Origin of the sequence: Arthrobacter sp. Bi83 (genome assembly GCF_918698095.1) — a bacterium.
In the GTDB taxonomy this organism is placed as follows: Bacteria; Actinomycetota; Actinomycetes; order Actinomycetales; family Micrococcaceae; genus Arthrobacter.
Window position 1 is genome coordinate 1 of the sequence record NZ_CAKKLY010000003.1, and the last position, 57671, is coordinate 57671.

A 57671-nucleotide genomic window follows, 5' to 3' on the forward strand; every position below is an offset into this window, starting at 1 on the left:
CCGCCGCCCCCGCCACCACCACCTCCGGCAACAAATGCCTGCGGACAGACGGCAGCACCGCCGGCGACATACGACCATGTCATCTGGGTGCTCTTCGAGAACAAGACGTACTCGCAGGTCATCGGGAGCGCCAACGCGCCGTACATGACACAAACCGCCAGGCTGTGTGCCTCAGTGTCCACCTGGAGTGACGCGGGACTAGGCTTGCCGTCGCTACCAAGCTATCTGGCCATGACATCCGGGAGCACCCAGGGCGTCACGTCAGACTCCAATCCGAGCGGCCTGCCACCGATAACAGCCGACAACATCTTCCGGCAAGTGAGGGCTTCGGGCCAGTCGCAGAAGAGCTATATGGAAGACATGCCATCGAACTGCAGACTGAGTGCGTCCGGCCTGTACGCGGAACGGCACAACCCCGAAATTTACTACCAGGGACCGGGGGACAGAACCGCCTGTGCCTCCAACAACGTGCCCATGGGTACCACGACTTCGGGAAACCTTGCCGGGGACCTCGCCAACAACACCCTGCCGGCTTTCTCCTTCCTCACCCCGAACGTCTGCAATGACATGCATGACTGCAGCATCGCTACCGGCGACACCTGGCTTTCCAGATGGCTGCCCATCATCCTGGCCAGCCAGAGCTACCAGGCAGGACGTACCGCCGTATTTGTGCTTTTCGACGAAGACACGCCCCTCCCCAATTTCGTCGTGGCACCGTCGGTGGTCACGGGCACGGTTGTGCAGGGCTCCTACAGCCACTACTCGTTGTTGCGATCAACCGAGGAAATGCTGGGGATCGGCCCGAAATTGCTCAATGCTGGCAACGCGCTTAGCCTGAGGGGGCCGTTGAATATATAGTCATCTCACATTCTCAGTGCCCGTTGAAATACCCGACATCCGGCCGCGGAACATAACCCGGCCGGATGTCGTTGTGTGAGCGGGATGTGGGGCAGGTATTCCAGGTTCCCCGCACGTTCAACCACCGACGTCAAAGGACAATTCATGCCCCAGCGCACCATCGTCATCACCGGAGCCAGCGACGGTATCGGCGCAGCAGCCGCGCGGAACCTGGCGAAGGCAGGCGAGCGGATCGTCGTCGTCGGCCGTTCTCCCGAAAAGACCAAGGCGGTGGCCGCCGGGCTGGGAGCCGATTACTTCATCAGCGACTTCGCCGAGCTGTCGCAGGTGCGTGACCTGGCCACCGCGCTGAAGGAAAAGTACGCGCGGATTGATGTGCTGGTCAACAACGCCGGCGGCATCATGGGCCAGCGCGAGCTCACCGTGGATGGCTACGAGAAGACCTTCCAAATCAACCACCTGGCCCCGTTCCTGCTTACCACTGAACTCATGGACGTGCTGGTGGCCAGCAGCGCAACGGTCATCAACACCGCCAGTGGCGCCAACGCGTTCGGGAACCTTGATCTGGCCGACCTCCAATCCGCCCGGAAGTACTCGACGAACCGCGCTTACGGCACGGCCAAACTCGCGAACATCCTGTTCACGTCGGAGCTGCAGAACCGCTTCGGCGCGGCAGGAATTTCGACGGCGGCCTTCCATCCCGGCGTTGTCGCCACCAACTTCGCCGCGGACTCGACCAGCTGGATGCGGCACGCCTACAAGACATTCCTCAACCGCTTCCTGCTGACTTCAGAACAGGGCGCCGACACGCTGGTGTGGCTCGCCACGTCAACCCCCGGCCAGGACTGGGTGCCCGGTGCGTACTACGCCAAGCGGGCCTTGGCGAAGGCCAACAAACAGGCGTACGACGCTGAGATCGCGCGGGAGCTGTGGGACCGGAGCGCGGAGATGGTCAAGGCAGAGGAGCCCGTGGAGAGGCCTGAGCTCGACCGCCGGTAGCCGCTGATCGAGCTTGTCGAGATCCAGGGTTTCGACAGGCCCAACCAGTGGCCGGGGTCAGCCCTCGCAGCCGTAGCCGTCGTGGTTGCCGTCCAACCGGTAGATATCAGTGCCAACGACCTGGACCGGTCCCTGCACGTAGGCGGGGCCGTTGCCGCTGCCCCCTGAACAGTCGACGTCTGATGCGATGGGCACGCATTCGCCCGAGTAGTTAGGGTCGCAGTCCGATGCCGCCGGCCCCGGAGGCGCTACCAGCGCCTGCTGGGCAGCCTGTTCCGCCGCGGCCTGGGCGGCGGCTGCATCCCGTGCAGCTCGAGCCTCGGCAGCTCGCTGCGACGCAACTCGGGCGGCCGCGGCAGCTTTCTTTGCCGCAGCCTTTTCGGCTGCCAGCTTCGCGGCCTTGTCGGCCGCAGCCTTCGCTGCGGCCTTGGCAGCGGCAACTTTCGTGGCAGCGGCCTTGGCCTTGGCAGCTTTGGCTAAAACGTCCGCAGCCCGCTGGTCCGTGACGGCTTTGGAGGCGGATGCTTCGAGCCACACGAGCTGGCCGGAGGCGTCCTTGGTGCAGATGAAGGCCTCCGACGACTGCGGCATCTGGTCCTTTTCTGACGCACACGGGGTCATTGCCAGCGTGCTCTCTGAAGGAGTTTCCGTGGCTACCTGCGGCTGCCAGTGCCACCGTTGGCCAGAACGCTGCTGCTGGCCGCCGCTCCATTGCCACAGGCGGTCACTGTCAGCAGCAGCAGCAGGCTTGGCAGGGCCAGCCATTTGACGCGTGCGCGGGCAGCTGGTCCGTCGAGGAAAGCGCTTTTGCGCGCGCTGAAGTACTGGCTCGTGTTCATTGATGCCCCATTAATTCACAAGGTGTGCGCAGTGTGAGGCGAGCGTAGCACCGGCCGATCCGTCGTCAATGGTTCCTCGAAATATGACACGGCTGATGCAAGTATTTCGTTCTGCCAGCGCTGAAGGAGCGCCGGCATGGGATAGCATTCCTCTAGCTCCCGCCGACCAGTGGCCGGAGGCGTTTTTCAATGGGGGAGTCATTCTTATGAGCGTGAAGATAATTCTCGTGGCAACTGTGGCGGCCGCGGGCCTGCTGTTGACTGTTTCCGTGCCGGCAAATGCTGCCCCGGCACCGAGGTCGTACAAGAACTGCACTGAACTCAACCGCGTCTATCCCCACGGTGTGGGCAGGAAGGGCGCCCGGGACCGGACCTCCGGCAGACCAGTCACTAACTTCACGGTCAATAACACTGTTTACGCGTACAACGACGGTGCACCGAAGCGCTATCTCCGCGAATACGACCTTGACCGCGACAACGACGGCATCTCCTGCGAGAAGCGGTAATTGCTCGGGCGCTCGTGGAGTTGAGACTTTGCTGATCGAGCTTGTCGAGATCCAGGGTTTCGGCAGCCTCAACCGGCGGCCTGCCCTCACCGCTTGAGCCGGAGCTCCTCCAGCGCGTCGATGGCGTCCGCCGAGCGCAGGATGGCGAGTTCCAGTCCTGTCTCGGGTTCCGGGTGGGAGAACAGGTAGCCCTGCATAGAATCGCAGCGCAGGTCCGTCAGATAGGCGGCCTGGGCTGCCGTCTCGACGCCTTCCGCCGTGACGGTCAGGCCCAGGCTGTGGGCCATGTTGATCATGGAACTGAGAATCGGCAGCTTCTCCGCGCCCGTTCGGATCATGGAGACAAAGGACCGGTCAATCTTCACGGCGTCCACGGGCAGGTCCTGAAGCCGGCCCAGCGATGAATAGCCGGTTCCAAAGTCATCCAGCGCCACCCTCACACCCGCCCGGCGCAGGCAGCCCAACTGCTCGATGACGTGCTCATCGGGGTCGAAGAACACACTCTCCGTGACTTCTAGCACGAGCTGCCTGGCGTCCATGCCGCAGGATTCCGCAAGGCAGAGCACACCATCGGCGAAGTCGCGCTCCTTCAACTGCGTTCCGGAAACGTTCACCGCCAGGGAGTGTCTGGGGTCGCCGGCGAGCCAGGGCCGCAGCTGGGTGAAGCTTTCCTGCAGCATATGCGTGCCGATGGCGGACATCAGCCCGCTGCGCTCCGCCGCCGGAATGAACAGCGACGGCGGGATCCTCTCCCCGTCCCGGTCCCACCGGGCAAGCGCCTCGAACTGGGTCACGGATTCAAGCAGAGGTGACACAATGGGCTGGAAGTTGACCGTGAGCTCGCCGTTGTCCACGGCGAGCCGCAGGCCGGCCTCCATGTCAGTCCGCTGGACTAGCGCCGTCATCATCTCAGGTTCAAACCGCATGTAGCGGTTCTTGCCGGCAGCCTTCGCCGCATACATGGCCACGTCTGCGTGGCGCAGCAGCTCCGAAGCGACTACAGCATCCTGGCTCATTGAAGCGAGTCCCAGGCTCAGGCTGGGCCGCAGCATGGCCCCCTCGATCCATACCGGCACATTCAGGGATTCCACAATGCACGCCGCCACCGACTCTGCGTCCTGCGAACCCGTCAGGAGCACCACGAATTCGTCGCCGCCGAGACGGGCCACAGTGTCCTCGGACCCAACGCAGGACCGCAAACGCCGGGCCACCTCGATCAGCATCTGGTCCCCGGCGTGGTGGCCCAGAATGTCGTTGACCTCCTTGAAGTCGTCCAGATCCAGGAGAAGGACGTCGACGGCGGCACTGCACTCGCCGTGCAGGGCCTCGGTCAGCTGGTCGTGGAACAGCTTGCGGTTGGCCAGCCCGGTCAACGGGTCCTGGAACGCCATCGCCTTGAGCTGGGCCGCCTGCGCGGCAAGGTCCGATAACGCCTGCCGGGCCTGCTCCTGCGCTTTGCGCCGCGGTGTGACATCGCGGAAGCTCCACACCCGGCCAACTACCTGGTGGTCAACCTTCTGCGGACGCGAATACCGCTCGAACGTTCGCCCGTCAATGAACTCAAGGACGTCGTGGCTTTCAGCGGTGGGATGGGTGTAGAGCTCATGCACCTTGTCCAGAAACGTCGCGGGGTCTGAGAGCTGACCCAGCACGAACCCCATCACAGCCTCGTCGTCATGCGTGGCCAACAGCTCACGCGGAATTCCCCACATGGACACAAACTGATCGTTGAGGCCGGCGATTTGGCCGTCCGAGCCCACCACCAGGATGCCGTCGGCCGTCGACTCCAATGTGGCGCTGAGCAACGACATTGCCTCCCGCAACCCGGCGTCGGCCTCCTTGCGGTGCGCTGTGGTTCGTACGGCCACGGTCATGGAAGCGCCCTGCTCCGAGCCGAGCAGGGAACAGGCCACCTCGCCCTGGAACTCTGTGCCGTCGCGGCGGAGGCCATAGGTCTCAAACGGATGGTGGCCCGCGGCGCCGTCGGCCGTTCCGTGCCCGCGGCGGAGGCTGGCGAAGAGCCGCTCGAAGCCGTCGCGAAAACCTTCAGCAAGGATGAAGCGGTGATTCTGGCCGACCAGCTCCTGCCGGGTATACCCAAACATGTTTTCCGCCGCGGTGTTGGCCAAGCTGATGACGCCGTCCTCGGCGATGACCAGCACGGCGTCCGGAAGCGCATCGAAGATTGCCTGGTAGTGCGGACGCGGATCCTCATGCTGCTCGGGCCGCAAAGGAGCATCCATTAACCGACCACCGTGTGAGACCACGAATCCTTCATTGAGTGCCAACCCCCTTGGGGAAATCATAGAGGGCTGACCTGACAGGCTCTACCCCGCGGTGTCCGCCAGCCAATCAACCGGAGCATCCGACCCGGCACCCTCTGGCAAAATAGCCAGCATGGAACCAGCCGGCACTGTCCCAGCCTACGATCTCCGCATCAGCATCCGGGGCACCGAACCACTTATCTGGCGCCGGTTGCACGTCCCGGAGACCATTACTGTTCCCGAACTTCACAGCGCCATCCAGGTGGCCTTCGGCTGGGAGGACCGGCACCTCTACGCCATCACCGCCGTCGACCGCCACGGCAGTTACCGAAGCATCATGGGACCTAGTGAAGCGGCAGAGGACACCGACGCGGAGCCCGCGTCCGGCGTCGTGCTCTTTGAACTGGCGGACACCCGCAATCCTGGCCCCGCGAAACTGGAGTACGAGTATGACTTCGGTGACTCATGGATCCACGAAGTCGAAGTCCTGGGTGAGGCCTCGGTACCGGCCTGCACCATGATTTGTGTCGAGGGCGCCAACCGCGGCCCGGTGGAGGACGCCGGCGGAATCGGCGGATACCGGCGGCTGATCGAAGTCCTGGCCGATCCGGGCCACCACGATCATCAGGAGATGGCGGCCCGGTACAAGTTCGCGACCGGTGACGGTGGCGGCACGTTTAACCCCTCATTTGTGGACTTGGCCGACATCAACAGGCGGCTTCGCGCGCTGAGCCGGAAAATGTGGCCGGAACCGCTTTCCGACGCTGAACTCAGTGCCGTGCTCCGTCCCGTCCTCTGGTTGCTTGGCCAGATGCCTCCGGCCGGTCTGGAACTCACCAAGGACGGCTACCTCAAACCGGCCGTGGTCCGGCAGACGATGGATGAGCTCGGGTGGGAGTATAGGTGGCCGGGAAAAGCGAACCGCGAGGTCCAGACGTTGCCCGTTCTGCGTCTCCGTGAACAGCTGCAGGCGTGGAAGCTCATCAGGAAGCTGAAAGGGCGCCTTCACCTGACGCCTGCGGCTCGAAAAATGCACGACGGCGGGCGGCCACTTTGGGACTACATCGTCGAGCGAGTGGCTTTCCCGAAAGAAGACGCCATGAGATTGGTGACCGCACTCGTGGTCCAGTGGATGATCGACGGTTCCACGCCGGCGGGGGACAGGCGCGAGCGGATCATTGCCGATTCGCTGGAGCGAGCGGGGTTCCCGATGACTTCCGGAAACTCCGTCCCTCTTGACTTGGCCCAGGATCTTTACCTTGACATCCGGTGGACGCTGGAATGTCTCGACCTGGTTCATCCCGAGCCGCGCTGGACCAAGCCGCCTGTGCTCACTGACGGCGGACTGAAGTTCCTGCTCCAAGTCGAGTCGCTTCTGGGTGACTAGGGGGCGCCGTCCCGCCGGAAGTGTTCCCATTCTTGTCAGAACCTCAGGGTATGTTTGGGCTTTGACGGAAGGATTCCTTATGACCGAGCCCGAATGGGTCCAGCACGCCATCTGGTGGCAGGTGTATCCGCTCGGCTTCGTCGGGGCCGAACCCGGGATGGCCCCGGAACAACCGGTGACCCACCGCCTCGGGCAGCTGCTCCCGTGGCTTGACTATGTGGTGGAGCTCGGGGCGTCCGGGCTGGCGCTCGGTCCCGTCTTTTCGTCGGAATCGCACGGATACGACACCACGGACTACTACACCATCGACCCCCGCCTGGGCGACGACGCCGACTTTGACGAACTGATTGCGCAGGCGCACGCGCGGGGTCTCAAGGTCCTGCTCGACGGCGTCTTCAACCACACCGGCCGCAGCTTCGAGCCGTTCCAGCGCGTTCTCGCCGAAGGCCCGCAGGCAGCCACGGCCTCCTGGTTCCGGCTGACATGGCCGGACTCCGCCTGGTCCCCGGGGAGCGAGCCAGAGTACGAAGACTTCGAGGGCCACCATCACCTAGTGGCGCTGAACCACGAAGAACCCGAGGTCGCCCACTTCGTCACGGACGTGATGAAGCACTGGCTCGGCCGCGGCGCCGACGGGTGGCGCCTCGACGCGGCGTACGCGGTCCCGCCGTCGTTCTGGAAGCCTGTCCTGGCGGAGGTACGGCGCGAGTATCCGGAGGCGTATTTCCTCGGCGAGTACATTCACGGGGACTACGCGGCGGAAGTGCGCGCGAGCACCCTGGATTCGGTCACGCAGTATGAACTCTGGAAGGCCATCTGGAGCTCACTCAACGACGGTAACTTTTACGAGCTCGCGGCGGCACTGGAACGGCACAACAGGTTCCTCGATACCTTTGTGCCCCTGACCTTCGTAGGGAACCACGACGTCACCCGCATCGCGAGCAAGCTGGAGAATCCGGACCTGCTGCCGCTCGCCCTCACCGTACTCCTGACAATCGGGGGAACGCCTTCCATCTACTACGGCGACGAGCAGGCATTCCGCGGCGTCAAGGAGGACAGAGCCGGGGGAGACGACGCCGTCCGGCCGGCTTTCCCCGCCGCGCCCTCGGATCTGGCAACGGTGGGGCGGCCCGTCTACCACGTGCACCAGGAACTGATCAGCCTCCGCCGGCGCCACCCGTGGCTGCACGGCGCGCACACCGAGGTTCTGACCCTCAGCAACGAGCACCTTGTTTTCGAAGCCCGCGCCAACGGCGGCGCCCTGGTCGTGGCCCTGAACCTGTCCGGTGAACCGGCCCGACTGGCTGTGCCCAAGCCGGCTACAGGGTTGCTGGCAGGCCGGGGCGAGAAACAGCCAGGCAGGGACGCTGTGAGTCTGCCGGCTTATGGGTGGGCGGTGCTGGGCACCTCCGGTGCATGAGCAACGCCGCTGGTTGAGCTTGTCGAAACCGGCTGTCCCTTGATCTCGACAGGCTCGATCAGCGGGTCTGGCCGCCGCTGGTTGAGCTTGTCGAAACCGGCTGTCCCTTGATCTCGACAGGCTCGATCAGCGGGTCTGGCCGCCGCTGGTTGAGCTTGTCGAAACCGGCTGTCCCTTGATCTCGACAGGCTCGATCAGCGGGTCTGGCCGCCGCTGGTTGAGCTTGTCGAAACCGGCTGTCCCTTGATCTCGACAGGCTCGATCAGCGGGTCTGGCCGCCGCTGGTTGAGCTTGTCGAAACCGGCTGTCCCTTGATCTCGACAGGCTCGATCAGCGGGTCTGGCTGCCGCTGGTTGAGCTTGTCGAAACCGGCGCCGCAACCGGCCGGGCGTTCGTCCCCAGCCCGCGCACTGTCCAGCCTTCCGCTTCCCAAGCCGCAGCGTCCAGCACGTTGCGTGCGTCCAGCACCGTCCGCCGTCGTACCAGCTGCCCAACGAGGGCCGGCGACATGGTGCGGTACTGGTCCCACTCGGTCAGCAACAGCACCAGTTCGGCACCCTCCAGCGCCCGCCCAGGAGCTGACTCGAAGCGCAGCTGCGGGTAGCGCATCCACGCGTTGTTGATGGCCTTGGGGTCCGTCACCGTCACGTGCGCCCCGGCCGCAGCGAGTTGGAGGGCGACGTCCAGGGCGGGGGAGTCGCGGATGTCGTCAGTGTCCGGCTTGAACGCGGCGCCCAGCACGGTCACCGTCCGCCCGGCCAGGTGCCCGTCGCAGAGGTCACGGGCGAGGTGCACCGTCCGGCTCCGCTGCCCAGTGTTGATGGAATCCACCAGCCCCATCCAGTCGCTCACCGCACCAACGCCCAGTGAAGAAGCCTGCGTCTTGAGGCTACGGATATCCTTCGGAAGACAGCCGCCGCCGAACCCCAGACCCGCGTGCAGATACCGGTTCCCGATACGCGGATCAAGGCCCATCGCCTCGCTGAGCTCGCTCACGTCAGCGCCGGAGGCATCACACAACTCGGACATCGCGTTGATGAAGCTGACCTTCGTGGCCAGGTACGCGTTCGACGCCGATTTGATCAGTTCCGCCGTGGCGAAGTTGCAGACCAGCCTCGGAATGCCAGCGCACAGCAGCGGCTCGTAGACGGCATCCAGCACGGCGGTCACACCCCGCGCAATTCCGCTCCCTCGCGCGAAGGCGGATTCCTTGCCGCCCGCCACGCCGTACACGAGCCGGTCCGGCACCAGCGTGTCCTTTACCGCGGTTCCCTGTCGCAGGAACTCCGGGTTCCAGCCGAGCAGGACGTCAGGCCGGCGGGCGAGCATCTTGCCGAGCATGTCGACGGTGCCCACGGGCACGGTCGATTTACCGACGACGGCGGCACCGCGGCCCAGGTGCGGAAGGAGCGTTCGGGTGGCGGAGACCAGGTAGCTGAGGTCGGCGCCGTCGGAGGTTTTGGACTGCGGGGTGCCCACGCAGAGGAAGTGGACCCGGGCGTCTGCGGCGTCGGCGAAGTCCGTGGAGAAGGTGAGCCGGCCGGTGGTGCGGCCGTCGCTGAGGAGCTCGTCCAGCCCAGGCTCGAAGAAGGGCGCGGTGCCCCTGGCGAGATGGTCCACCTTGGCGGGGTCGACGTCGATCCCCACCACGGTGTGGCCCATCGAGGCGAGAGTGGCGGCGTGCACGGCGCCGAGGTAGCCGCAGCCGATCACGGAGATTTTCACAGGGCGGCTCCTTCGGTGCTGCGGGCGGGGTTGGTGCGGAGGGCCTCGGGATCGAGACGCTCAACCGGCGGGAGGTTGTAGATTTCGCTGGTAGGGCCCGTCGAAACCGGTGTGCCGGCGATGACTGCCTTGTAATGCCGGACCAGTTCCGCGCTGAGCGCCGGCCACGTCCGGCCCTGGACCGAAGCGTGCGCCGCCGCCGCGAACGCACGGCGCTTGGCGTCGTCGCCCATCAGGTCCACGACGTGCCGGCGCAGTCCGGCCAGATCGCCGGGTTCGTACAGCCACCCGGTGCGGGAGTTCTCCACTAGATCCAGCGGCCCGCCGCGGCCTGTGGCCACCACCGGCACACCCGATGCCATGGCCTCCTGGATGGTCTGGCAGAACGTCTCGAACTCGCCCGGATGCACGAACAGGTCGAAGGATGCCACCGCCCGGGCCAGCTCCTCGCCGCCGAGGAACCCCGCGAACACGGCACCGGGAAGAGCCTCTTCCAGGGCGGCACGCTGCGGCCCGTCACCCACAACGACCAGCCGGGTGCCGGGGATGTCGGCCAGCACCGCCAGGTCCTCCACCTGCTTCTCGATGGCCAGCCTGCCCACATAGCCGATGATCCGTTCACCGCCGGGAGCCACGGAAGCCCGCCAGCCGTCGTCGCGCTTTTCTGGCGAGAACCGCGCGGTATCCACACCGCGCCGCCACATGTCCACCCGCGGAATCCCGCGGCCGCGCAACTGGTTCAGCGCGAAAGTGGAGGGCGCCAGCGTCCGGGAGGCCAGCAGGTGAATGTTCTCCACCCGGTTCCACGCCCAGTTCTCGAGGAAGGGGACCCCGTACCGCGCCGCGTAGCTGGGAACCTCGGTCTGGTAAATCGCCACACTCGGGATGCCGAGCTGTTGCGCCGCCTGCGCTGCCCGCCAGCCGAGTACAAACGGTGACGCCAGGTGGACCACGTCCGGTGCGTAATCGGCAAGGATTCTCTTGACCCGGTTCACACCGCCCAGCGCCACTCGGAGATTCGTGTACCCGGCCAGCGGGACGGAGGGGAGCCGGTGCACAAACGCGCCGTAAACAACGTCCAGAACATCTGTGTCCGACGTCGACGGCGCAATCACCATCACCTCGTCTCCCCGCTCCTGCAGATGCTCCAGCACCCGCAGGATGGAGTGCGTAACCCCGTTCATCAGCGGCAGGAAAGATTCAGCGACTATTGCGATCCTCACCCCTCCACGGTGTGCCCGGCGTCTGACGTTGCGGGGGAGGCGGTGTGACGGTAAGGGGAAGGTTGGGTTAACAGGAGGGCCAGAGTTTCGACGGGCTCAACCGGCGGGCGACCGGGGTTTCGACGGGCTCAACCGGCGGCAGACCGGGTTTCGACGGCCAGGGTTTCGACGGGCTCAAACGGCGGGGTCGGACCTCAGGACGTCCGGCAGCTCGTCCACATACACGGTCTGCGGCGGCTCGAAGTAAATGACGAGGACCTTGTCACCGACCGGGAAGATGCTGGTCTTATCGAACGGGTGCGCGTGGAAGGCGTTGGTTCCGCCGCGGAACGGAAGCATCACTTCGCCGATGGTGCCCGGCCCGATCCGCCCGGTGACCCTGCCGATCTTTCCGGTGAGGCTCCGGTCCACATTCCTATGCACTGGGAGGCTTCGGGGCATGCTTGGCAGGATCCTGACCGTTCTTGAGCGCCGAGGAAAGGCGGGGAAGGAACGTGCCGGCCTGGGAGAGGATGCCGCCGAGCATGCTGTTGACGCCGTCCGCGCCGTTAAGGACCGTCATCTGGCCGACGTGGCCGAACGGTTCTGCGGCGGCAGCCACGATTGCCGGCATGTTCTCCGCCAGCTGCTGGGCGATCACGGCGTCCTGGTTGGTTTCGAGTGCCTCGCCGCGGGCCTTGATGCCGTCCGCCTCCGCCAGGGCCTTGGCCTTGATTGCCGACGCGGCTGCGTCGCCGCGGGCTTTGGTGGCGGCCGCTTCGGCTTCACCTGTCACGCGGGTGGCCCCCGCGATGGCAGCCGCGGCCGTGGCGTTGGCCTGCGCCTCGACTTCCACGCGCCGGGCGTTGGCCTGCGCTTCGAGCTCGGTCCGCTTGGCCCGTGCTTCGGCGGCGCTGATGTCAGCGGACTTCTGAGCCTCCGCCTCGGTGCGCTGGGCGTAGGCCTTGGCGTCCGCGGGTTTGCGGATGCTGGTCTGCAGTTTCTGTTCCTCGCGGTCCGCCTCGAGCTTGGCCACTTCGGTCTCCTGGACCACCACCTGCTGCCGCGCCGTGGCGTCCGCCAGCGGTCCGGCCTGGGCCGCGTTGGCCCTGGCACGTTCGGCATTGGCCTGGGCAACGGACTGCTTGATGGCCGAAACGCTCTGGGCGTCTGCGATCTGCGCCGCAGCTTCGGCTTCCTTCTCTGCCGCCTCCCGGTTCCTGGTGGCCTCGGCGATGCGGGCCTCCATTTTGACCTGTGCAATGTGCGGCTTCGCGATATTTTGGATGTACCCCGTGGGATCCTGCAGGTCCTTTATCTGGAGCGAATCAACCACCAGGCCGAGCTTTTCCATTTCCACGCCGCTGGCGCCGCGGACCTGGGACGCGAGCTTGTCGCGCTCGCGGATGATTTCCTCCACCGTCATACTGCCGATGATGGACCTGAGATGGCCCTCGAAGACGTTGTAGACCTGGCTTTCCATTTTGGGCTGCTGGCCGAGAAACCTTCTGGCCGCGTTGGCAATGAAGGCGGGCGCATCGCCGATTTTGTAAATGACCACACCGTCCACAATGACCTGGATGCCTTGGGACGTGACACAGGAAACCTTGAGCTCGGTTTCATTCAGTGTCAGGGACAAGGCCCTGACGGTCTGCAGCCCCGGAACCACGAGCGCACCTTTCCCGGTAACGATCTTGAAGTCCATCCCGTCCGTGCTCTCAAGGGTTCCGCGGGTCAGGCCGGAAATGATGAGCGCCTCGTTGGGTTCGGCCACCTTCCACATCAGTTTTACGGCCAGCCAAATAGCGCCGACGCCAACCAGCACCCCAAGGATGATCGATATTAGCGGGAAGAAAGCTGACAGAGCCTCCACGAGTATTTCCTTTCACGTCATTGAAAAAGGTAAGAGTCGAGCCGGCGGAGCTGATTGCCTGCTTAAGAGACAGTCTTGTCGGCCCGGTATCCGGAAGTCCAGCGATTTGCGGAACACCTTCAGGACGCCTTGGTACTTGGGTCTTCCGGCCCTTGCAGAACGACGGCGAGGCCCCGGGGCCGGGGCGACCGGCGCCTACTCCTGCTGTTCCAGGATGAGCCGGGCGTTCCGCTGGGCCTCAATCTCTTCCGCGGCCACCATTTGCCCGGCCAGGTAACCGGCCCCGGCCATGATCCGCCTCAGCTCGGCCACGGTGCGCGGCGTGCCCACCCCCAGATGCGCCACGGCGTGGCAATTCGGGCACAGCGGCACCAAATCCGCGACCGGATCCAGCTGGTACTCGCCGCCGACCTGGGAGGCCGGAACGATGTGGTGGACCTGGATGAAGCCCCTGCCAGCCTCGCCGTAGGCAGCTTCGAAGGAAAAGCCGCAGGCGGCGCAGTTTTCCCCATGGTGCGCCACACAGATCCGCCGCGCGTCAGGGCTGCGCTCGTACCGGTTAACCTGCACCCGGCTGACAGCGCTCTCAGGGTACGTGCCGGGCACGGGATGGGTGGGGTCCGAGGCAGGAGCCGGGCCGAACTCCTTCCATACGTTCCGAATACGCGCCGCGTCGAGCACGTCGAGGAAGATGTCCGGCAGGTCCTGGCCGTCCCAGTTCAGACCGGGCAGGGCTTCAGCGAGAACATGGGGCGGCACCTGGTCGCCGACGGGCAGCAGAGCGTCAAAGTCCACCCGGATCTGCCGCATCGCGGTGGCAGCCAGTTCAGGCTCCCCGCCGCCGGTCCGGACGGGCGGCTCATCTGGTGTCTCAACCGGCAGGTCCTCCGAGACCACCGTGCCGTGGCCGAGGAGCCCGCTGCGGGTTCGGGCCTGCAGCCATAGCCAGGCTTCCGTGCCGGAACGGATGTCCGCTTGGCCAGCCACGCTCCACGTGGCCAGGCACTGGCCCGTTTCCGTGACCAGTTCGACGGCGGCGGCATGGTTCCAGCCGTTCCTGCGGTCCGGGTCCCACGCCAGGAGGATGGCTGTCATACGTCCATTCTTCCAGTGTTTTTGCCCGGCATGCTCGTGCCCGGACTAAGGCCCCTTGGTCCGTCAACTACGGGGGATCCGTGGCCGCGGGACGGGTCTTCAACCGGCGCCGCCCGGAGCCCCGCCCGGGAGACGGAGACCTGCGTCCTAATCACGGACTGACGGCCGGGCTGAATTTGCCCGTTCCACATCGGCCGCGCTCGCAGCTTGGCCTCGGGCCCTAAGTCCTGCCACGACGCCATCGACGTCGGCGTCGGGCCGGTTCTGGCTGAGTTTGGTCTTCGCGTCGATCCTTGTGATCAGCAGTTCGACGCCCACGATGGCGCGCAGCTGGCCGGACACGTAGCGCTCAGGTGCGTCGTCCACGGACCAGGGCCGCTCGGCCTCGGCTTCGTTGAGGTCGGTCAGCCGCCTCACGTGATGGCTGAGCCAGGCCGGGTCGTCGTGGATAACCAGCTTGCCGTACACATGGGCGGTGGAGTAGTTCCAGGTTGGCACGACGCGTCCGTGTTCGGCCTTCGATGGGTACCAGGAGGGCGAGATGTAGGCGTCCGCGCCCTGGAGGATTGCGAGTGCCTCCCCGATCGCGGGTTCGGACCACTGGGCGTTGTTTCGTGCAAGGTGCCCGTGCAGCGCGCCGTGTTCACCAATCGAGGGCTCAAAGACGAACGGCAGCAGTGTGGCGAGCAGGCCCTGCGAGGTCATAGTGACCAGATTGGCAGCGGCGGGCCGCGTGAGTAGATCATGGATTGCGTCGGGGCCGGCTGCGAAATGCGTTGGGACGTACATGGGGACTTCCTTTGTTGGATTAAGGATCTGTTGGGTCTGAATCGTCAGGGATTCTGTGCCGGGCGGCGCGGCGGGTTGAGCCGTTCGCGGATCGCGATGCCGGCACAGAGGATGACGGCGAGGCCGCCGATGATGGTGGTCCAGGTCAGGCTCTCGCCCAGCAGGAGCCCGGCCCAGCAGATGCTCAGGACCGGCTGGATGAGTTGGACCTGGCTGACCTGGGCCATCGGTCCGATGGCCAGGCCGCGGTACCAGGCGAAGAAGCCAAGGAACATGCTCACGACGCCGAGGTAGGCGAAGGCCAGCCACTGGACCGGGGTAGCGGAAGGCGGCTGCTGAGCCACGGAGAGGGCGCCGAGGAACACCATCAGCGGCGATGCGAGGACGAGGGCCCAGGACACCGTCTGCCACGCGCCGAGCTCGCGGGCCAGCAGGCCGCCCTCGGCGTAGCCGATGGCCGCAGCCACCACGGCACCGAGGAGCAGCACGTCCGCCCAGTGCAGCTGCCCGAGGCCGCCGGACTGCATGGAAGCGAAGACGATGGCCGCCAGCGCGCCCACGCCGGCGATGAGCCAGAACGCCAGCGGTGGACGCTCGCGCCCACGGAGAACCGCCGCCGTGGCCGTCGCGGCCGGGAGAAGAGCAATCACCACGGCGCCGTGGCTGGCGGGGGTGGTGGCAAGCGCGAAGGACGTGAGCAGGGGAAAACCGACGACGACGCCGGCGGCCACCACCGCGAGTCGGGCCCACTGCATGCCGCGTGGGAGTCGCTGCCGAGTGAGTGCGAGGGCGAAGGCGGCCAAGACCGCGGCTACGACCGCCCGGCCGGACCCGATGAACAACGGCGACAGTCCAGCGACAGCCACCCGGGTGAAGGGAACGGTGAAAGAGAAGGCCGCTACTCCGATGAGGCCCCACCACAGACCCGTGGGTTGTCGTGGCGATATCACTGGCCGAATAAGCGTAGTAGCGCTACTATTGTCTCTCATGAACAACGATAGCAGTTCCCGGATAGCGACGCGACTGCGGGAATGGATCGCCAAGGCCGCACCGGGATCCAGACTGCCGTCCACGCGGTCACTGGTGGCCGAATACCAGGCCAGCCCCGTGACGGTGCAGAAGGCCCTGCAGACCCTCACGGCGCAGGGCCTGATCGAGAGCCGGCCGGGCGTCGGGACCTTTGTGCGGGCTGTCCGGACCGCACGCCCGTCCGACTACGGCTGGCAGACTGCGGCGCTGCGGTCACCTCTGGCACCGCTGCCCCCGGCCTCCAGCACCATGCGCACCGTGCCGAATGATGCGATCTCCTTCCACTCCGGTTACCCGGACCGCGAACTCCTGCCGGAGCGGCTCGTGCGCGCCGCCCTCGTGCGCGCGGCCCGCGGCGATGCAGCCCTGTCCCGTCCGCCCGCCGCCGGCCTGCCGGAGCTTCAGTCCTGGTTCGCACACGAGCTCGGCACCTCGACGCCGGCGGGGACCACACCGCCGAACCCGAGCGACGTCGTCGTACTCCCTGGAAGCCAAAGCGGGCTGAGCTCCATCTTCAGCGCACTGGTGGGCACGGGGCAGCCGCTGCTGCTGGAATCGCCCTCGTATTGGGGCGCCATCCTGGCCGCCGCGCAGGCCGGTGTGCGCGTAGTCCCGGTGCCCAGCGGCCCCGACGGTCCGGAGCCGGAAGAACTGGCCCGCGCCTTTGACGAGACCGGCGCTCGCGTGTTCTACGCACAGCCCAACTACGCGAACCCCACCGGGGCGCAATGGCCCGCCCGGCGGGGCGAACAAGTCCTGGACGTCGTACGCGAGAACGGTGCGTTCCTTGTGGAGGACGACTGGGCCCATGACTTCGGCATCACGACGACCCCCGTGCCCATCGCAGCGCGCGACGACTCCGGCCACGTTGTTTACCTTCGCTCTCTGACGAAGAGCGTATCCCCGGCGATCCGTGTCGCCGCAGTCATCGCCCGCGGCCCGGCGCGCGAACGCATCCTGGCCGACCGGGCGGCGGAATCGATGTACGTCAGCGGCCTGCTTCAGGCGGCAGCGCTCGACGTCGTGACGCAGCCCGGGTGGCAGACGCACCTGCGCGGCCTCCGCCACCAGCTTGAGTCTCGCCGGGACCTGCTGGTCACCAGCATGCGCGAGCACGCCCCGCAGGCGCACATCGAGCAGGTTCCCAAGGGGGGTCTGAACCTCTGGGCGCGCCTGCCGGACGGGACCGACCTCGAACAGCTCACCCGCGATTGCGAGAGTGCGGGAGTCATCATCGCCGCCGGCACCGAATGGTTCCCGGCCGAACCGGCGGGGCCCTTCATCCGACTCAACTACGCCGGACCCAACCCGGGTGCCTTCCCGGAAGGGGCCCGCATTATTGGCCAGGCCATCGAACGCAACGGCCTCTAAGAATCGGGCAGCGACGCAGGAGGCCGTCATCCGCTTGGAATGCGTCCGCTGCGGTCCTGGCGGAAGTCCCGGCACGTGAAACGGCCGCCCCACCCGAAGGTGAGGCGGCCGTCGTCGTGCTTCAGGTCCTAAGGAGTTGGACCTTAGGTGTTCTGCACGTGGTCCTTCGCATCCGTGGCGCTGGACTTGACGTCTGAGACTGCCGCCTGGCCCTCTCCCTTGACGTGGTCAGCAGCGTCGGTAGCGGTCGCCCTGACGTTCTCCATGGCTTCCTGGGCCGGTTCCTTCAAGCCCTGGGCCATGTCCTTGGCGGCCTCGGTCAGCTGGGTGGTGACCGGTTCCGCTGCGGTCTTCAGGGCGTCGGCAGCCTCCCGTTCCTTCTCGCTCGGCGGGATAAGGGCCGAGACAAGCAGGCCCGCACCGAACGCGATCAGCCCGGCTGCCAGCGGGTTGCCCTGCGTCTTCACCGCTGCCTTGTGCGGGGCGTCGCTGATGGCCGCGCCGGCGTCGCCGATTGCGGATCCGGCGGTGCCCGAGACCGAATGGACGTTGCCTGAGGCGTGGTCCGCAGCTCCCATGACTTTCTCCTTCACTCCAAAGACGGCGTCCTTGACCTTGTCAGTCTGCCTGTGGACGATGTTGGACGGTGATACTTTGTCGGCGACCGCGTCCACGTTGGTGCCGAGGCGTGCGCGGGTCGTTTCGATGTCGGCGCGGATGGCGTCCGGGTTTTCACTCATCGGTGGTCTCCATTGGGTTTCAGGGTGGGCGGGATTTCCTGGACGGTCTCAACGGTCTGGGGCATGCCCTTGATGGCCTTGAGTTCCTTGCGTCCTACCGATGCGAGGACCGCGGCGATGATGCCCCAGATGACTGCAACGACGACGGCGGACCAGCCGAGGCCCATCAGTTCACCGAGGGCGTACCAGAGGGCGATGGACAGGAACAGGAGCACGAAGTGCCCGGCCACGCCGGCGCCGGCGAGCATGCCGCCGCCCTTGCCGGCCCGGGTGCCGGACTGCTTCAGTTCGGCCTTGGCGAGTTCTATTTCCTGCCTGATCAGTGTGGACAGGTCCCGGGTGACTTCACCCAGGAGATCTCCCAGGGACGTCGAATCCGCCTTGGCGTGCGCGGCAGTGGAGTGGGTCTCCGGTATTTGGCTGCTCACAGGTGGCGTCCTTCGCCTTCGGCAAAGGGGTCATCGACGTCACGCAGCGGAACTCCTGCCGGGGAACCTCCCGGAAGGGTCTGCGCCGAAGCCGGACCTGCCATGCCGGGCCGAGCGGGCTCCCCGAAAGCAGGCTCGCCGAAAGCGGGCTCCCCGGCGGCCGGTTCGCCGTACGCGGGGGTGCCATAGGTCTGCTCCCCGTAGGCCGGCTCGCCGAAGGCGGGCTCACCGAGTGCGGATTCGTCGTAGAACGGCTCACCTATGCCGGCTCCGACTGCGGTTTCCGTGACGGGCGGCTGAACCGGCTGGGGCGGAACGGCGGTGCCGGTTGCCGGGGTAGCGGCGGGGGCCCCGGCCTGCAGGCTCCTGCCCAGCCGGCCCGCAAGGACGCCTGCGCCGGCAGCGAGGAGCAGGAAGGTGCCCGGGCGCTGGCGGGCAAAGGACTTCACTTCGTCCAGCAGGGACCCCGGATCCCTGTTGTCCAGCCACGATGCTACGGACTGTGAGCGCTCTGCGGCCTGGCGGACGAGGTCCGAGGCGACGCCGGGCTGATCCGAGGCGTTGGCCATGGTGTGCAGTTCGCCGGAAATGGACCGAAGTCCCTCGGCTACCTTCTGCTGCTGGGTGCCGGCCTGGCTTGTCAGATCGGACTTCGCCTGGTGCAGGAGATCCTTGGCATTGGTCTTCACTTCGGAAGCCACATTTGCGGCCTCGGCCTTGGCGGTGCCTGCCACATTCTGGGCGGCGCCGGCGGCCTGGCCAGCCACATTGGCGGCTTCTTCCTTCGCCGTGTCGGTCTTCGAGGCTGACGCCGGGCTCCCGGAGGAGACGCCCGAGCCGTAAGCCGGTGAGTTCGGTGTAGCCGGGGGAACCGTGAGGCTCCCGTCCTGCGGCCATTGGTTCTCTGTCATCTTCGCTCTCTCTTTCCGAAAGGGTCAGCTGCTGTTTAGAACCAGCGTTGCTGGCATGCAATGGTAAGCATGTTTACTAATAAATAGTAAGCACCCTTGTCTTTTTTCTTGACTTGCGATGGAGATTTTCGGGATTGCTGCCGCTTTCATGAAGTGCCGGGGCCGCGTCACCAGGGCCGGCGCCTCCTTGCTTGCCGGCCTTCCGAAAACATTAAAATGCTAAGCAGGCTTGCCAATACGATAGTAAGCATGCTTAGGGTGTAGATGCGAGGTTGACCTTCAGAAATCTCTCCAGCGGACCGCCGGTTTCCTCAGCCAGAGGTATCCCTGCCGCCGGGCCGCACCGGCAAAGCGCCCGCAACACCAGGGCGTACAGCCAGCAAGCCAGTTGCACCAATAGTCAAGATCCAAGGAGACAAGAATGCTCACCAAGGAACATATCGACGACCTGCTCCAGCGGGATGGAGACATCCTCTCCACTGACGGGGGCAAGATTGGCTCTATCGGCCAGATCTACGCGGATGACGACAACGGCCAGCCCACATGGGTGACGGTGCGGACGGGCCTCTTCGGGACTTCCGAGTCCTTCGTTCCCCTTGAAGGCGCCCGCATCGATGGCGACAACATCGTGGTCCCTTACTCGAAGGAACAGGTCAAGGACGCGCCGCGGGTGGACACAGACGGCCACCTTGAGCCTTCGGAGGAGGAACGTCTGTACGACCACTATCAGCTCAGCGGCGGCGGGACCTACCCGGAGGTCACATCCGGCACGGACGCCACATCAGGTCGGGGCACTGGCGGTGTCATCGACCGCGACACCGAGTCCTCGAACACAGAGCGGTACTCGAACACGGAGCGGTACTCGAACACAGAGCGCGACGCCGGCTTTGCTGCAAGTGGCGGCACCTACAACGCAGCGGACGAATCAGGCACGGTGGGCCGGGACACTTCGGTCCCCACCACGGACGACGCCATGACTCGTTCCGAGGAGCGCCTCAACGTGGGCACCGAGAGGCAGGCCACCGGCCGGGCGCGGCTGCGCAAGTACGTGACGACGGAAAATGTCACGCAGACGGTACCGGTGCGTCGTGAGGAAGTACGGGTGGAACGCGAACCCATCACGGATGGAAACGCAGGTGCCGCAATGGGCGGCCCGGACCTCAGCGAAGAGGAACACGAGGTCATCCTCCACGAAGAACGGCCGGTCGTGGACAAGGAGACTGTGCCCGTGGAACGGGTCCGCCTGGACACCGAAACCGTCACGGACGAGGTCACAGTTGATGAGGAAGTCCGCAAGGAGCGCATTGAGACCGACGGCGTTGACGACACCCGTCGCTGACACGCAAAGCACGGGGGCCGGGCGGTCCCGGCCCCCGTGGTCGCGGCGGCCGGGGCATTGCTCCTGACCAACTCAGGCTCGAGAAGGAAGGACGGAACCGATGGTCCCGAATGCTGACGCCGAGCCGTGGGGGCCCCATCACTTGCTGTCCATGGCCGCCCGGCTCATCCAGCGCCGACAGGATCAGGCCCTTGCTGACCTGGGCCTCACCCATGCGGCCGTCATCGCCCTTCAAGGCCTCGCGGCCGGGCCGCTCAACCAGGAGCGGCTTGCCGCCGACATCAAAGTTCGCAGCCAATCGCTGGGCAGGGTGCTCGCGCGGCTTGAGGGAGCCGGGCTTGTTTCCCGCCGGTCCAGTTCCACGGACCGGCGCAGCAACGAGGTGGCGATAACGGAAGCCGGGCTGCAGGCTCTGGCGGCAGCCCGGAGGGTGGAGAAGGAGGCCCTGCCTCCGGACATGGTTGGCGGCACTGTGCTCAGCCGGGAGCTCTCGCGGGTCATCAGCTACTTTCCCGGTCCGCCCAAGGCGGAGGCAGTCCGTTCGGAGAAAACAGAACCGGACGAAGTGCGCCCAGATGAATCAGTGGCTGAGACCGCAGAGAAGGCGGGGCCGCCGGAAAGCAGTCCGGAAAACTGAATGCGAATAAGCGCTGCCCTCGCGCCACCGCCTGGTGGAGCGGGGGCAGTGCTTTTTACTGCTTTCTTCTCGTGTTTTCAAGACCCGGCAGCGAGGCTGCCCTTGGCCATCGGGTCCGGCCAATTGCCGATGAAACCGGCCATCGGGTCGGGCCAATTGCCGATGCGTCCGCGCATGGGGTCGGGCCAGTTGCCGATGCCGGCGCGGGAAGGACCGGAGTGGCTGTGCGCGCTTCCGGACGAGGGCAGGGGGCAACGGGAGGCAGCGAGCATCGAGGCGTGGGTAGACATGACATGTTCTCCTTGACTGAACTTTGGGATCCGTACGCCGGTGGCGCAGGTGGTCGTTTCTGCCGTGATGAAGGCAGAGTTGACCTGTTCAGTCGGGGGAAGACCCCGGATCGAATGCCGGACTGGAAGGAAGGGCAGTGGCGGCGTCGAGGACGCGCGCCCCGAGGTCCCGGGAGAAGTTGCGCCACGCCCCTGTGACATCTGCAGCCTGCCCGCCGGGGCCGTCAGAGCCCGAGAGCGAGGAACCGGACTCGCCCTGTGTCGCGGCGAGGTAGGCGTGCTCCGGGGCGAGCGGGGTGTGCACGAGCGGTCGCGCATGGAGTGTGACTGCCGCCAGGGGGCGTCCCGAGGACGTCATGGCAAGCTGCGCCAGCGTCTGGCCGCGTGAATCGGAGTCCGCAAAGTTGGCTCCGGGTGATGCCGGTGCGGCGTTCTTTGCGACGGATACGCTTCCCGTCGTGGACGGTGCCTCAACCACGGAAGCCGCCGGAGCTTTGGGTTCACCAATTGACGGCGAAGGAACCGCCGCCGCCGGGCGTTCGGCGTGGGGAGCGGGAACCGGCCGCGGCTCCGAGGGGAGCGGTGTGGGAACGGTAGGAACGTCCACAGACGGGACCTGGACCCCAGGAATGGTGACGCCCGGAACGGGGACCTCAGGAATGGTGACGCCCGGAACGGGGACCTCAGGAATGGTGACGCCCGGCACCTGGACTACCGGTACGGTGACGCCCGGAACCGGGATCCGTGGCAGCCGCGGATCCACTGAGGCAAGGGCATCATTTACGGTGCCAACAACCTTGTCGACCTCGGACAGCACCGGCGCGGCCGTCCGGGTCACGGTGGAAACCGCCCCCGATGCCTTCCCGATGACGGCCTCGGCAGAGTCGGTCACCGCTGAGATCGCTGCGTCACCGGCCGGGCCGGACCTGAGGGGCTTGGCGAGTAATGATCCGGAATTCAGCGACTCTGAACTGAGCGCTCCGGTGTCCGGAGACGATGCCGTCGCCGTTCCTGCACCCCAGATGAGCCAAGCCAGCGCGATCACTGCGGGCAGCAGGAGCGCGCGCAACGATATGGCGCAAAGAAGACGCAGGCTGCTGCCCATTCCGATTCACCCCCCAGAGGCAATGGGAGATCAGCATATGCCCGGGCGCCGGTTCCGTCCAGAGTCAAAATATTCGCCTGCATACTATCGGCAGGCTGGCGGGCAGAACAACCCTGATGGCAATGCCCGTTCCGCCGTAAAATTGATGTCAGAGGTGTTGGAGTGATGTCTGGATCGATCGTCGTCGTCCTGGTAATCCTTGCCGTAATTGCAGCGCTGGCAATCATCGGCACGGTCGTGGTGGTGTTGCGCGACGGTCGCGGCAATGTCCCGTCCGAACCGCCTCAACGGCCCTGGACGGCGGGCAATCTGCCGAGCCTGCCGTACTCCCTGATCCGCTTCTAAACGCAAGGGACGCCGTCGAACCGCCGGACCCGGCGCGGGTCTCACGACGCTCCGCCACGAGGTCCGGTTCAGCTCACAGAGCCCGGACACAAAGTTGGTGCAGCTGCCCACGGACTTTCGTGTGGCACCTGCACCAACCGGTAGTACGAATACTCAGATTAGATATCTACTCATTCGCGGCTCCTAGTTCCCGGGCGTTCGCGTTCCGGGTTATTTCCTGTCCTCGGCCAGATGCCGCGAGAACATCCAGCCGGCGGCAATCATCAGTACACCCACCACCAGGAGGGTCCAGCTGTCCGTCATGTTCAGCGACAGGAAATTGGCCGCCGAATCCACGCCGACACTGAGCCCGTAGATGCTGAGGATGATGTACAGCGCCCCGGCGCCCATGAGGAACCTGCGCGCACCCATTTCATTGCGTGACATGGCCCAGCCGGTTCCGCCGATGACCAGCTGCACAATGTTGAGCAGCATGGATACCTGGAACAGGCCTAGGAACATGGCGTGCGAATCAGGCCCAAGGAACATCATTTCGCCATAACGTGCGGTAATACCAGGGATGAACCCCAGGACACCAACCACCAACGCGACAATACCAACACCCATGCCAACGTTCTGGACATCTGTCCGACCAAAGTGAACGCCGTGTGCATGTGGGGATGCGGTAGTCATTTTCTGCCTCCAACCACTGATTGCGGACACAGTAATTTTACGTCGGTACGCCCGAAAAAGCGCTGGGCGTTGCCTGCATAGAAGCCTGCCCGGATTCACTCCGGCCTGTCTTCTGCCGGCATTGAGCCTGTCGAAAACAGGAGAGCCAGGCCGCCCGTGGCACGATGGGACACGATGAAACTGCGCGCTGATCAGACCGGAGACCGTGGCCTTCCCATGCCCTTGTGGCTGCAGGGCGGGCTGGAGTCGGCCCAGGCGGCGATAATTTCCGCGCTGGTGGTCGTCGCCCCTATCGTGGCCGTGTGGGCAACGTCCGGTTTCCAGGACACACACGTCGACGTATTGGCGCGGCTTGCCGGCCAGGCCTGGCTGGTCATTCACGGGGTGCCCCTGTACCTGACCATCGTCGCCGAGGGGGCTGCGGCACGGCCGGAAACGGGCACGCTCTCGCTGATTCCCCTGGGCCTGACGCTGATACCGTTCCTGCTGGCCTGGCGGGCGGGCCGGCGCCTGGCCCGGGCCTCCTATACTGACCAGCTCTGGCAGGCGCTGCTGGGGTCCTGGCTCGTTTATTCTGCCTTCGGTGTGGCCACGGGATTTGTCTGCCGCACGGACGACGTTGGGGTCTTCCTCTGGTGGGCCGCGCTACTGCCGCTGGTTCCCTTTGCCCTGGGCATGGTGATCGGTGCGCGGCGCGAGGCTGGCTCGTGGAGCCGCCTGATCGGCGTCGACGCCGTTGACTGGATCGCCCGGACCAGCCAGCATTCACGCTGGGCGGGATCGTACTTGGCCTCTGCCGCGAAGGCCGGGTTCTTGGCCATCATGGCGGCGCTCGCCCTGTCGGCGGCCCTGCTGGCGGTGGATCTCGTCATCCACTGGAACCTGGTGGTGGCTGTATATGAAGGGCTCAACGCCGGGGCCATGGGAGGCGCGGTCCTCACCATCGCGCAGCTCGGCTTCATTCCCAACCTTGCCGTCTTCGCGCTCGCCTGGGTGTCCGGCTCGGGCTTCGCCCTCGGTGCTGGTTCACAGGTGGGCCCGCTGGGCACCGCAGCCGGGCCGCTTCCATCAGTACCCGTGCTTGCAGCAATTCCCGCCGGACCGCTGGATTACGGCCTCGTGGCGCTGGTGGTGCCGGTACTCGCCGGTGTCCTGGCCGGCTGGTGGTTCCTGCGTGAAGGCGAGAACCACCTCGACGAGTGGCTGTCCATCAAGGTCCGCGTCCGCTGGTTCACGGCCGCAGCCTCCACGCTGTTCCTCGGCATCATCATAGGCGTCGCCGCCGGCCTGCTGGCCGGCGTCCTGGCGTGGATCGCGGGCGGCTCGGCCGGAATCGGCCGGCTCACGGAGATCGGTCCCGACCCCTTGTGGACGGCAGTCTGGGTGGCAGCGGAAGCGGGCATCGGCGTCGTCGTCGGTTACGCAGCCGGGCCGTGGCTGGAACGCCGCCAGCAACTGCGGGAAGCCGACCTCGGGACGGCACCGGGCAAGTAGCCCGTACGGTCAGCGGAACTGGCCGGGCATCGAGTTCTCAAGCTGGGCGCGGCAGTCGTTGCTCGCCTGGCTGGTCAGGGCGTGGCGGGCGCACTGCTGGTAGTCACGCACCTGGTTGAAGAACAAGGCGGAGGCCAGCACCAGCAGCACCATCACGGCGGACACCACCAGGCCCGAGATGGTTCCGAAGAGCACCAGCCTGGATTCCTTGAGCCTGACGGCACGGATGAGCACCATGATTCCCAGGATGATCCCGGCCACGGTCAGGATTGACGCCAGCCACAGGTAGCCGACGTCCAGCTGGAAGACGAAGAACGAGCCCAGCACCGCCACGATGAACATGCGAAAGAGGGTGTGCGTCTTCAGCAGCGAGGACTTTGCGTCCTCGCTGAGCGGATGCCTTGTCCGCTGTGAGCCGTTCGGGCCGGGGGTGGGGTTCATGTTTTCCAGCCTACGCGAGCAGCCGCATAAGCTGGAGCAATGCGCATCGTAGTCCTCGTCTCCGGAACCGGCTCCAACCTCCAGGCTGTCATCGACGCAGTGCAAGCGGGGGAGCTGGACGTGGAGATCGCCGCGGTGGGGGCGGACCGGCCGGGAACGTTCGGGGTGGAGCGCTCGGCCGACGCCGGGATCGACACGTTCGTGGTGGACTTCAAGGCCTACGCGGACCGTGCCGCCTGGAACGCCGCCCTAACGGAAGCCGTGGAGGCGTACCAGCCGGACGTTGTGGTTTCCTCCGGTTTCATGCGGATCGTGAGCCCGGAATTCATCGACGCGTTCGACGGGAAATACCTCAACACGCACCCCGCCCTGCTGCCGTCCTTCCCGGGCGCCCACGGTGTGCGGGATGCCATGGCCTACGGCGTGAAGGTGACGGGCTGCACCGTTCACTGGGCTGACGCGGGCGTGGACACGGGGCCCATCATCGCCCAGGAAGCCGTGGCCATCGAGCAAGGCGACACCGAAGACACCCTGCATGAACGCATCAAGGTGGTGGAACGCCGGCTTCTGGTGTCCACCCTCGCCGAGCTGGCCGCGGCGCACACTCCGAACTAGCTCGAAGCGCTATTCGAGGCGGCGCTGCCTGGTTTCGGGGGAGAAGAACATCATCCACAGCACGGCCAGCACCACCAGGCCGCCGGCGAGGGCGAACGATGTGGCCAGACCCAGCTCGGGCCAGAAGTAGTTCGCGAAGATCAGCGGGCCGAAGCCCGCGCCCAGCCGCGAGAACGTGGACGCCCAGCCGAAGCCGGTGCCGCGCAGCTCCGTGGGGTACAGCTCGGAGACGTAGGTGTAGAGCACCGGAATGGCCACCTGCACCACGAAGCCGAACACCAGCAGCCAGACCACGGCCGCCGTCGGAATGTCCACCACAAAGGCCACGATCACCAGTGCCAGGGCGGACAGCGGTCCAGTGACGGCCAGCAGCCACTTGCGGCCTATCCGCTCCACCAGCAGCGCCGCTGCCACCACGCCAAGAAGTCCGACGGCGGCCATCCCCGCCGTCGTAAGGAACGCCTTGTACTCGGCGAACCCAGCGCCGATCAGAATCCGGGGCATCCAGGTCAGGGACAGGTAGTAGACCAGCAGGATGCTGAAGAACAGGGCCCAGGCGGTGGCGGTGATTTTCCAGTTGAACTGCCAGACGCCGCGCAGCTGCTGCCAGGCGCTGCCGGCCGAAAGGCGCGGGACGGCCCCGGGATCGGGCAGGCTGTAGGCGCGAGGCTCCGCGCCGGTGGCCAGGACCAGATCGTCGATGACCTTGGCGGCTTCCTCACGGCGGCCCTTGCGGATGAGGAACAAGGGCGATTCGGGGACGCTGCGGCGGATCCAGAAAACCAGCAGGGCCGGCAGCACCATCACCAGCATGGTCAGTCGCCAGTCCGCGAAGGCCGCCACCAGCCCCGCCGAAACGAAGCCGCACAGCGCGGCTCCCACGGGCCACCACCCGTCCATGGCGGTGAGGACCCTGCCGCGCTGCCGGCGCGGAGTGAACTCGCCCACGAGCGCGTAGTCCACGGGGATACAGCCGCCCAGACCGAATCCGGCCATGAAGCGGAAGACGCAAAACCAGACAAAGTCGGGGGAGAACGCCCCGAAAACGGTGAACAGCGAGAAGATCAGCAGCGTGGCCGTGAAGGCCTTCTTGCGCCCGATGGTGTCGGCGATGGTGCCCCAGATAAACGCACCGAGCGCCATGCCGATCAGGTTGGCCGTGCCGATCCAGCCGGCCTCGCCGGGGGTGAGCTGCCAGTGGGTGGACAGCAGCGGAATCAGGATGCCGTTCAGCGTCACGTCCCAGGCATCAAACATGAATCCAAGGCCGCCGATCACGAAAATCCGGCCCTGCACCTTCCAGCGCCACGGCAGTTCCTGGACCACCTGTTCGCCGCTGGGCACAGTGGTGTAAGTGTTCATCTCGGCCTCCTGTTAAAACCTTACGTTGCGGCGCTCCGGAAGTGCGCGGCCTTCACACTCGGGCGGGCAGGAAGGACACGTCCGGCAACGCGATAAACTGGCCCTATCCCCACCAACCGCGGCAACAACCGCGTAAAAAGACGGAGACCTTTGTGAGCTTCACGCAGCTAGACCGTGTTCCCATCCGCCGAGCCCTGATCTCGGTTTACGACAAGACCGGTCTGGAGGAGCTGGCCAAGGGCCTGCACGCAGCAGGCGTCAAGATCGTCTCGACCGGCTCCACGGCCAAGAAGATCGCCGCGGCCGGCATCCCGGTCCAGGAAGTCGAGGAAGTCACCGGCTCTCCGGAAATGCTGGATGGCCGCGTCAAGACCCTCCATCCGCGCGTGCACGGCGGCATCCTGGCCGACCGCCGCGTTCCGGCCCACATGGATACCCTCGCCAACATGGAGATCGAAACCTTCGACCTCGTGGTGGTGAACCTTTACCCGTTCGTTGAGACCGTCAAGTCCGGCGCCGCCCAGGACGACGTGGTGGAGCAGATCGATATCGGTGGCCCCGCGATGGTGCGATCCGCCGCGAAGAACCACGCCGCCGTCGCGATTGTGGTTGATCCCACGTTCTACGGTGAGGTTGTCCGCGCCGCCGGTGAAGGCGGCTTCGACCTGAAGACCCGGCGCCGGCTGGCCGCCAAGGCCTTCGCGCACACCGCCACCTACGACAACGCCGTGGCCACCTGGACGGCGAGCCAGTTCCTGGACGAAGACGGCGACGGCATCATTGACTGGCCGGCCTACGCCGGCCTTGCGCTGGAACGCTCCGAAGTTCTCCGCTACGGCGAAAACCCGCACCAGCAGGCCGCCCTGTACGTGGACAGGGCAGCCCCCGCCGGCATCGCCCAGGCCGACCAGCTGCACGGCAAGGCCATGAGCTACAACAACTTCGTGGATGCCGACGCCGCCCTGCGCGCAGCCTACGACTTCACCGAGCCCGCCGTCGCCATCATCAAGCACGCCAACCCGTGCGGTGTGGCCGTCGGTTCGGACTCAGCCGAAGACCCGATCGCGGACGCCCACGCCAAGGCGCACGCCTGCGACCCTGTCTCCGCCTTCGGCGGCGTAATCGCAGCCAACCGCACAGTCACTGCCGGCATGGCCCGCACCGTGGCCGGCATCTTCACCGAAGTGGTCATCGCCCCCGGCTTCGAGCCCGAAGCCGTCGAGATCCTCTCCAAGAAGAAGAACATCCGCCTCCTGTCCCTCCCGGAGGGCTACGGCCGCTACCCGGCAGAAATCCGCCAAGTCTCCGGCGGCGTTCTGGTCCAGGTCTCCGACAAGGTGGACGCCGAAGGCGACAACCCCGCCAACTGGACCCTCGCCGCCGGTGAAGCTGCGGACGAGGCCACGCTGGCCGACCTCGCCTTCGCCTGGACCGCCTGCCGGGCAGCCAAGTCCAATGCCATCCTGCTCGCCGCTGACGGCGCTGCCGTGGGCATCGGCATGGGCCAGGTCAACCGCCTGGACTCCTGCAAGCTTGCCGTTGAGCGCGCCAACAGCCTGGGCGTCACCGTGACGTCCGACGTCGACGCCGCCGGCGGCGCCGCCGGCGGCGACGCGAGCGGGGCGCCGGAGCGTGCCCGCGGCGCCGTGGCTGCCTCGGACGCGTTCTTCCCGTTCGCCGACGGCCTGCAGATCCTGGTCGACGCCGGCGTCCGCGCCGTGGTCCAGCCCGGCGGTTCCGTCCGGGACGATGAGGTCATCGCGGCAGCCAACGCGGCAGGCATCACGATGTACTTCACGGGCGCGCGCCACTTCTTCCACTAGCGCGCAGTTTCCACTAGAACGCGGTGAAACGTCGACGGCGGTTGCCCCCTTATGGGGACAACCGCCGTCGGGCTTTAACTTGATTCAGCCGTCCTCAGGTGACGGTCCTGCTTCACCTTGGAGGCCTGGTTCACTTTGTGGGCCGGGTTCCCCTTGAGGGTCCGGTCGGCCTTGAGGGTCCGGGAGCCGGACCTCACGCGGTTTCGCTTCCGCCATCCGCTCCGGCGTCCAGTACTCCAGAATTTCTTCCGGGGTCTGGCTGGCGTCGGAGCGGCTTACCGGGTCCTCCTCGTCGGGTCGCGGACCGTCCTTACTTGGTGGCCGATGCACTCTTGTAGGCCTGCTGGATTGTGTCGCCCCAGTAAGGACCGAACATCGTTGTGGAGCGCGTGCCATAGCCATAGCTGTTGATGGAGTTCTGGAACGCCGTAGCGTCCGAGCCCATGAACCATGGCCCGCCCGAGGAACCGCCGGTCATGTCGCAAGGAATGCCTTGGGTGTCGAACTGGGGGTTGATGACGTCATTGGCTGACTTGCCGGTGCAGCTCACAAGGGTCTGGCCGGTAAACGGTGCGGCGGCCGGGTAACCATACGACTTGTAATTCAGTCCGCGTGCCTGGTTGAAAGCGACACCCGAGGCGCCTGCGACGTCGGCAAGGTTCTGGCCGTTGAGTTGGGAAACGACCGCGAAGCCGGTGTCATACTGCATGTTTCCGTCGCCGCTCCATTGCTTCGGCGCAAACAGCGCCTTGGCCGGCCATTTGCCGAGGGGTGCCGCACCGTCCTTGTACTGCGGAACGAAGACAAAGTTGGTGGCGAAGGCGCCCGGGCCCTCATTCACGCAGTGTCCGGCCGTGGAGACGGTGCTCTTGTTGGTCGAAACCACGGAGTTCCCGGAGCACACGAAGTTGGCGCCCCCGAGGGTGAAGAACACCTTCCCGATGTGGTTTACCGGAAGCTCATCCTTGTGCAGTGCGGTTGTCTTGCTGGCCTTTCCGGACGTGCCGGCGATTTTGGTGCTGGAACCCTTCTCCTCCACGCTGGGGCCGGAATTGGTGCCTTTGGAGTTTTGCCGGGCAACCGCCCGGTCAGCCAGCACATCGCCGGGAATGGCGGCGCGCATGCGCTCGGGCGTCCAATAACCTGCCGTGGTTGCACCCGAGACGGTGGTGGTTGCACTCGCGACGGTGGAGGTGGCGACCTGCGGCTGGCCCGAATCCTGCGACTTTGAAGGAGAGGCCGTTGCGCCGCCAGCTGCGGACAGCGCCAGCAGCAAGCCTGCTGAAAGGCTTATGAGGCTAGTGGCCAGAGACTTTGTGCTCGTCATTGTGGTCCTACCGATCGGGGTGGGGCGGGCGATGGTGCTGCCCGCCGAGTGACGGATTGAACCTACCCGGGTATGACAAGCTCTGTAGATAGACATTTCAAGTTATGTATTCCAGGTAGGGGTAATGCGCTCTGCCCCTGCCGCAAGGGGTTACTGAATGACGTTCAGCCGCCTAAGCGGTTTTCTTCCATGACCTAAAGATAAAGGTCCGCCGGGCTGGGGACAATGGGATTGGTCACCTTGGGGGCGTGGCGTGAGGTCACGGAACGGGATCCGGCCGCTCGGGTGGGGTTCAACGCGGCGTCCTCGGGTAAGTTAAAGGTTGGTGAAATAGACCGGATTCCATATACAAGCCGACCTCCAGGGAGACGCCCGAGCATGGCCAAAATTATCTATACCCACACCGACGAAGCGCCGATGTTGGCTACATATTCGTTCCTGCCGATCGTTGAGGCTTTCGCTTCCACGGCAGGTGTGCAGGTGGAGACCCGCGACATTTCGCTGGCCGGCCGCATCATCGCTGTCTTTGGCGACTACCTCACCGAAGAGCAGCAGATCGGCGACGCCCTGGCTGAGCTCGGGGGCCTGGCGAAGAAGCCGGAAGCCAACATCATCAAACTTCCCAACATCAGCGCCTCCGTGCCGCAGCTGAAGGCCGCCATCGCAGAGCTGCAGGCCAAGGGCTACAACCTGCCGGACTACCCGGACAACCCGTCCTCCGATGAAGAGACCGTCATCCGCTCCCGCTACGACAAGATCAAGGGCTCCGCCGTGAACCCGGTCCTGCGCGAGGGCAACTCCGACCGCCGCGCTCCGCTGTCCGTGAAAAACTACGCCCGCCAGAACCCACACTCCATGGGCGCATGGTCTTCCGAGTCGAAAACCAACGTTGCGCACATGGAAGAAAATGACTTCCGTTCCAACGAAAAGACCGTGGTGATCCCGGCTGACGGCACCATCGAGATCCAGCTGGTCCGCGAAGACGGCACGGTCAAGGTCCTCAAGAAGGCGTTCCCCGTCCTCGCCGGCGAAGTGATCGACGGCACCGTGATGCGCGCCGCGGCCCTCGACGAGTTCCTCGCGGCCCAGGTGGTGCGCGCCAAGGAAGAAGGCGTGCTCTTCTCGGCACACCTGAAGGCCACCATGATGAAGGTCTCGGACCCCATCATCTTCGGCCACGTGGTCAAGGCCTACTTCTCCGAACTGTTCGACACCTACGGCAAGCAGCTCGCCGCCGCCGGCATCAGCCCCAACAACGGACTTGCCGCGATCCTCAACGGGCTTGAAGACCTTCCGGAGGACGTCCGCGAGGGCGTCCAGGCCGCGATCAAGAAGGGCCTGGAAGAAGGCCCGGCGCTGGCCATGGTCGATTCTGATAAGGGCATCACCAGCCTGCACGTCCCGAGCGACATCATCGTGGACGCCTCGATGCCGGCCATGATCCGCAGCTCCGGCCACATGTGGGGACCGGACGGCAAGGAAGCCGACACTCTGGCAGTTCTCCCGGACAGCTCCTACGCCGGCATCTACCAGGTTGTCATCGACGATTGCCGTGCCAATGGTGCCTTCGACCCCACCACCATGGGCACGGTGCCGAACGTCGGCCTCATGGCCCAGGCCGCAGAGGAGTACGGCAGCCACGACAAGACCTTCGAGATCCAGGTCCCCGGCAAGGTCCAGATCGTTGACGGTTCCGGAGCGGTCCTGGTCGAGCACGAGGTGGCCCCGGGTGACATCTGGCGCGCCTGCCAGACCAAGGACCTGCCGATCCGCGACTGGGTCAAGCTGGCCGTGACCCGCGCCCGCGCGTCCAACACACCTGCCGTCTTCTGGCTGGACGAAGACCGCGCCCACGACGCCAAGCTCATCGAAAAGGTCCGTGAATACCTCAAGGAGCACGACACTGAGGGCCTGCAGATCGAGATCATGTCTCCGGACAAGGCCACGGCCTTCACCCTGGAGCGCATCCGCAAGGGCGAGGACACCATCTCCGTGTCCGGCAACGTGCTGCGCGACTACCTGACGGACCTCTTCCCGATCCTCGAACTTGGTACCAGCGCCAAGATGCTCTCCGTGGTTCCGCTGATCAACGGCGGCGGCCTTTTCGAGACCGGGGCAGGCGGATCCGCTCCGAAGCACGTCCAGCAGCTGCTGAACGAAAACCACCTCCGCTGGGACAGCCTCGGCGAATTCCTGGCCCTCGCTGTCAGCTTCGAGCACCTGGCCACGTCCACTGACAACGCCCGTGCACAGGTGCTCGCGGACACGCTGGACCGTGCAACCGGCACGTTCCTGCTGGAGAACAAGTCCCCGAAGCGCAAGGTCGGTGAACTCGACAACCGCGGCAGCCACTTCTACCTGGCCCTGTACTGGGCGCAGGAGCTGGCCAAGCAGACCGAGGATGGCGAACTGGCAGCGTCCTTCTCCGCCATCGCCGAGGCCCTCGCCTCCAACGAGGACGCCATTGTTTCCGAACTGCTGAGCGTCCAGGGTTCGCCCGTGGACATTGGTGGCTACTACCGCCCGGACGCAGAGAAGGCCGCTGCTGTCATGCGTCCGTCCGCGACGCTCAACAAGGTTGTCGCGAGCCTGAGCTAGCGCCTACACTCTCAACAGATCAGGAGCGCCCCGCCACTCGAGTGGCGGGGCGCTTCTGCTTTGGTTTGTTCTGACCGTCCGGGTTAGCCCGGCCGGCTCAGCCGGGCCGGACGAACCGGTTAGCGGTCCGGGGTTTCGTCCCGCCGGGTGTCACCCCTGGTGTCTATCCGGGGCTCACCTGCTTCCGTGTCGCCATAGGGGGCGTCGACCGCCATGTCAGGATCCGCATCCACCGGCCTTTCGGTGGCTGCGGTGTCGTAGCCGTCACCGGATTCGTAGGTGCGGCCGGGGGTCGCGTCCATTCCGGGTCCGGCCGCATAGCCCGTGCCGTCGTCGTCTGTCCCGTAGCTACCGGCCGGAGCAGCGCCGGCCGCCCCCACTCCAGCGCCGGAAGCCCCGGCTACTCCGGCAGCCCCGGCTACTCCGGCAGCCCCGGCCCCTCCGGCGGCCGCAGCGGTACCCGTTGGCCCGGCTGTGTCTTCGACGTCGCCGTCGCGGACACTTTCACGCCACGCGCCGGTTTCGGAGTCCTGGCTCTCGATGTATTTCTTGAACTTCTTCAGGTCCGAGGCAACCTGGCGGGAATCCAGGCCCAGGGCGGCGCCAGCCTTCTCCACCGCGGAATCCGGTTCCCAGGTGAGTTCGACATTGACCTTGGTCTGCTCAGGTCCCAGGGACTCGAACCATACGGTTCCTGCGTTGCGGGGCTCGTTCAGGCTCTCCCAGCTGACACGCTGGTCAGGCTCCTGCACGGTGATCTGGGCGTCGTATTCACGCTTGACGCCGGCGATGCTTGTCTCGAAATGAACGGTGGTGTCATCGAGCTGGCGCACCGCGTCAACGCCGCTCATGAAGTGCGGGAAGTCCTCGAACTGCGTCCATTGGTTGTAGGCCTTGGTCACGGGGACATCGACGTCGATGGATTCCTGAACAGTTGCCATGCGTAGTTCACTCCTTCAGGGAGCGGGCGGTCAGCCCGCGGTTCTGATAGCTGCACGTTCGGTGGAACATCTCCAAGCTAGTCCGAAGCGCGATGCAATTGAAGAGAGACAGTACCTTTGCTGACCAAGACGGCGTCCATCGAAAAACGGACCTCGGTTGTGGCCTGAAGGCATGTTCCATAGAGTGCTAAGCAGGCTTAGCTTTTCTATTGTGTGCCGAATCTTGCCAAGGCTGTCCAAGATAGAAGGAGCATTTCATGTCAGCAGAGACCAACATCAATATCCCTGGTGCGCCCGCTCCCGAGCCTCCCAGCGCCGAGGAGCCCACAACGCCCCGGGAGCCGTTACCTCCCAAGCCTGACCAACAGGGGCCCGAGGCAGTGTCCCCAACCGGCACCCCCACCGGCGCCCCAGCCAATTCCCGGGCGCAGTCCGGCCAGTACCTTACGACCGCGCAAGGACTGCGGCTCAGCGACACTGACCATTCCCTGAAGGCAGGCTCGCGTGGTCCCATCCTGCTGCAGGATCACCATCTCCGCGAGAAAATCACGCATTTCGACCACGAGCGGATCCCCGAGCGGGTCGTCCACGCCCGTGGCGCCGGCGCGCACGGAATCTTCAGGTCGTATGGAACGGCTGCCAAAATCACCCGGGCGGGCTTCCTGGCCAAGGACGTGGAGACCCCAGTGTTCGTGAGGTTCTCCACCGTCCTGGGCTCGAGGGGGTCCGCAGATACGGTGCGGGACACCCGGGGATTCTCCACCAAGTTCTACACCGACGAAGGCACCTACGACCTTGTCGGCAACAACATCCCGGTGTTCTTCATCCAGGACGGCATCAAGTTCCCGGACGTTGTCCACGCGGCCAAACCGCACCCGGACCGCGAGATCCCGCAGGCCCAGAGCGCCCACGACACCTTCTGGGACTTCGTCTCGATTCACACTGAGGCCCAGGCACACACGATGTGGAACATGTCCGACCGCGGTATCCCGCGTTCCTACCGGACCATGGAAGGTTTCGGCGTTCACACTTTCCGCTTGGTGGATGCCGAGGGCGGCACCACGCTCGTCAAATTCCACTGGAAGCCCAAGCAGGGCGTGCACTCTCTGGTCTGGGAAGAAGCCCAGATCATCAACGGCATGGACCCCGACTTCCACCGCAGGGATCTTGCCGACGCCATCGAGGCAGGCGCCTACCCGGAGTGGGAGCTGGGAATCCAGACTTTCCCGGACACCGAAGATCAGATGTTCGAGGGGATCGACCTCCTGGACCCCACGAAGTTCGTGCCCGAGGAACTCGCGCCCGTGCAGCCCATCGGTCTCATGGCACTCAACGCCAACCCGGTCAACTACTTTGCGGAGACAGAGCAGGTTGCTTTCCACCCCGGCCACCTGGTTCCCGGAATCGATGTCACCAACGATCCGCTCCTTCAGGTCCGGCTGTTCTCCTACCTTGACACGCAGATCTCCCGGCTTGGCGGTCCCAACTTCGGCCAGATCCCCATTAACCGTCCGCAGGCTCCCGTGAACGACATGCTGCGGGACGGCATGCACCAGACGGCCGTTCACGGGGGAGTCGCCCCGTACCGGCCGAATTCGCTGGACGGCGGGTGCCCCTTCAAAGCCGGGCAGGATCTGGGCGCGTTCGTGGAGGTTCCGGAAGCGATTGCGGAGGCCATCAAGGAGCGGAAGTCTCCGGCGAGCTTTGACGACCATTTCAGCCAGCCGCGGCTGTTCTTCCGCAGCCTGACGCCGGTGGAGCAGGAGCACGTGATCCAGGCGTATACGTTCGAACTGGGCAAGTGCTACGAGAAGGTGATCCGGGAGCGGCAGCTGCTTGCCCTGGCCAATATCGATTCCAGGCTGTGCGCGGCGGTGGCGCAGGGACTTGGCATGCCGGCGCCCGAGGCCACTGAGGCAGTGCCTGACGCGGATCCGAGCCCAGCCCTGTCCCAGCTCGGGCAGACCTGGCCCGTTGCCGGCCGGGTAGTGGGTATCGTCGCGGACGGATCCAGCGATCTTGATTCCGTGCGCGCAGCACGCAAGACCCTTCACGCCGCCGGAATCGTTCCGCTGGTGATCGCGCCCGTGGGAGGAACCCTCGGCGCGGAGAACGACGGCGGGATCCCGGTTCAGCGGACCTATCTCACCGCGCGCTCCACGGAGTTCGACGCAGTCGTTGTGGCGGGCTCCGGCGCCCCCGCCGACAATGCTGAGCCGGGGCTCGATGCCAAGGCCGGCGAACCGGGTGCCTCGCTTGATCCCCGGGTGGTGCTCCTGCTGTCTGAGGCCTTCCGTCATGCCAAGGCAATCGGGGCATGGGGATCAGGTGCCGCGGGAGTGGATGCAGCCAGCATCACGGAGGACGCAGCCGGCGTAGTGCTGGGCGACGGTCCGGAAGATGTCCTGCCCACTATCCAGGAACTGCTGGCAGCGCACCGGACGTGGGAGCGTTTCCCGGCGTCTGCCGCAGGACCGCAGAACACCTAACAGGCCAGCTGCCTGCTGAAGGCCGGGCAGGCAGGAAGCACCGCCGTCGTGCGTTCCTGCCTGCCCGGCTCTTAAACTGCGCTGACCGGCGACGTCGCGCAGACTACCCCTTGCCTTTGTCCGATCCCTTGCCCTTTTCGCCCTGCCCTGACTTGCCCTGCCCGGAGCCCGGCTGTCCGCCGGTGGCCGGCGCGGGCGCCGGGGAGACGACAACCGGTGAAGTCGTTGCGGGAGACGCGGGAGGAGCGGCCTTGGCCGTGGCCTTCGTGGCCGCCTGCACGGCCGCGAGGTCGGCGCGCACCGCGTTGACGGCCACCGTGATGCTCTGGTGGCGCCGGAAGGAAACCTGGCCGGCGGCAGCGGCGGCGTCGAGCTCCAACGTCAGCTGGTCAAGGGACTTGAGTGCGGCGGCCGGATTCTTCCCCGCGGCTGCCTTGGTGACAGCCAGCACGCGCTGCTGCAGTTGCCCCGCGGCAGCGGTCTCCAACTCCGCGGCAGTGCCGCCGCAGCCCGCAAGGCTGACGGCAAGCGCGCCGGCGGCGAGAGCCGACAACGCGCTGCTCCGCCGGATGCCCTGCGGGCGCAACCCGGCGTGCGGGATCACGGCTGAACGCTCTTTTGCAGCTCAGCGAGATGATCACCCATGGTTCCGGTCACCTTGGGATACGTCACGACGTCGGGCGTTTTTGGGGCCATTACGGCGGCGGTCACCGCCGCTCCACCGGCGAGCAGGGCGGCAGCGGCGACGGCGGACGCCAGCCAGACGCGCCGGCTGGGCCTCTTGCCGTCCCGGCGTGTGTCGCTGTTCTGCCGTGCGGTGGCAGTGTCTTCAGCGGGCTCTTCGGTCTGGGCGTAGCCTTCCGGAAGCACTGACGACGGCAGCCGCGACGGCAGGGCGGGCAGGACACGGGTATGCTCCTCGGCCACGTCGCCCGGCACGGATTCCGGCGAAACCAGGGCCTGGCGCAGAGCGACCTCCAGGTCTGCGGCGGTGGGTCTGTCCAGTGGATCGAGGGCTGTCATGGAGGCCAGAAGGTGCTGCCACTCTGCCGGGAGGTCCGCGGGAAGCTCGGGTGCGCGGTGCAGCCGGGCAACCGCTGATTCCACTGCGCTGCCCGGATATTCCACGGTTCCCTTGATGCATTCCAGCAGCACGAGGCCCAGGGAGTAGATGTCCGTGGCCGGCGACAGCGGCGAGCCCATGGCCTGTTCCGGGCTCAGGTACGCCGCGGTGCCCACCATGGTACCGGTCGCCGTGAGCCGGGTGCCGTCGACGATCCGGGCGATGCCGAAGTCGGTCAGCTTGGGCCGCACTGGTTCTCCCGGGCGCACCTGTACGAGAAGGATATTGGCCGGTTTGATATCGCGGTGGATGATGCCCAGACCGTGCACATACGCCAGCGCGTCGGCGACCCCGGCTCCGATCACGGCCAGCTCCTCGAGCGGAACCCGGCTGTGGCGGAGGCGGCCCCGAAGGTCCTGGCCCGCCACGAGTTCCATCGTGAGGAACGGCCGCGGCTGGTCAGGCACACGGGTGTCCACGCCGGCGTCGAACAGTGTCACGAGGCTCGGATGGTTGAGCGTGGCGAGCAGCTTGATCTCGGCTTCCTGACGCTTGAGCTCATCCGCGTCAGCAGCCTGAGGAGCGAAGAGCTTCAGCGCCACGTCCCTGCCGAGGTTCTCGTCCCGGGCCGTGTAGACCGATGACATGCCTCCGCGGCCAATTATTTCTCCGAGCCTGTAGCGGCCGTCCAGCACATCAGCCGTCATCCCGCTGGGCGAATCTTCCAACACTTTGCCGTCCTTATCCGCAGTGGGTCCCGTTAAGGGTAATACGCGCGCGGAGCGGAGGACGCCGAGATGCCGCAGGGGATGCCCCGAACGGGCCAGCCCCGGACACGGCCTTATCGGCAGTCCGGCTTCGGAGCGTCCAAGGACCAGTCGAAGCCGGACCGCCGATATGGGTCCGTTGTGCTCAGCCCGGACGCGCGGTCCCGGCTGATTATTCCTTCAGGGGGCTATGCCTTCTTCCTCCGGATGACCATCAGCATTCCGATGGCAAGGAGTGCGAGGGCGAGGGGCAGCAGGCCAGCGTCTGCGCCGGTGTTGGCGAGGGACTGCTTGGCGCCTACTGTCTGGCCGGAGCCCATGGCTGCCGCGGACGTGTTGGCTGCCATTGACGAGTCCGTTGTCATTGAACCCGCAGGCAGGACAACGATTCCGGATCCGGTCCCGCCGGTGGCAAGGGCTCCGGAGTCCGATCCCGTTGCGGTGCCGGAGCTGTCGGTGGTGCCGGTGCCGGGGTCCGAGGTGCCGGTGCCGGTTCCGCCGGTGCCGGGGTCCGGGGTGCCGGTGCCGTCGGTGGTGCCGGCGTCCGTTCCGGATCCGTCAGCAGGATCGGATCCCGTTCCGGATCCGTCCGTGGGATCTGACGCAGGGGGTGTGGTGCCCGTGTCAGTACCGAGGTGGACGCCAAGGTCGATACCCAGACCAAGGGAAGTACCCGTCCCGGTGCCAAGGGTGACGTCGACGGTGCCTTCGGCTGCCGCGCCGCCATCGCCCAGGAGACCCGTTTCGCCGAGGTTGACGTCGACGAGGGCGTCCGCTGCGGGGATGGTTTCGGTGCCTGCGCCGGTGGTGTTGCCGAGGTTCACGTCGACGGTGGCGTTGGCTGCGGGGATGGTTTCGGTGCCTGCGCCGGTGGTGTTGCCGAGGTTGACGTCGACGGTGGCGTTGGCTGCGGGGATGGTTTCGGTGCCTGCGCCGGTGGTGTTGCCGAGGTTGACGTCGACGGTGGCGTTGGCTGCGGGGATGGTTTCGGTGCCGGCGCCGGTGGTGTTGCCGAGGTTGACGTCGACGGTGGCGTTGGCTGCGGGGATGGTTTCGGTGCCTGCGCCGGTGGTGTTGCCGAGGTTGACGTCGACGGTGGCGTTGGCTGCGGGGATGGTTTCGGTGCCTGCGCCGGTGGTGTTGCCGAGGTTGACGTCGACGGTGGCGTTGGCTGCCGGGATGGTTTCGGTAGCCGGCGCCGTGTTGCTGCCAGTGATGAGGTCGATGTCAGCAGCTACAGCGACTTGAGGAGTATCCGACGGCGTTGGGCCACCCAGCAGACCCAACGACGTCGAAGCAGTGAGGTCCGCTGACGCGGATGCGGGCGCAACAGTAACAGTTCCTGTGGCCGTGGTATCCGCGTTAGCCGCGGTGGCGCCGAGGGCTAAGAGCCCGCCGGCAAAGAGGGTGCCCAGTAGGCCCCTGCGAATTTTCTGGTGCATTTTGATGTCTCCTGAAGAGTTGTTGACAGGCGCACAGAGGCAGCCCGATTGGCCGGATTTCTGCCCAAGGAAAGGCAGGAAAGGCCCAACTAGTCAGGAGAGGAGCCGGGGTCAATAGCCACCGGCGAAGGGACATGCTGAAGTGGACCGCTGGCCGGGACAATGCCGGTAAGCGGAAGGTATTCAAAGGGACTGGTCAGCCACGCGGCGGAGGTTGACGGGCCGCCCGAGGACTGGCCACTGCCCGACCCCGACGGCGTAGACGGCAGCAGGGCATCCGGGGACCGCGTGCTGTCGCCGCCGGGTGTTCCTCCGCCGGAGGGAAGTGCAGGCGACGAGCCCGAAGCGTTCTTGTGACCCGCATGGCCGGCACCGCCCAGGTGACTGGGCGCAATTTCGCTGGAGGCCACAGCGGTCACCAGGGGGGCATATCCCGGGCGGACTTGCGCGGAAAGGCCTGCGCCGTCAGTCCTCTCAGTGGCAACAGACGTAGCAACAGACGTGGCAGCAGGCGTGAGCGGGGGACCGGTGGAGGATTCGGGAACGGTGACGAGGTCCTTCACGGCCTCAACAACTGGCGTGCCCACAGGAGCATTGAGGGCCGGGGCATCAGGATGCAGATCGGGAATTTGGCCGATCACCTGGTCCACCGGGACCGTCTCGGTCACGGGCTGCACAACTGTCTCCACCACACCGCTAACCGCGGCATCCACCTGTGAGGCGACCGGCGCAACGGCCTCGGCGGGCAGTACTTCTGCCGCAGGCAGGATGCCTACCACCGTCTCCAACGGGATCGCGATCTCGTCCACGACGGGAGCGACGACGGCCGGTAGCACCGCCGTCTCGGGAGCGGGCGTTTGCGGATCGGGTTGGGGCAGCGGAGCGGCCGGCGCAGGCTCCGGAATGACAACCGCAGCAGGGTCCGGCAGCGTCTCGCCTACCGGATCGGCAACGTTCTGTGCATGGTGGATGACGTCAACAGCGTTATCGACGCCAGTGCTTAGCGACGAAACCGTCGCGGTGATTTCGCCAAGAGGAGACTCGGAGGTGGACGAGTTGGATGCGTCTGCACCCGGGGCTGAAAAGGAGAGCCAGGCCACAGCGACAGCTCCGGCGATAAGCACCGGGCGCAGGGGGCGGAGCGCGGACCATGGCAATCCGGCACCAGCCATGCGCAACACCCCCCCCAAGTCACCGAATAATCGACGATCTTCTACAGCCTAAGCCCGCTTCAAAGTGAGAGTCCAGACCCGGCAGACAATATTATTTGGATTTCTGCGAAGCAAGTGCCTGCACAGGACCAGCCTGTCAGTGGGCGTCGTTCGGATAGCTGACCCCAAGCTGTGCCCGGACTCCGTCGAAAAGCCGCATGGTGTTCAGGGAATCCTCGAGCGGCATGACAGGGCTTTCCGTCAGGCGTTGCTGGATGCACCGGGTCACCTCGCGAAGCTCATAGGTGTAGCCCTGGCCCGCAACGTGGAAATGTTCCGTGCGAAGCGGTTCGCGCCCGATGCCGATGACTAGCTGCTTGGGGTTGTTGATCGAGCCGAGTGCCTGAAGATAGCCCAGGCTTCCGGCAACTGTGGCGGCCCGCGGGCCGTGGGCCAGCAGCGACGAGGTCAGCTGCGCCTGTGCTCCGTGGTGGTAACCCAGCGTCAGCGCATTCTGGGCGTCGACGCCGTCATCATTAAGGAAGCCCGTGGCGCTGACCGCCTGCGGGAATCCTAAGGTGCCCAGCGCCCACAGCAGCGGGTACACCGTCAGGTCGAGGAGCGCACCGCCGCCGTCCTTGACCGCCCACAGCCGTGCTGTGGGCGAATAGGGTGCGGGGAAGCCCAGATCCGCGGTGACCCATTGCACCGTTCCTAGTTCGCCGGAGGCGGCGATTTCGAATGCCCGCTGAATGCTGGGAAGGAAGCGGCTCCACACCGCTTCCATCAGGAACAGCTGCTTTTCGCGGGCCACGGCGATCAGCTCGGCGGCCTCGCGGGCGTTGATCGTGAAGGCTTTTTCGCACAGCACATGTTTGCCGGCATTCAGGGCGGCCAGCACCATCTGGTGGTGCTGGGCGTGAGGCGTGGCCACGTACACGACGTCGACCGAGTCGTCGGCGAGAAGGCGCTCATACCCAGGCGTCCCGCCGTCGCCACCGTACGCCCTTGAGAAGCCGAATTCGGCGGCAAAGGTGTCCGCCGCCTCCTGCCGGCGTGAACTGACCGCGTACAGCTCAGCATCTTCGAGCAGGGCCAGATCCCGGGAGACCAGCGAGGCGATCCGCCCGGTGGCGATGACACCCCACCGAATCGGAGCGCCGGTGGCGGCGAGGGGATCCTGGTTGGACTGGCTGAAAAGCCACGGCGTGGCGATGGGTGACGTCATGACGCCATCCTCTCATCCGGGTGAGAGAGCGTTGGGTCGAACGCTGCAGGAAGTGAGAGAGCGTTCGAAGATTTCCGACAGCAACTGAGAGAGCGTTCGAAGATTTCCGACGGGAAGTGAGAGAGCGTTGTGTTGAACGCTGCGGGAGCTGAGAGAGGGTTGAAACCAGCCCTCCCTCAGTTCCCCGCTGTGCCCGCACCCCTAGGGGACGTTACCCCGCCGCCGCCGCGCCCACCCGGCTGCGGGCGGGTTCCTCCGTCAGTTTGCCCTGCTGCAGCCGGAAGCGCCGGTCGGTCTTGTTGGCGAGCTGGCGGTCGTGCGTCACCACGAGGATGGTGGTGTTGTGGTCCCGGCTGAGCGAACTGAGGAGTTCGATGATGTGCTCGCCCGTCTGCTCGTCCAGGTTGCCCGTGGGCTCGTCGGCCAGGATCAGTTTGGGCTCGTTCGCCAGCGCCCGGGCGATGGCAACGCGCTGCTGCTCGCCGCCAGAGAGCCGGTTGATCCGGCGCGCGTGCTTCTCCGAGTCGAGCTGTACCTGCTCGAGCAGCTCGCGCGCCCGCTGTACCCGCCCTGACTTCCGTACGCCGGCGAACTCCATCGGAAGCATCACATTGTCCAGCGCGGACAGGTTGGGGATCAGGTTGAACTGCTGGAACACAAAGCCGATGTCCCGGCGCCGGTACTCCGTCAGCTTGCCGTCGGGCATGCTCGCCAGGCTCACGCCGTTCACGACGACGTCCCCGCTCGTGGGCTTGTCCAGCGCACCGAGGAGGGACAACAGCGTGCTCTTGCCGCTGCCGCTCTTCCCGACAATGGACGCCAGTGTGCCCTGTTCCAGCTCGAAGCTGACATCATTGACCGGCCTGATGGTCCGGTCGCCGGTCTTGAAGGTGCGGACGAGGTTCTTGACTTCAATCATGGCTATTCTCCTCGGAGGACTTCGATGGGACGGATGCGGGCCGTGAGCAGGGCGGGGACCAGCGCACCGATGATGGCGACCCCGAAGACCGCGCCGATGCCGGCGGCGATCACGCCGGGGGAGGCACTCGCGGTGACCGAGGTCAGCAGCTGCGACGCCCCGCCGAACGGACCGCCGGGAAGACCGGCCCCGCCGCCGGGGAAGCCCGCGCCGCCCGGGACGCCGGCACCGCGCCGGGCAGCCGCCGTCGTGCTCGTGCCAGAGCTGACCAGCGCACTGGCGATGCCGCCGCTGGCGAAGGACGCGATGGCGGCACCCACCACGCTTCCCAGGGCCACCAGCACCAGGGCCTCGAGCACGAACTGGAGGCCGATGGTGCCGTTGCGTGCGCCGATGGCCTTCAGGACACCGATCTCGCGGCGGCGCTCCCGGACCAGCATCACCATGATCAGCAGAATGATCAGGCCGGCGGTTCCGAGCGCGGCCAGGAAGGCCACCAGGGAGATGTTCTTGACGCTGTCCAGCGAGCTGACGGCGGTTTCCAGGTTGCGCTGGCCCTGCGTGACGTCCGCCTTGTCCGACCCGATGGCGGCCTGCAGGGCCGTCTTGGTGGAGTCCACGTTCTCCATGCTGTTGACCGTGACGATCATTGTGGAGAGTTCACCGGGCAGTTCCGCCAGCGTCTGCGCCGCCGGCAGCGTCACGTACAGGGCGTTGTTGCCGAAGGCAGTGCCGGCGTCGAACAACCCCGCGACGGTGAATTTGGTGCTGTTGATGGTGAACGTGGAGCCCACCTTGAGGTTGTTCTTCTCGGCGAGGGTGGTGCCCAGCAGCGCCTTGGTGGAGGCCGCGGTGTAATTGCCCAAACCGGCGCCTTCGGTCAGTTCAAGCGCCTTTCCGGCGCTGTCCACCTCGGCGCCGATGCCGGTGGCAGTGATAGGAAGAGTCCGCGCCGGCTGTGTGGCGGCGCCGGTGGTGCCAGTGGTTCCCGAGCTGGCCTGGTTCCGGGTGCCGAGCGTTCCGGCGTCCACCGCCGCGGTGAGGCTGGTGGTCAGCGTGGTGGTCTGTCCGCCGGGGCCCCCTTGGCCGCCGCCCGGACCTGCCTGGGTCCCGGCCGCCGCCTGCGCGGCAGCTTCCGTGGCGTTGCGCAGCCGCAGCGTTTTGGTTCCGACGACGGCGGTCACGTTGGGGACGCCGGCCGCCGTCACCGCCTGTGCCGAGGTCAGCGGCTCGCCGCCGCCCTCGAATCCCTGGCCGCCGGCCGGATTGACCGTGAGCACCGTCCCCACCGAAGCGTTCAGCTCCTGGACTTTCGCCGCCACAGCCTGGTTGGCCACGAGCATGGCCAGGGCCAGTCCGATTGCTACGGCAAGAACGGCCACAACGGCAGCCGTCCTGACCTTGTTTCTGAAGGCATTGCCTACACTGCGGGCGAGGACGCTCACGGTACTCCTTGGGATCACGTGCCGGCGGAATGGCCGGCTTCGGATCCCACACTGGCGCCCGCGGCTGTGCAGAGTCGGAGCCAAAGCTATGCGTTTGCTGTGACTGTTTCCCAGCGCCCTCCGGGAGGTGCAGGAGGGTTGAGAGTTTTGTTGCGAAAGGTGCAGGAGGGTTGAGAGTTTTGTTGCGAAAGGTGCAGGAGGGTTGGGGAGGAAAGCGACGAGCCCCGGCCCTCCCTTGCGGGGGATCCGGGGCTCGTCGGTGCCAGTGTCTGGAACGCTGGGACGCCTGTGACCTTACTTCGTGATCGGTCCGAGTACCGGATCGCCCACGTAGGCCGTCTTGACGTTCTCCTTGGTCACGATGACCGGCTCCAGCAGGTACGCAGGAACGGTCTTGACCTTGTTGTTGTAGGACTTGTCGTCGTTGATTTCAGGCTTCTTGCCGGCCTGGATGTCCTTGACCATGACGATCGCGTGCTCAACGAGCTTGCGGGTGTCCTTGTTGATGGTGGAGTACTGCTCGCCGGCCATGATGGACTTGACGGACTCAACCTCGGAGTCCTGGCCGGTGACAACCGGAAGCGGCTTGCCGGCGGCCTTGACTGACGTCAGTACTGCACGGGCCAGGGTGTCGTTCGGGGACAGGACGCCGTCCAGCGAAGCGGAGGAGTAGCTGCCGGTCAGCAGCGTGTCGGCACGGCGCTGGGCATTTTCTGCCTTCCAGCCCTGGGTGACGGCCTGTTCGAACGACTTCTGGCCGGAAACCACCTTGAGGGTGCCGTCGTCGATCTTCGGCTGGAGCACCTTCATCGCGCCGTCGAAGAAGACCTTCGCATTGGCGTCGTCGGGGGATCCGGCAAAGAGCTCGATGTTGTACGGTCCCTGGGCCTTCTTCTTCGCCATGCCCTCGAGGAGTGCCTGGCCCTGCAGCTCGCCGACCTTGAAGTTGTCGTAGGCCACATAGTAGTCCACGTTCTCGGTGTTCAGCAGCAGACGGTCGTAGGCGATGATGGTCGCGCCGGCGTCCTTGGCCTGCTTGAGCTGGGTGCCAAGCTGGGCGCCGTCGATGGCGCCAACGATGATGACCTTGGCGCCCTTGGTGATCATGGCGCTGATCTGGTTCTGCTGCTCCGAGACGCCGCCGTTGGCGAACTGGACGTCTGCTTTGAAGCCGGCGCCGGTGAGTCCGTCGTTGAACAGCTTTTCCGCCAGGACCCAGTTCTCACTGGTCTTCTGGGGGAGCGCGACGCCAATCGAGGAGTTCTGGGGGAAAGCCTCGCCGCCAGCTGTGCCACCGCCCGTTGTACCGGAGTCGGAACGGCCGCAGGCTGTCAGCGCCAGTGCCGCAATGGCAGCGATCGCTGCCGCCTTTCCTGCTTTACCAATCATTCGCATTGTTGGTTCACTTTCTATAGGGGTGGGAAATGCTTCCGGGGAGTGGCGGTGCTCAGGCTTCCCGGGAGATGGTTTCTTTGGTGGAAGTTGTCTCGTCCGGCTGGAGCGACGTGCCGCCGCTGGGGCGGTTGAAGCTCTGGGTCAGCATGCCGATGATGGACCTCTTTCCCTGGCTCTTGTTGTAGACGTCGAACGCCACGGCGATCAGCAGGACCAGGCCCTTGATGATCTGGGTGAGGTCGGCGCCGACGCCGAGGAGCTGCAGGCCGTTGTTCAGCACTGCCATCACAAGGCCACCGACGATCGAGCCGATCACGGTGCCGACACCGCCGGTCACGGCGGCGCCGCCGATGAACACGGCCGCGATGGCGTCTAGTTCCCAGCCGACGCCGTCGAACGGTCCAGAGGCGGTGGACCGGCCCACGAAGATCATGCCGGCGAGGCCGGCCAGGATGGACATGTTCATCATGACCAGGAAGTTGACCTTCTTGGACTGGACGCCGGAGAGCTCGGCTGCATGCCGGTTGCCGCCCACCGCGTACACGTGGCGGCCGACGACGGTCTTGGCGGAGATGAACCCGTAGATCAGGACCAGGACGGCGAGGATGAGCCCGGGGATGGGGAACGAGGTGCCCGGGCGGCCCGTGGCGAACAGGTACGTGGCGTACAGGATGGCACCGCAGATCAGCACGAGCTTGGTGATGACCACCCAGGCCTCGGGGACCTCGGCGCCGAGTGCCTTGGCGGTGCGGCGGGAGCGGATTTCACTGAAGATCACGAATGCGACGCCCAGCAGGCCGAGCAGCAGGGTGAGGTTGTTGAAACCCGTGTTCGGGCCGACCTCGGGAAGGTAGCCGGAGCCGATGTACTGGAAGTCGGCGGGGACCGGGATGGTGTTGGACTTGCCGACGAACTGGTTGAAGCCGCGGAACAGCAGCATGCCGGCCAGCGTGACGATGAAGGCGGGAATCCCCACGTAGGCCGTCCAGAACCCTTGCCAGGCGCCGATCAGGGCTCCGAGCGCGAGCCCGAGGAGGATGCCCAGGTACCAGGGGATTCCCCAGTCCCTGATGGCAAGGGCCACGGTGACGCCGACAAACGCTGCCACAGAGCCGACCGACAGGTCGATGTGGCCGGCGATGATGACCAGCACCATGCCGATGGCCAGGATCAGGATGTAGGAGTTGCCGTTGAAGAGATTGATGACGTTGCCGGGGGTGAGCGTGCGGCCTTCAGTGGCGAATTGGAAGAAGACGATCAGGGCAACCAGGGCGAAGATCATGCCGAATTGGCGGGTGTTGCCGCCAAAGAGCTTCTTGAGCGCGTTCATTGTGTCAGTCCTTGTTCTGGAAGGTTCTGGAGGATTCCAGAGGGTCAGGCGGTTTTTCTGGCGGAAGTCATAAGTTTCATGAGGCTTTCCTGGCTGGCTTCGTCTTTGTCCACGACGCCGGTGATGGCGCCTTCGAAGATCGTGTAAATGCGGTCGGAGAGGCCGAGCAGTTCAGGCAGTTCGGAGGAGATGACGATGACTCCCTTGCCCTGGTTGGCCAGCTGCTGGATGATGCCGTAGATCTCGTACTTGGCGCCGACGTCGATGCCGCGGGTGGGCTCGTCCAGGATCAGCAGGTCAGGATCGGTAAACATCCACTTCGCAAGGACCACCTTCTGCTGGTTGCCGCCGGAGAGCTTGGCCACGCCTTCCTCCACGGATGGCGTCTTGGTGCGCAGCGATTTGCGGTACTGCTCGGCCACCGTGAACTCCTTGTTGACGTCCACCACGAAGTGCTTGCTGATCTTGTGCAGCGCCGCCGAGACGGTGGTGGTCTTGATGTCATCCAGGAGGTTCAGGCCCAGGGACTTCCGGTCCTCGGTGACGTAGCCGAGGCCGGCGTCGATGGCCTGTTTGACGTTCTTGAGGTGGAGTTCCTTGCCGTCCTTGTAGATGCTGCCGGTGATGTAGCGGCCATAGGAACGGCCGAACACCGACCGTGCCAGTTCGGTGCGGCCGGCTCCCATGAGGCCGGCGAAGCCGACGATCTCGCCCCGGCGGACGAAGAAGTTAGAGCCTTTGCAGACAATGCGGTCCTGGACCTGCGGGTGCCCGACGGTCCAGTTCTTGACCTCGAACAGGACCTCGCCGATCTTGGGCACGTGGTCCGGGAACCGGGACTCCAGCGTGCGGCCGACCATGCCCTTGATGATCCGGTCCTCGTCGACGCCGTCGGCCTTCACGTCCAGGGTCTCGATGGACTTCCCGTCGCGGATGATGGTGATGGAATCCGCGATCTGCTCGATCTCGTTGAGCTTATGGGAAATGATGATGGACGTGATGCCGCGGCCTTTCAGGCCCAGGATCAGGTCCAGCAGGTGCTGGGAATCGGATTCGTTCAGCGCCGCGGTGGGCTCGTCGAGGATGAGCAGCTTCACGGACTTGTTCAGCGCCTTGGCGATCTCCACAAGCTGCTGTTTCCCGACGCCGATTTCCTTGACAGGAGTATCCGGGTCCTCCCGCAATCCCACCCGTGCGAGCAACTCGCGGGTCCGGGTGCGGGCCTCGGCCCAGTCGATAACGCCGCGCTTGACGGGCTCGTTGCCCAGGAAGATGTTCTCCGCGATGGAGAGCTCCGGGATCAGCGCGAGCTCCTGGTGGATGATCACGATTCCGGCGTGCTCGCTGGCACGGATGTCCTTGAACTGCTGGACCTGTGCCTGGTAAACGATGTCGCCGGTATACGTGCCGTGGGGGTACACCCCCGAGAGGACCTTCATCAGCGTGGACTTGCCGGCGCCGTTCTCACCGCAGATCGCGTGGATCTCTCCGGCCTTCACCAACAGGCTTACCTCGGCCAAAGCTTTAACGCCGGGGAATTCCTTGGTGATGGAGCGCATCTCGAGGATTACGGGATCGCTATGCGTGTCGAGGGACGTCATTTGCCCTTACGCCTCCAATGCGTGACTTCGTTGTCCGCCCTGCAAAACGCAGGGCCGTCTGATGAAAAAGTAAACTGGATCACAACCCTTGTCGTCAAGTCTTTAACGCAACGGGCAGGTAACGAAAACCTTACGAACGCCGGATTCCGGCGTGTTGGAAGACCAGGGCCGCCGCGCCCAGAGCCTCGGCGCGGTCGCCCAAAGAGGACATTGTCAGGGTCGTCGTTTCTCCGATAACAGGGACTGCGTGCCGCACCAGACCCCTGCGGACGGGGTCCAGCAGGAGCTCGCCGAGCCCGGCCAGCGGGCCGCCCACCACTATCACCTCCGGGTTGATCAGGTTGGCCACGTTGCCCAGCGCACGCCCGACTGCCAAGCCGGCGTCGTCCACCACGCGAAGGGTGGCCGAGTCCCTTGCCAGCGCTTTGCGGACAATGTCCTCGGGTGTCAGCGGCTTTTCCTCCCCCCGGCTCAGCAGCTCGATCATGGTGGTGGTGGAGGCGATGGTCTCGAGGCAGCCCCTGTTGCCGCACCGGCAGATCAGTCCGTGTTCGTGGATCGTGGCATGGCCGATTTCACCCGTGATGCCTACGTTGCCGTAGTACGGGTTGCCGTTGAGAATCAGCCCGGCGCCAATGCCCGAACCGATCTTCATAAACATGAGGTTGCTGATGCCGCTGTGCGGTCCCCACGTGACCTCGGACAATGCCCCAAGATTGGCGTCGTTGTCGATGAATATGGGGAACTGCAGGGTGTTTTCGAGGTGTTCCAGGATGTTGATACCCACCCATTCGGGGAGGATGGCACCTTGGGCCACCGTGCCCGTCCGGCGGTCTATGGGGCCGGGGATGCCGACGCCGGCACCCACTATGGCGCTGCGCTCCACTCCGCTGTCGGTGAGCAATTTGGACAGCAGCGTGACGGCGGCCAGGATGCCCTGATCGGCGTGGTGCCCGAGGGGAAGCAGGACGGATTCCTCGGCGATGATGTGGTAGCTCAGGGAGGCAAGCACCACGCGCAAGTGCCGGCGGCCGAAGTCGATGCCCACAGCCACCGCGCCGTTGCTGTTCAGCCGCACGTTGAGCGCCCGCCGCCCGGAACTGGTAATCGGCTCGGTGGAGGCCAGGCCGGAATCCTGCATGATTTTCACGATGTTGGACACGGTCGCGGTTGACAGGCCCGTTTGCCGGGCGAGTTCCGCCTGGGTTGAGGGGCCGTTCAGCAGGCATTCGATGATCCGCTGCTGGTTCAGATGCCGGAGAGCGGACTGCGACCCTGGGTTTTTAGTTCGGCTCCTCGTTGAGCGCGATGTTGAGGGCATGCTTAGAAGAGTGCACCATCGCAGCCTTGCAGTCAAGAAGTTAACGCAAGGGAGGGGTTCTCATTGCCCGGGTGCAGGCGGACAATACGTCCCGCAGGCCGACTTCGACGGTGCAAATGGCCCGGGTTAAGGACTTACGGCCGGGGCTACGCTGAAGACAAAGGCGGTCCGGTCCAGGCGGACATTCGCAAAAGACTCTTGAGGTGATCATGGTGTTGCTGGCGCTGATGCAGGCAAACTCCACTGTTTTGGATGTGGAACACAACTGCCGTGCGGTTGATGAGGCGGCGCAGAACGCGGCGGCGGCAGGTGCGCGCGTGTTGCTGACCCCCGAACTGTTCCCGGTGGGCTACGCGCCGCTGCGGGTCCGCACGGAACTGGACCCTGCCGGCCTCTCCGCGATCCGCAGTACCTTGGCGGACATCGCCCGGCGCCGCAGCATCGCGATCGTCTACAGCCTTCCTGCCATCGCGGCCGACGGGCAATGGCAGATCTCGGCGACCCTGGTCAGCAACCACGGTGAGGAACTGCTCAGCTACTCCAAAGTCCACCTGTTCGGGCCCGAGGAGCGCAAGGCGTTCAGCCCCGCCGAAGCAGCCCCCGCCGTCGTGGATCTAGACGGGATCAAGACGTCACTGGCGATCTGCTACGACGTGGAATTTCCCGAGACCGCGCGTGCCGCGGCCGCCCGCGGCGCCGACCTGCTCCTCGTTCCCACCGCGCTTGCCCACGGATTCGACGAGGTTCCCCAGATCCTCCTGCGTGCCCGTGCGCTGGAAAGCCAACTGACGGTGGCCTACGCCAACCACTCGGGCACGGAAGATGGCTGCGAATTCCTCGGCGGAAGCGTGATTGCCGCTCCGGACGGTTCCCTGCTGGCCGCGGCCGGGTCCGGCCCGGAACTGCTGTTCGCTGACGTCAGCGCCGAGGCGGCCCGGCAGGCAAGGGAGACCGTGCCGTACCTGGCCGAACGCCGTCCGCGCGTCTACCGCGCGTGGGAAGACGGCCTGGATGTGGACGGCCCGGGTTAATTACGTCACGGGACCGGCCGTCGCGGCGCCGGCGGCCGGCAACAGCTCGTCCACGTACTGCAGGGCGATCCACAGCTCGGCCCGTACCTGCGCCTGGTTGAGGTCGCTGTCCAGCAGTTCCGCCACGGCGTTGATCTGCCGCCGGACGCTGTTGCGGTGCAGTCCGAGCACCTTGGCCGTGGCATCCCAGCTTCCGTTTTCGCCCAGCCACGAGCGCAGGACCGCGAGCTGCGCGTCCCGGCGTTCGGGCTCCTGGCTGAGCAGAGGCTCCAGCAGGCGGCCCGCCAGCATGGTGCCGGCTTCGCGGCCCAGCAGGCCGGCCACCGTCCACGAGACGTCATCCACCCGCGCGCTCTTTCCGGTGTTTCTGACCCGGGACCGGAGTGACGTCACGCGCTGGTACGCGCCTGCCAGCCCCGCCAGTTCGGTGGCGTCCCCGATGACCAGGCGCCAGCCGAGTTTTTCGACTTCGCCCACCAGGGCGTCGTCGACCTTCAGCCGCGTGACGGCCGCGAAGCCGTAGTCCGTGATCTCCACGAGCTTCGTGTCGAACAGCCGCCGCCACTGCAGCAGTTCCCGCACCGGGCTGTCGCCCGCCGGCCATGCGGCATGCTCCGCCTTGATGCCCTGCACCACCCGCAGCGGGGCCGATCGGGTGGAGGACGTGCTTTGGGCCAGCAGGTCCCTGAGGCCGTTGACATGCTTCGTTCCTCCGCTTGCCAGGCTGTCCGGGTGCAGCAGCAGCGCGGTGGCCAGTTGGCTGGGGGCGAGGGACCCGCTGGTCCGCTGCCGGACCAGCAGTTCCAAGAGTCCGACGGCGGATGACACCACGCTGTTCTGCGACGGCGTCAGCGCGGCGTCAGTGCCCAGGATCAGAGCGCCAAGGTTGGCGTCGCGGGTGCTGCGCAGCGGATGCCCGAACACCAGCGCGGAGCCGGGAACGTCGAAGGAATCCATCTCCACCCGGGGCCCGCTGCCGCCCAGGAGCCGTTCCAGGATCTGCTGCAGTGCAGGAAGCTCGACGCCAGCGCCCGCCCGGGCGCGGACCCTTCCGTCCGCGCCGACCAGCACCGCCCACACCGGGACCCGTTGGGTCAGCGCGGCCAGGAGTTCGTGCTCGGGGCGGGCGGAAAGGACCGCGCGCATCAGCTGCCGGTTGGTGTCCGCCAGTTGCCTGAACAGTTTGGCGTTGTCCGATTCGAGCAGCTGTGAGAACTCCAGCCCGATGGCCGCGAACGGCACCGTGCTGGGCACTTCCACCAGTGTCAGGTTGTGCCGGACGCAGGCGTCGACCAGTGCCTCCGGCGCAGCGTTGAAGTAGGGCTCAAGGCCGAAACCCAGGGCACCTACGCGGGCTCCCACCAGGCGCCGCACGTAGGCATCAACCCTGGCTTCGTGGCCTGCCTCGCCCACAAAAGGCAGCCCCGCGGTGAGGAGGAACTCGCCGTCGAGCAGATACGGGGTGGGATCCTCAAGCTCACTGGGCTCGACCCACCGGAGCAGGCCGGTGCCGTTGCCGCCGTCGTGAAGGATCTTCAACTCAGGCGGCAACTTGTCCAGGAACTGCTGGAGCGTGACAACGCTCAGCCGTTCGGTCCCGGTCCCGGCGCCGGCCCCGGCCCCGGCCCCGGTCCCGGAGCCCGTTCCGGTTCCGGTTCCGGTTCCGGCGGCAGCCTCAGGCGACATGGTTCGCACCGTCTTCGGGGTCCTGGTAGTCGGGGCACTCGTAAGCCCTGGGCAGGCCGCTATTAAGGGGCGGGCCGTAGGTCCGGGGGAGGCGGGGCGCGATTCTGTTGATGATTTCGTCGCCGTGGCTGCCGATGGCCGAGCCCCAGTCGTCAGCGCTCGCCGCTCCGGTGTCCGGATCACCAAACAGCACGGCGGTGTCGCCGACGGACACGCCGCCGGTTTCCGGGCCGAGATCCACCATGAACTGGTCCATGCACACCTTGCCGATCACGGGCACCCGCCTGCCGCCCAGCTGGACCATGCTGCGGCCGGAAATGCCTTTGGGAATGCCGTCCGCATAGCCCAGCGGAATCAGCCCCAGGAACCGCGCCTCATGCGTGATGGCCTGGTGTTCGTAGCTCACGCCGGTGCCCGCAGGCACCCTCTTGACCAGCACCACGGGAGCCGTCACGGTGAGGGCAGGACGCAGCCCGAAATCCGCCGGATCCAGGTGGTCGGCAGGCGCCAGGCCGTAGACGGCCAGTCCGGCCCGCACCATGTCGAAGGCGAACTCGGGGCGGTCCAGAATGTTGGCGGAACTGGAAACGTGCCTGAGTTCCGGATCCAGCCCGCCTTCCCGGGCCAGCCGCACGGCGTCCTCGAAGGCGTTTACCGCGGCGGCGTTGCTGGGGTGCGCGGGCACGTCGGCCCAGGCCAGGTGGGTCCAGATTCCCCTGACGGTGAGCGTTCCCTCAAGCTCGGCGCTGCGTGCGGCGGCCACAAGGTCCGGCCAGTCCTCGGTGCGGGCGCCGCCTCGGCTCAGCCCGCTGTCCAGCTCCAGATGGACCGCCGCCGGCTTTCCGAGCGCGCGGGCGATGCCCGCCACCACATCCAGCTGGGCGGCGCTGCCCAGGGACATGTCGACGTCGTTTTCCAGGGCCTCGCGAATGATGTCGCTGGACGCCGTGGCCAGGTACAGCCAGGACAGAACCGGGGCGGTGATGCCGGCCCGTCGCAGCGCGAGGGCTTCGGTGAGCTGCGCGGTCCCGAGCCAGTCGGCCCCGGCGGCAAGGGCTGCCTGGGCCACGTCCACCAGCCCGTGGCCGTAGGCGTTGCCCTTGACCACCGCCATGAAATGCGGCGCAGAAGTGAGCGCCCGGAGGGCCCGGACATTGTCGGAAATGGCAGTCAGGTCAACGCTGACCTGGCCGGAAAACACGGCAGAGGGCGTGGTTTTCTTTTGTGCATTACGTCTCATGCCAGAACACTATAGGTCATTTTGCACAACAGTGAGAGGTGCCTCACACGTCTAGGCTAGGGCGAGGGGAATCGACAACTACTCACGAACGGACGTCAACGATGACTGTGCCCACCTACACAGAACAGCGGCCGGCGGCGCCGGCCGGCCGGCCCGGCCTGGCAGCCCAGCTGCTGCGCCGCAAGCCGATCGGACAGATGGTCACTGAAGCCGAAACAGGCCACGGCGGACCCCGCCTGGTCCGCAGCTTCGGCGTCCTGCAGCTGACCATGATCAGCGTGGGTGCCACCCTCGGAACCGGCATCCTGGTGATTCTGGGTGAGTCGGTACCGCTGGCCGGGCCGGCCATCTGGATCTCTTTCGCCATCGCCGGCGTGGCCGCCCTGCTGTCCGCCGTGTCGTACGCCGAAATGGCCGGCCTGGTGCCGGTGGCCGGCTCCAGCTATTCCTACAGCTACGCCACCCTGGGTGAGGGCATGGCGTGGATCTGCGGCTGGTGCCTCGTGCTGGAATACGCCGTCTCGGTGGCCGCCGTCGCAGTGGGCGCCGGCCAGTACGTGAACGAGGCCCTGGCGGTCTTCGGCATGGTCATGCCGGACGCGATCTCCCAGCCGCCCGGTGACGGCGGCGTCATGAACATCCCGGCCATGATCATTGTTCTCCTGGCCATGATCCTGCTTGTACGGGGTGCCAAGGAAAGCGCCTGGATCAACACGGCCATAGTGGCTATCAAGGTGGTCATCCTGCTCTTCTTCTGCGCGGTTGCCTTCACAGCCTTCAACGCCGGCAACTTCGAGCCTCTTATGCCCATGGGTGCCGCCGGGGTGTCCGCCGCAGCCTCCAGCGTTTTCTTCTCCTACATCGGCTTCGACGCCGCATCCACCGCCGGCGAGGAAGCCCGCAACCCCAAGCGCGACCTGCCGCGGGCCATCATGCTCTCCATGTTGATCGTCACCACCATCTACGTCCTGGTTGCCGTGGCCGCCATCGGCGCCCGGCCCTGGGGCTGGTTCGACGGTAACGAAGCCGCGCTCGTCAAGATCCTTGAGGAGACCACCGGTCAGCCGTGGATCGCCCTCGTCTTCGCCGTGGGTGCCGTCCTGGCCATCGCCAGCATCGTGCTGACCGTCCTCTACGGACAAACCCGCATCCTGCTCTCCATGGCCCGCGACGGACTCATGCCCAAGGTCTTCGGCCGGGTCTCGCCGAAGACCGGCACTCCGGTTGCCGGCACGCTGATCGTGGGCATCCTCGTCGCCCTCACTGCCGGGCTGGTTCCGCTCGGTGCCCTGGCCGACGCCACCAGCATCGGCACCCTCTTCGCCTTCGCGCTGGTAAACGTCGCCGTCATCTACCTGCGCCGCACCCGGCCAGAGCTCAAACGGACCTTCCGGGTCCCTTTCTTCCCGCTCACCCCGATCCTCGGTGCGCTCATGTGCGCCTACCTGATGGCTAACCTGGGCGTCGATACCTGGGTGACCTTCGGGATCTGGATGCTGGTAGGCCTGGCCGCCTACTTCGGCTACGGCCGCCGCAACTCAAGGGTGGCTTCCCTGAGTCACGAGGAATACCGTGAATTGTCCAGCCGCGAACTTTCGAGCACCACGTCAACCCCCGAAACCATGAAGGCAGAGCTTCCATGACCATCGCCACCGAACTGCCCGCCTCGGATCCGTCCAGCGTCGGCACCTCCGCCGGCACCCTGACCGGCACCGCAGCGGCCGCTTCCGACAAGCTGGACCAGGCCCCTATCACCATGCTGAACCCGGACTTCCCGTTCAGCTACGACCACTACCTCGCCCACCCGGACGGACTGGGCTCCGTGCCGGCCGAGCTATACGGCACAGAAGTGGCTGTGGTGGGTGCGGGATTGTCTGGACTTGTCACCGCCTACGAACTCATGAAGCTCGGGCTGCGCCCGGTAGTCTATGAAGCCGACCAGATCGGCGGCCGCCTGCGCACGGCCAGCTTCCCCTCCGCTCCGGGAGTGGTTGCGGATCTGGGCGGCATGCGTTTCCCGGTGTCAGGCAAGGCGTTCTACCACTACGTTGACTTGTTGGGCATCGAGACCCAGGACTTCCCCAACCCGCTGGCCCCCGCAACCTCCAGCACTGTGATCGAACTCGCCGGGCAGAAGCACTACGCAAGCACCGCGGCGGACCTGCCGCCGTTCTTCCGCGAAGTGGCCGAGGCCTGGAAGGCGGCCGTGAACGACGGCGCCAAGTTCAGTGAGATGCAGGACGCCATCCGGGCTCGCGACACAGCGCGGATCAAGGAGCTCTGGAACGAGCTGCTGCCGCTGCTGGACGAACAGACCTTCTACGGCTTCATTGCCGGAAGCGACTCGTTCAAGGAGGCGGGCTTCGCGCACCGCGAGGCGTTCGGCCAGGTGGGCTTCGGCACCGGCGGCTGGGACACGGACTTCCCCAACTCCATCCTGGAGATCCTGCGCGTCGTGTACACGGACGCCGACGACCAGCACCGTCTCATCGCCGGGGGAGCGCAAAGGCTCCCCGAGGCACTGTGGCACCACGCGCCGTCGGGCATGGCCCATTGGCCGGAGGGGACGTCACTGGCGTCGCTGCACTCGGGCTCCCCGCGGGGAGCCGTTGACCGGATCAGCCGCGATGCCAGCGGCGACCTGCGCATCCGCGAGCGGTGGGGCCGCGAGTCCGCGTACCCGGCCGTGGTCACCACATGCCAGTCGTGGCTGCTGTCCACGCGCATCCACACCGAGGAGGCGCTGTTCCCGGCGGAGCTCTGGACGGCGATTGAGCGTTCCCACTACATGCAGTCGTCCAAGACCTTCGTGATGGTGGACCGGCCTTTCTGGAAGGACATCGACCCCGCCACCGGCCGCGAGGTCCTGTCCATGACGCTGACAGACCGCCTTAACCGCGCCACGTACCTGTTGGACAACGGACCGGACAAGCCGGCAGTGATCCTGCTGTCCTACACCTGGAACGACGACGCCCTGAAGTGGCTCGCGCTCGACGCCGACCAGAGGGTCGAGCTGATGCTGCACTCACTGGAGCAGATCTACCCGGGCGTGGACATCGCGAGCCACATCGTGGGCCAGCCCATCACCGTCTCCTGGGAAGCTGACCCCAACTTCATGGGTGCATTCAAGGCAAACCT

50 protein-coding genes (1 of these 50 running past the window's edge) are annotated in these 57671 nt (G+C 65.7%); 17 read left to right on the plus strand and 33 right to left on the minus strand.

The window, feature by feature from the left end:
* Positions 1-144 precede the first annotated feature (144 nt).
* Positions 145-858 (plus strand): alkaline phosphatase family protein, encoded by a 714-nt coding sequence (locus LQ144_RS02880; RefSeq protein ID WP_290369703.1) that lies wholly within the window; start codon positions 145-147, stop codon positions 856-858.
* A 144-nt stretch (positions 859-1002) separates the two neighbouring features.
* The gene (locus LQ144_RS02885; RefSeq protein ID WP_230117058.1) at positions 1003-1857 is read left to right on the plus strand and encodes an SDR family NAD(P)-dependent oxidoreductase; all 855 of its coding nucleotides are present in this window, start codon (positions 1003-1005) and stop codon (positions 1855-1857) included.
* A gap of 57 nt (positions 1858-1914) precedes the next feature.
* Here the strand turns inward: LQ144_RS02885 and LQ144_RS02890 are convergent, their stop codons facing one another.
* Both LQ144_RS02890 and LQ144_RS02895 read right to left on the minus strand, forming a co-directional pair.
* Positions 1915-2448 carry a hypothetical protein gene (locus LQ144_RS02890; protein WP_230117059.1) on the minus strand — a complete coding sequence of 178 codons (534 nt, stop codon included), beginning with the start codon at positions 2446-2448 and terminating at the stop codon, positions 1915-1917.
* Positions 2449-2510: 62 nt separating this feature from the next.
* A complete protein-coding gene (locus tag LQ144_RS02895; RefSeq protein ID WP_230117060.1) occupies positions 2511-2696 on the minus strand; it encodes a hypothetical protein in 186 nt (61 codons plus the stop codon).
* Between the two features lie 206 nt (positions 2697-2902).
* Here LQ144_RS02895 and LQ144_RS02900 point away from each other — a divergent pair, with 206 nt between their 5' ends.
* Positions 2903-3202: an excalibur calcium-binding domain-containing protein gene (locus tag LQ144_RS02900; RefSeq protein WP_230117061.1), complete on the plus strand. Its 300-nt coding sequence runs from the start codon at positions 2903-2905 to the stop codon at positions 3200-3202.
* An 86-nt stretch (positions 3203-3288) separates the two neighbouring features.
* Here the strand turns inward: LQ144_RS02900 and LQ144_RS02905 are convergent, their stop codons facing one another.
* The gene (locus LQ144_RS02905) at positions 3289-5445 is read right to left on the minus strand and encodes an EAL domain-containing protein (protein WP_230117062.1); all 2157 of its coding nucleotides are present in this window, start codon (positions 5443-5445) and stop codon (positions 3289-3291) included.
* Positions 5446-5599: 154 nt separating this feature from the next.
* Between LQ144_RS02905 and LQ144_RS02910 the strand changes: the two genes are divergently transcribed.
* Positions 5600-6853, plus strand: a complete 1254-nt coding sequence (locus tag LQ144_RS02910; RefSeq protein WP_230117063.1) for a plasmid pRiA4b ORF-3 family protein — start codon at positions 5600-5602, stop codon at positions 6851-6853.
* 79 nt (positions 6854-6932) lie between these two features.
* The gene (locus LQ144_RS02915) at positions 6933-8273 is read left to right on the plus strand and encodes an alpha-amylase family glycosyl hydrolase (RefSeq protein ID WP_230117064.1); all 1341 of its coding nucleotides are present in this window, start codon (positions 6933-6935) and stop codon (positions 8271-8273) included.
* Positions 8274-8603: 330 nt separating this feature from the next.
* On the opposite strand, the gene LQ144_RS02920 is transcribed toward LQ144_RS02915, so the two are convergent.
* The 7 genes from LQ144_RS02920 to LQ144_RS02950 form a co-directional block, all read right to left on the minus strand.
* Positions 8604-9998, minus strand: coding sequence for a UDP-glucose/GDP-mannose dehydrogenase family protein (locus LQ144_RS02920; protein WP_230117065.1), 1395 nt, complete (start codon positions 9996-9998; stop codon positions 8604-8606).
* Positions 9995-11221, minus strand: a complete 1227-nt coding sequence (locus LQ144_RS02925) for a glycosyltransferase family 1 protein (protein WP_230117066.1) — start codon at positions 11219-11221, stop codon at positions 9995-9997. Before LQ144_RS02925 ends, LQ144_RS02920 begins: the two co-directional genes overlap by 4 nt.
* A 174-nt stretch (positions 11222-11395) precedes the next feature.
* Complete coding sequence (locus tag LQ144_RS02930) at positions 11396-11644, minus strand: hypothetical protein (RefSeq protein ID WP_230117183.1); 249 nt, start codon at positions 11642-11644, stop codon at positions 11396-11398.
* Positions 11637-13073 (minus strand): flotillin family protein, encoded by a 1437-nt coding sequence (locus LQ144_RS02935; protein ID WP_230117067.1) that lies wholly within the window; start codon positions 13071-13073, stop codon positions 11637-11639. Before LQ144_RS02935 ends, LQ144_RS02930 begins: the two co-directional genes overlap by 8 nt.
* Positions 13074-13268: 195 nt before the next feature.
* A complete protein-coding gene (locus tag LQ144_RS02940; RefSeq protein WP_230117068.1) occupies positions 13269-14168 on the minus strand; it encodes an HNH endonuclease in 900 nt (299 codons plus the stop codon).
* A gap of 147 nt (positions 14169-14315) precedes the next feature.
* Positions 14316-14957: an FMN-binding negative transcriptional regulator gene (locus LQ144_RS02945; protein WP_230117069.1), complete on the minus strand. Its 642-nt coding sequence runs from the start codon at positions 14955-14957 to the stop codon at positions 14316-14318.
* A gap of 44 nt (positions 14958-15001) precedes the next feature.
* A complete protein-coding gene (locus tag LQ144_RS02950) occupies positions 15002-15946 on the minus strand; it encodes a DMT family transporter (RefSeq protein ID WP_230117070.1) in 945 nt (314 codons plus the stop codon).
* Here LQ144_RS02950 and LQ144_RS02955 point away from each other — a divergent pair.
* Positions 15945-17357: a PLP-dependent aminotransferase family protein gene (locus LQ144_RS02955; RefSeq protein ID WP_230117071.1), complete on the plus strand. Its 1413-nt coding sequence runs from the start codon at positions 15945-15947 to the stop codon at positions 17355-17357. The genes LQ144_RS02950 and LQ144_RS02955 overlap by 2 nt on opposite strands.
* 143 nt (positions 17358-17500) lie before the next feature.
* Here LQ144_RS02955 and LQ144_RS02960 read toward each other — a convergent pair whose 3' ends face one another.
* From LQ144_RS02960 to LQ144_RS02970, 3 genes are read right to left on the minus strand one after another with little or no spacing between them, the layout of a single operon-like run.
* On the minus strand, positions 17501-18097 hold the full coding sequence (locus LQ144_RS02960; RefSeq protein ID WP_230117072.1) for a DUF3618 domain-containing protein: 597 nt from the start codon (positions 18095-18097) through the stop codon (positions 17501-17503).
* Entirely contained in the window at positions 18094-18525 is a 432-nt protein-coding gene (locus LQ144_RS02965) for a phage holin family protein (RefSeq protein WP_230117073.1), read from the minus strand. The genes LQ144_RS02960 and LQ144_RS02965 overlap by 4 nt, the downstream gene beginning before the upstream one ends.
* Positions 18522-19436: a hypothetical protein gene (locus LQ144_RS02970; RefSeq protein ID WP_230117074.1), complete on the minus strand. Its 915-nt coding sequence runs from the start codon at positions 19434-19436 to the stop codon at positions 18522-18524. The genes LQ144_RS02965 and LQ144_RS02970 overlap by 4 nt, the downstream gene beginning before the upstream one ends.
* Positions 19437-19857: 421 nt before the next feature.
* On the opposite strand from LQ144_RS02970, the gene LQ144_RS02975 reads away from it, so the two are divergent.
* Complete coding sequence (locus LQ144_RS02975; protein ID WP_230117075.1) at positions 19858-20775, plus strand: PRC and DUF2382 domain-containing protein; 918 nt, start codon at positions 19858-19860, stop codon at positions 20773-20775.
* A gap of 100 nt (positions 20776-20875) precedes the next feature.
* Positions 20876-21412: a MarR family winged helix-turn-helix transcriptional regulator gene (locus LQ144_RS02980; RefSeq protein ID WP_230117076.1), complete on the plus strand. Its 537-nt coding sequence runs from the start codon at positions 20876-20878 to the stop codon at positions 21410-21412.
* A 77-nt stretch (positions 21413-21489) separates the two neighbouring features.
* On the opposite strand, the gene LQ144_RS02985 is transcribed toward LQ144_RS02980, so the two are convergent.
* Together LQ144_RS02985 and LQ144_RS02990 are read right to left on the minus strand one after the other, a co-directional pair.
* Entirely contained in the window at positions 21490-21702 is a 213-nt protein-coding gene (locus tag LQ144_RS02985; protein ID WP_230117077.1) for a hypothetical protein, read from the minus strand.
* A gap of 88 nt (positions 21703-21790) precedes the next feature.
* On the minus strand, positions 21791-22807 hold the full coding sequence (locus LQ144_RS02990; RefSeq protein WP_230117078.1) for a hypothetical protein: 1017 nt from the start codon (positions 22805-22807) through the stop codon (positions 21791-21793).
* 165 nt (positions 22808-22972) lie between these two features.
* Between LQ144_RS02990 and LQ144_RS02995 the strand changes: the two genes are divergently transcribed.
* Positions 22973-23152 (plus strand): hypothetical protein, encoded by a 180-nt coding sequence (locus LQ144_RS02995; protein ID WP_230117184.1) that lies wholly within the window; start codon positions 22973-22975, stop codon positions 23150-23152.
* 210 nt (positions 23153-23362) lie between these two features.
* On the opposite strand, the gene LQ144_RS03000 is transcribed toward LQ144_RS02995, so the two are convergent.
* Positions 23363-23758: a DUF4383 domain-containing protein gene (locus tag LQ144_RS03000; RefSeq protein WP_230117079.1), complete on the minus strand. Its 396-nt coding sequence runs from the start codon at positions 23756-23758 to the stop codon at positions 23363-23365.
* Between the two features lie 240 nt (positions 23759-23998).
* Here LQ144_RS03000 and LQ144_RS03005 point away from each other — a divergent pair, with 240 nt between their 5' ends.
* Positions 23999-25318, plus strand: a complete 1320-nt coding sequence (locus LQ144_RS03005; protein ID WP_230117185.1) for a DUF6350 family protein — start codon at positions 23999-24001, stop codon at positions 25316-25318.
* 9 nt (positions 25319-25327) lie between these two features.
* On the opposite strand, the gene LQ144_RS03010 is transcribed toward LQ144_RS03005, so the two are convergent.
* Positions 25328-25759: a hypothetical protein gene (locus LQ144_RS03010; protein WP_230117080.1), complete on the minus strand. Its 432-nt coding sequence runs from the start codon at positions 25757-25759 to the stop codon at positions 25328-25330.
* A 39-nt stretch (positions 25760-25798) separates the two neighbouring features.
* Here LQ144_RS03010 and purN point away from each other — a divergent pair, with 39 nt between their 5' ends.
* A complete protein-coding gene (gene purN / locus LQ144_RS03015; RefSeq protein WP_230117081.1) occupies positions 25799-26374 on the plus strand; it encodes a phosphoribosylglycinamide formyltransferase in 576 nt (191 codons plus the stop codon).
* A 9-nt stretch (positions 26375-26383) separates the two neighbouring features.
* Here purN and LQ144_RS03020 read toward each other — a convergent pair whose 3' ends face one another.
* Positions 26384-27736 carry an MFS transporter gene (locus LQ144_RS03020; RefSeq protein ID WP_230117082.1) on the minus strand — a complete coding sequence of 451 codons (1353 nt, stop codon included), beginning with the start codon at positions 27734-27736 and terminating at the stop codon, positions 26384-26386.
* A 152-nt stretch (positions 27737-27888) separates the two neighbouring features.
* Between LQ144_RS03020 and purH the strand changes: the two genes are divergently transcribed.
* Positions 27889-29559, plus strand: a complete 1671-nt coding sequence (gene purH / locus LQ144_RS03025; protein ID WP_230117083.1) for a bifunctional phosphoribosylaminoimidazolecarboxamide formyltransferase/IMP cyclohydrolase — start codon at positions 27889-27891, stop codon at positions 29557-29559.
* 310 nt (positions 29560-29869) lie between these two features.
* Here the strand turns inward: purH and LQ144_RS03030 are convergent, their stop codons facing one another.
* On the minus strand, positions 29870-30886 hold the full coding sequence (locus tag LQ144_RS03030) for a hypothetical protein (protein WP_230117084.1): 1017 nt from the start codon (positions 30884-30886) through the stop codon (positions 29870-29872).
* 378 nt (positions 30887-31264) lie between these two features.
* On the opposite strand from LQ144_RS03030, the gene LQ144_RS03035 reads away from it, so the two are divergent.
* Entirely contained in the window at positions 31265-33484 is a 2220-nt protein-coding gene (locus LQ144_RS03035; protein ID WP_230117085.1) for an NADP-dependent isocitrate dehydrogenase, read from the plus strand.
* Positions 33485-33603: 119 nt separating this feature from the next.
* Here LQ144_RS03035 and LQ144_RS03040 read toward each other — a convergent pair whose 3' ends face one another.
* Positions 33604-34425, minus strand: a complete 822-nt coding sequence (locus LQ144_RS03040; RefSeq protein WP_230117086.1) for an SRPBCC family protein — start codon at positions 34423-34425, stop codon at positions 33604-33606.
* Between the two features lie 257 nt (positions 34426-34682).
* On the opposite strand from LQ144_RS03040, the gene LQ144_RS03045 reads away from it, so the two are divergent.
* On the plus strand, positions 34683-36914 hold the full coding sequence (locus LQ144_RS03045) for a catalase (RefSeq protein ID WP_230117087.1): 2232 nt from the start codon (positions 34683-34685) through the stop codon (positions 36912-36914).
* A 103-nt stretch (positions 36915-37017) separates the two neighbouring features.
* Here the strand turns inward: LQ144_RS03045 and LQ144_RS03050 are convergent, their stop codons facing one another.
* The 11 genes from LQ144_RS03050 to LQ144_RS03100 all read right to left on the minus strand — a co-directional run bounded on the left by LQ144_RS03050 (position 37018) and on the right by LQ144_RS03100 (position 50576).
* Positions 37018-37518 carry a mucin-associated surface protein gene (locus tag LQ144_RS03050; RefSeq protein WP_230117088.1) on the minus strand — a complete coding sequence of 167 codons (501 nt, stop codon included), beginning with the start codon at positions 37516-37518 and terminating at the stop codon, positions 37018-37020.
* Positions 37515-38708, minus strand: a complete 1194-nt coding sequence (locus LQ144_RS03055; protein ID WP_230117089.1) for a serine/threonine-protein kinase — start codon at positions 38706-38708, stop codon at positions 37515-37517. Before LQ144_RS03055 ends, LQ144_RS03050 begins: the two co-directional genes overlap by 4 nt.
* Before the next feature lie 224 nt (positions 38709-38932).
* Positions 38933-40186 carry a hypothetical protein gene (locus LQ144_RS03060; protein ID WP_230117090.1) on the minus strand — a complete coding sequence of 418 codons (1254 nt, stop codon included), beginning with the start codon at positions 40184-40186 and terminating at the stop codon, positions 38933-38935.
* 89 nt (positions 40187-40275) lie between these two features.
* Positions 40276-41358, minus strand: coding sequence for a hypothetical protein (locus tag LQ144_RS03065; protein ID WP_230117091.1), 1083 nt, complete (start codon positions 41356-41358; stop codon positions 40276-40278).
* Positions 41359-41494: 136 nt separating this feature from the next.
* Positions 41495-42565 carry a Gfo/Idh/MocA family oxidoreductase gene (locus LQ144_RS03070; protein ID WP_230117092.1) on the minus strand — a complete coding sequence of 357 codons (1071 nt, stop codon included), beginning with the start codon at positions 42563-42565 and terminating at the stop codon, positions 41495-41497.
* A 211-nt stretch (positions 42566-42776) separates the two neighbouring features.
* Positions 42777-43484 carry an ABC transporter ATP-binding protein gene (locus LQ144_RS03075; protein WP_230117093.1) on the minus strand — a complete coding sequence of 236 codons (708 nt, stop codon included), beginning with the start codon at positions 43482-43484 and terminating at the stop codon, positions 42777-42779.
* A gap of 2 nt (positions 43485-43486) precedes the next feature.
* Complete coding sequence (locus LQ144_RS03080) at positions 43487-44929, minus strand: FtsX-like permease family protein (protein ID WP_230117094.1); 1443 nt, start codon at positions 44927-44929, stop codon at positions 43487-43489.
* Between the two features lie 294 nt (positions 44930-45223).
* Positions 45224-46324 (minus strand): sugar-binding protein, encoded by a 1101-nt coding sequence (locus LQ144_RS03085; protein WP_230117095.1) that lies wholly within the window; start codon positions 46322-46324, stop codon positions 45224-45226.
* A gap of 52 nt (positions 46325-46376) precedes the next feature.
* Positions 46377-47654: a multiple monosaccharide ABC transporter permease gene (gene mmsB / locus LQ144_RS03090; protein ID WP_230117096.1), complete on the minus strand. Its 1278-nt coding sequence runs from the start codon at positions 47652-47654 to the stop codon at positions 46377-46379.
* A gap of 44 nt (positions 47655-47698) precedes the next feature.
* Positions 47699-49255 carry a multiple monosaccharide ABC transporter ATP-binding protein gene (gene mmsA, locus LQ144_RS03095; protein ID WP_230117097.1) on the minus strand — a complete coding sequence of 519 codons (1557 nt, stop codon included), beginning with the start codon at positions 49253-49255 and terminating at the stop codon, positions 47699-47701.
* Between the two features lie 130 nt (positions 49256-49385).
* A complete protein-coding gene (locus tag LQ144_RS03100; protein WP_230117098.1) occupies positions 49386-50576 on the minus strand; it encodes an ROK family transcriptional regulator in 1191 nt (396 codons plus the stop codon).
* A gap of 209 nt (positions 50577-50785) precedes the next feature.
* Here LQ144_RS03100 and LQ144_RS03105 point away from each other — a divergent pair, with 209 nt between their 5' ends.
* Entirely contained in the window at positions 50786-51607 is an 822-nt protein-coding gene (locus LQ144_RS03105) for a nitrilase-related carbon-nitrogen hydrolase (RefSeq protein WP_230117186.1), read from the plus strand.
* Here the strand turns inward: LQ144_RS03105 and LQ144_RS03110 are convergent, their stop codons facing one another.
* Both LQ144_RS03110 and alr read right to left on the minus strand, forming a co-directional pair.
* A complete protein-coding gene (locus LQ144_RS03110; protein WP_230117099.1) occupies positions 51608-53293 on the minus strand; it encodes a PucR family transcriptional regulator in 1686 nt (561 codons plus the stop codon). It lies immediately after the preceding gene.
* Positions 53283-54533 carry an alanine racemase gene (gene alr, locus LQ144_RS03115; RefSeq protein WP_230117100.1) on the minus strand — a complete coding sequence of 417 codons (1251 nt, stop codon included), beginning with the start codon at positions 54531-54533 and terminating at the stop codon, positions 53283-53285. The genes LQ144_RS03110 and alr overlap by 11 nt, the downstream gene beginning before the upstream one ends.
* A gap of 101 nt (positions 54534-54634) precedes the next feature.
* On the opposite strand from alr, the gene LQ144_RS03120 reads away from it, so the two are divergent.
* On the plus strand, positions 54635-56176 hold the full coding sequence (locus LQ144_RS03120; protein ID WP_230117101.1) for an amino acid permease: 1542 nt from the start codon (positions 54635-54637) through the stop codon (positions 56174-56176).
* Positions 56173-57671 carry the 5' portion of an NAD(P)/FAD-dependent oxidoreductase gene (locus tag LQ144_RS03125; RefSeq protein ID WP_230117102.1) on the plus strand. 250 nt of this gene lie beyond the right edge of the window, so the window shows 1499 of its 1749 coding nt (coding positions 1-1499); its start codon is at positions 56173-56175; its stop codon lies off the right edge, out of view. Before LQ144_RS03120 ends, LQ144_RS03125 begins: the two co-directional genes overlap by 4 nt.

Coding starts and splice junctions, on each gene's coding strand:
- LQ144_RS03075 (WP_230117093.1), bottom strand. CDS start 43,484: ATGATTGAAGTCAAGAACCTCGTCCGCACCTTCAAGACCGGCGACCGG.
- LQ144_RS03085 (WP_230117095.1), bottom strand. CDS start 46,324: ATGCGAATGATTGGTAAAGCAGGAAAGGCGGCAGCGATCGCTGCCATT.
- LQ144_RS02970 (WP_230117074.1), bottom strand. CDS start 19,436: ATGACAGAGAACCAATGGCCGCAGGACGGGAGCCTCACGGTTCCCCCG.
- LQ144_RS03120 (WP_230117101.1), top strand. CDS start 54,635: ATGACTGTGCCCACCTACACAGAACAGCGGCCGGCGGCGCCGGCCGGC.
- LQ144_RS02890 (WP_230117059.1), bottom strand. CDS start 2,448: ATGCCGCAGTCGTCGGAGGCCTTCATCTGCACCAAGGACGCCTCCGGC.
- LQ144_RS02975 (WP_230117075.1), top strand. CDS start 19,858: ATGCTCACCAAGGAACATATCGACGACCTGCTCCAGCGGGATGGAGAC.
- LQ144_RS02905 (WP_230117062.1), bottom strand. CDS start 5,445: ATGGATGCTCCTTTGCGGCCCGAGCAGCATGAGGATCCGCGTCCGCAC.
- LQ144_RS03040 (WP_230117086.1), bottom strand. CDS start 34,425: ATGGCAACTGTTCAGGAATCCATCGACGTCGATGTCCCCGTGACCAAG.
- LQ144_RS02880 (WP_290369703.1), top strand. CDS start 145: ATGACACAAACCGCCAGGCTGTGTGCCTCAGTGTCCACCTGGAGTGAC.
- LQ144_RS03060 (WP_230117090.1), bottom strand. CDS start 40,186: ATGCACCAGAAAATTCGCAGGGGCCTACTGGGCACCCTCTTTGCCGGC.
- purN (WP_230117081.1), top strand. CDS start 25,799: ATGCGCATCGTAGTCCTCGTCTCCGGAACCGGCTCCAACCTCCAGGCT.
- LQ144_RS03105 (WP_230117186.1), top strand. CDS start 50,786: ATGGTGTTGCTGGCGCTGATGCAGGCAAACTCCACTGTTTTGGATGTG.
- LQ144_RS03065 (WP_230117091.1), bottom strand. CDS start 41,358: ATGGCTGGTGCCGGATTGCCATGGTCCGCGCTCCGCCCCCTGCGCCCG.
- LQ144_RS03070 (WP_230117092.1), bottom strand. CDS start 42,565: ATGACGTCACCCATCGCCACGCCGTGGCTTTTCAGCCAGTCCAACCAG.
- mmsA (WP_230117097.1), bottom strand. CDS start 49,255: ATGACGTCCCTCGACACGCATAGCGATCCCGTAATCCTCGAGATGCGC.
- LQ144_RS02995 (WP_230117184.1), top strand. CDS start 22,973: ATGTCTGGATCGATCGTCGTCGTCCTGGTAATCCTTGCCGTAATTGCA.
- LQ144_RS02960 (WP_230117072.1), bottom strand. CDS start 18,097: ATGAGTGAAAACCCGGACGCCATCCGCGCCGACATCGAAACGACCCGC.
- LQ144_RS03100 (WP_230117098.1), bottom strand. CDS start 50,576: ATGCCCTCAACATCGCGCTCAACGAGGAGCCGAACTAAAAACCCAGGG.
- mmsB (WP_230117096.1), bottom strand. CDS start 47,654: ATGAACGCGCTCAAGAAGCTCTTTGGCGGCAACACCCGCCAATTCGGC.
- LQ144_RS02950 (WP_230117070.1), bottom strand. CDS start 15,946: ATGAGAGACAATAGTAGCGCTACTACGCTTATTCGGCCAGTGATATCG.
- LQ144_RS02980 (WP_230117076.1), top strand. CDS start 20,876: ATGGTCCCGAATGCTGACGCCGAGCCGTGGGGGCCCCATCACTTGCTG.
- LQ144_RS03010 (WP_230117080.1), bottom strand. CDS start 25,759: ATGAACCCCACCCCCGGCCCGAACGGCTCACAGCGGACAAGGCATCCG.
- LQ144_RS03030 (WP_230117084.1), bottom strand. CDS start 30,886: ATGACGAGCACAAAGTCTCTGGCCACTAGCCTCATAAGCCTTTCAGCA.
- LQ144_RS02940 (WP_230117068.1), bottom strand. CDS start 14,168: ATGACAGCCATCCTCCTGGCGTGGGACCCGGACCGCAGGAACGGCTGG.
- LQ144_RS03020 (WP_230117082.1), bottom strand. CDS start 27,736: ATGAACACTTACACCACTGTGCCCAGCGGCGAACAGGTGGTCCAGGAA.
- LQ144_RS02985 (WP_230117077.1), bottom strand. CDS start 21,702: ATGTCTACCCACGCCTCGATGCTCGCTGCCTCCCGTTGCCCCCTGCCC.
- LQ144_RS02885 (WP_230117058.1), top strand. CDS start 1,003: ATGCCCCAGCGCACCATCGTCATCACCGGAGCCAGCGACGGTATCGGC.
- alr (WP_230117100.1), bottom strand. CDS start 54,533: ATGAGACGTAATGCACAAAAGAAAACCACGCCCTCTGCCGTGTTTTCC.
- LQ144_RS02990 (WP_230117078.1), bottom strand. CDS start 22,807: ATGGGCAGCAGCCTGCGTCTTCTTTGCGCCATATCGTTGCGCGCGCTC.
- LQ144_RS02915 (WP_230117064.1), top strand. CDS start 6,933: ATGACCGAGCCCGAATGGGTCCAGCACGCCATCTGGTGGCAGGTGTAT.
- LQ144_RS03045 (WP_230117087.1), top strand. CDS start 34,683: ATGTCAGCAGAGACCAACATCAATATCCCTGGTGCGCCCGCTCCCGAG.
- LQ144_RS03110 (WP_230117099.1), bottom strand. CDS start 53,293: ATGTCGCCTGAGGCTGCCGCCGGAACCGGAACCGGAACCGGAACGGGC.
- LQ144_RS02910 (WP_230117063.1), top strand. CDS start 5,600: ATGGAACCAGCCGGCACTGTCCCAGCCTACGATCTCCGCATCAGCATC.
- LQ144_RS02895 (WP_230117060.1), bottom strand. CDS start 2,696: ATGAACACGAGCCAGTACTTCAGCGCGCGCAAAAGCGCTTTCCTCGAC.
- LQ144_RS02945 (WP_230117069.1), bottom strand. CDS start 14,957: ATGTACGTCCCAACGCATTTCGCAGCCGGCCCCGACGCAATCCATGAT.
- LQ144_RS02955 (WP_230117071.1), top strand. CDS start 15,945: ATGAACAACGATAGCAGTTCCCGGATAGCGACGCGACTGCGGGAATGG.
- LQ144_RS02900 (WP_230117061.1), top strand. CDS start 2,903: ATGAGCGTGAAGATAATTCTCGTGGCAACTGTGGCGGCCGCGGGCCTG.
- LQ144_RS03000 (WP_230117079.1), bottom strand. CDS start 23,758: ATGGGTGTTGGTATTGTCGCGTTGGTGGTTGGTGTCCTGGGGTTCATC.
- LQ144_RS03005 (WP_230117185.1), top strand. CDS start 23,999: ATGAAACTGCGCGCTGATCAGACCGGAGACCGTGGCCTTCCCATGCCC.
- LQ144_RS03035 (WP_230117085.1), top strand. CDS start 31,265: ATGGCCAAAATTATCTATACCCACACCGACGAAGCGCCGATGTTGGCT.